This window comes from SAR86 cluster bacterium (genome assembly GCA_029268615.1).
Lineage (GTDB): Bacteria > Pseudomonadota > Gammaproteobacteria > Magnimaribacterales > Magnimaribacteraceae > JAQWNM01.
This window is the reverse complement of the sequence record JAQWNM010000010.1, coordinates 115,344-173,014: the sequence shown is the minus strand read 5'-3', so window position 1 is coordinate 173,014 and position 57,671 is coordinate 115,344. Positions and strand designations below refer to the sequence as shown.

53 protein-coding genes and 2 tRNA genes (2 of these 55 cut by a window edge) are annotated in these 57,671 nt (G+C 32.9%); 42 read left to right on the top strand and 13 right to left on the bottom strand.

The window, feature by feature from the left end; translation table 11 throughout:
* The 21 genes from dnaK to P8J93_05140 all read left to right on the top strand — a co-directional run.
* Positions 1 to 145, top strand: the end of a protein-coding gene (dnaK, locus tag P8J93_05240) for a molecular chaperone DnaK (GenBank protein MDG2061203.1). Its footprint begins 1,805 nt before the window's first position; only the last 145 of its 1,950 coding nucleotides appear in the window; its start codon lies off the left edge, out of view; the stop codon is at positions 143 to 145.
* Positions 146 to 180: 35 nt separating this feature from the next.
* Positions 181 to 1,305 (top strand): molecular chaperone DnaJ, encoded by a 1,125-nt coding sequence (gene dnaJ, locus P8J93_05235; GenBank protein ID MDG2061202.1) that lies wholly within the window; start codon positions 181 to 183, stop codon positions 1,303 to 1,305.
* An 18-nt stretch (positions 1,306 to 1,323) separates the two neighbouring features.
* Entirely contained in the window at positions 1,324 to 2,076 is a 753-nt protein-coding gene (gene dapB, locus P8J93_05230; GenBank protein MDG2061201.1) for a 4-hydroxy-tetrahydrodipicolinate reductase, read from the top strand.
* 191 nt (positions 2,077 to 2,267) lie between these two features.
* On the top strand, positions 2,268 to 3,095 hold the full coding sequence (rpsB, locus tag P8J93_05225) for a 30S ribosomal protein S2 (GenBank protein MDG2061200.1): 828 nt from the start codon (positions 2,268 to 2,270) through the stop codon (positions 3,093 to 3,095).
* Between the two features lie 34 nt (positions 3,096 to 3,129).
* A complete protein-coding gene (gene tsf / locus P8J93_05220; protein MDG2061199.1) occupies positions 3,130 to 3,996 on the top strand; it encodes a translation elongation factor Ts in 867 nt (288 codons plus the stop codon).
* Between the two features lie 5 nt (positions 3,997 to 4,001).
* Positions 4,002 to 4,559, top strand: a complete 558-nt coding sequence (gene frr / locus P8J93_05215) for a ribosome recycling factor (GenBank protein ID MDG2061198.1) — start codon at positions 4,002 to 4,004, stop codon at positions 4,557 to 4,559.
* A gap of 7 nt (positions 4,560 to 4,566) precedes the next feature.
* Positions 4,567 to 5,295, top strand: coding sequence for a polyprenyl diphosphate synthase (gene uppS, locus P8J93_05210; GenBank protein ID MDG2061197.1), 729 nt, complete (start codon positions 4,567 to 4,569; stop codon positions 5,293 to 5,295).
* A 4-nt stretch (positions 5,296 to 5,299) separates the two neighbouring features.
* Positions 5,300 to 6,154 (top strand): phosphatidate cytidylyltransferase, encoded by an 855-nt coding sequence (locus P8J93_05205; protein MDG2061196.1) that lies wholly within the window; start codon positions 5,300 to 5,302, stop codon positions 6,152 to 6,154.
* Positions 6,155 to 6,164: 10 nt separating this feature from the next.
* Positions 6,165 to 7,340 (top strand): 1-deoxy-D-xylulose-5-phosphate reductoisomerase, encoded by a 1,176-nt coding sequence (gene dxr / locus P8J93_05200; GenBank protein MDG2061195.1) that lies wholly within the window; start codon positions 6,165 to 6,167, stop codon positions 7,338 to 7,340.
* Positions 7,324 to 8,703, top strand: a complete 1,380-nt coding sequence (rseP, locus tag P8J93_05195; protein ID MDG2061194.1) for an RIP metalloprotease RseP — start codon at positions 7,324 to 7,326, stop codon at positions 8,701 to 8,703. Before dxr ends, rseP begins: the two co-directional genes overlap by 17 nt.
* A gap of 50 nt (positions 8,704 to 8,753) precedes the next feature.
* On the top strand, positions 8,754 to 11,123 hold the full coding sequence (gene bamA, locus P8J93_05190) for an outer membrane protein assembly factor BamA (protein ID MDG2061193.1): 2,370 nt from the start codon (positions 8,754 to 8,756) through the stop codon (positions 11,121 to 11,123).
* 66 nt (positions 11,124 to 11,189) lie between these two features.
* The gene (locus P8J93_05185) at positions 11,190 to 11,723 is read left to right on the top strand and encodes an OmpH family outer membrane protein (protein MDG2061192.1); all 534 of its coding nucleotides are present in this window, start codon (positions 11,190 to 11,192) and stop codon (positions 11,721 to 11,723) included.
* Between the two features lie 6 nt (positions 11,724 to 11,729).
* Complete coding sequence (gene lpxD / locus P8J93_05180; protein ID MDG2061191.1) at positions 11,730 to 12,737, top strand: UDP-3-O-(3-hydroxymyristoyl)glucosamine N-acyltransferase; 1,008 nt, start codon at positions 11,730 to 11,732, stop codon at positions 12,735 to 12,737.
* Positions 12,738 to 12,755: 18 nt separating this feature from the next.
* Positions 12,756 to 13,202, top strand: coding sequence for a 3-hydroxyacyl-ACP dehydratase FabZ (gene fabZ / locus P8J93_05175; GenBank protein ID MDG2061190.1), 447 nt, complete (start codon positions 12,756 to 12,758; stop codon positions 13,200 to 13,202).
* Positions 13,202 to 13,972: an acyl-ACP--UDP-N-acetylglucosamine O-acyltransferase gene (lpxA, locus tag P8J93_05170; GenBank protein MDG2061189.1), complete on the top strand. Its 771-nt coding sequence runs from the start codon at positions 13,202 to 13,204 to the stop codon at positions 13,970 to 13,972. Before fabZ ends, lpxA begins: the two co-directional genes overlap by 1 nt.
* Positions 13,972 to 15,114 carry a lipid-A-disaccharide synthase gene (gene lpxB, locus P8J93_05165; GenBank protein MDG2061188.1) on the top strand — a complete coding sequence of 381 codons (1,143 nt, stop codon included), beginning with the start codon at positions 13,972 to 13,974 and terminating at the stop codon, positions 15,112 to 15,114. Before lpxA ends, lpxB begins: the two co-directional genes overlap by 1 nt.
* Complete coding sequence (locus P8J93_05160; protein MDG2061187.1) at positions 15,108 to 15,686, top strand: ribonuclease HII; 579 nt, start codon at positions 15,108 to 15,110, stop codon at positions 15,684 to 15,686. Before lpxB ends, P8J93_05160 begins: the two co-directional genes overlap by 7 nt.
* The gene (dnaE, locus tag P8J93_05155; protein ID MDG2061186.1) at positions 15,670 to 19,158 is read left to right on the top strand and encodes a DNA polymerase III subunit alpha; all 3,489 of its coding nucleotides are present in this window, start codon (positions 15,670 to 15,672) and stop codon (positions 19,156 to 19,158) included. Before P8J93_05160 ends, dnaE begins: the two co-directional genes overlap by 17 nt.
* Before the next feature lie 18 nt (positions 19,159 to 19,176).
* Positions 19,177 to 20,127, top strand: a complete 951-nt coding sequence (locus tag P8J93_05150) for an acetyl-CoA carboxylase carboxyltransferase subunit alpha (GenBank protein ID MDG2061185.1) — start codon at positions 19,177 to 19,179, stop codon at positions 20,125 to 20,127.
* A 9-nt stretch (positions 20,128 to 20,136) separates the two neighbouring features.
* Positions 20,137 to 21,468 carry a tRNA lysidine(34) synthetase TilS gene (gene tilS, locus P8J93_05145; GenBank protein MDG2061184.1) on the top strand — a complete coding sequence of 444 codons (1,332 nt, stop codon included), beginning with the start codon at positions 20,137 to 20,139 and terminating at the stop codon, positions 21,466 to 21,468.
* Between the two features lie 9 nt (positions 21,469 to 21,477).
* Positions 21,478 to 22,254, top strand: coding sequence for an enoyl-CoA hydratase/isomerase family protein (locus P8J93_05140; protein MDG2061183.1), 777 nt, complete (start codon positions 21,478 to 21,480; stop codon positions 22,252 to 22,254).
* On the opposite strand, the gene P8J93_05135 is transcribed toward P8J93_05140, so the two are convergent.
* Together P8J93_05135 and leuA are read right to left on the bottom strand one after the other, a co-directional pair.
* Positions 22,238 to 23,635, bottom strand: coding sequence for an MFS transporter (locus P8J93_05135; protein MDG2061182.1), 1,398 nt, complete (start codon positions 23,633 to 23,635; stop codon positions 22,238 to 22,240). The two genes, P8J93_05140 and P8J93_05135, sit on opposite strands and share 17 nt — an antisense overlap.
* A gap of 19 nt (positions 23,636 to 23,654) precedes the next feature.
* On the bottom strand, positions 23,655 to 25,328 hold the full coding sequence (gene leuA, locus P8J93_05130; protein MDG2061181.1) for a 2-isopropylmalate synthase: 1,674 nt from the start codon (positions 25,326 to 25,328) through the stop codon (positions 23,655 to 23,657).
* Positions 25,329 to 25,403: 75 nt separating this feature from the next.
* Here leuA and P8J93_05125 point away from each other — a divergent pair, with 75 nt between their 5' ends.
* Positions 25,404 to 25,808 (top strand): hypothetical protein, encoded by a 405-nt coding sequence (locus P8J93_05125; protein MDG2061180.1) that lies wholly within the window; start codon positions 25,404 to 25,406, stop codon positions 25,806 to 25,808.
* Positions 25,808 to 26,299, top strand: a complete 492-nt coding sequence (rimI, locus tag P8J93_05120; protein MDG2061179.1) for a ribosomal protein S18-alanine N-acetyltransferase — start codon at positions 25,808 to 25,810, stop codon at positions 26,297 to 26,299. Before P8J93_05125 ends, rimI begins: the two co-directional genes overlap by 1 nt.
* 6 nt (positions 26,300 to 26,305) lie before the next feature.
* Here the strand turns inward: rimI and P8J93_05115 are convergent, their stop codons facing one another.
* Positions 26,306 to 26,797 (bottom strand): glutathione peroxidase, encoded by a 492-nt coding sequence (locus tag P8J93_05115; protein MDG2061178.1) that lies wholly within the window; start codon positions 26,795 to 26,797, stop codon positions 26,306 to 26,308.
* 57 nt (positions 26,798 to 26,854) lie between these two features.
* Here P8J93_05115 and P8J93_05110 point away from each other — a divergent pair, with 57 nt between their 5' ends.
* Genes P8J93_05110 through P8J93_05095 form a run of 4 tightly spaced genes read left to right on the top strand, consistent with a single transcriptional unit; the run spans position 26,855 to position 30,407 of the window.
* A complete protein-coding gene (locus P8J93_05110) occupies positions 26,855 to 27,892 on the top strand; it encodes an NADP(H)-dependent aldo-keto reductase (GenBank protein MDG2061177.1) in 1,038 nt (345 codons plus the stop codon).
* A gap of 6 nt (positions 27,893 to 27,898) precedes the next feature.
* A complete protein-coding gene (locus P8J93_05105; protein ID MDG2061176.1) occupies positions 27,899 to 28,363 on the top strand; it encodes a GNAT family N-acetyltransferase in 465 nt (154 codons plus the stop codon).
* A gap of 2 nt (positions 28,364 to 28,365) precedes the next feature.
* A complete protein-coding gene (locus P8J93_05100; GenBank protein ID MDG2061175.1) occupies positions 28,366 to 29,217 on the top strand; it encodes a peptidyl-prolyl cis-trans isomerase in 852 nt (283 codons plus the stop codon).
* Positions 29,217 to 30,407 (top strand): HupE/UreJ family protein, encoded by a 1,191-nt coding sequence (locus tag P8J93_05095; GenBank protein ID MDG2061174.1) that lies wholly within the window; start codon positions 29,217 to 29,219, stop codon positions 30,405 to 30,407. Before P8J93_05100 ends, P8J93_05095 begins: the two co-directional genes overlap by 1 nt.
* A gap of 4 nt (positions 30,408 to 30,411) precedes the next feature.
* Here P8J93_05095 and P8J93_05090 read toward each other — a convergent pair whose 3' ends face one another.
* The 4 genes from P8J93_05090 to P8J93_05075 are packed head-to-tail and all read right to left on the bottom strand — an operon-like array spanning position 30,412 to position 35,589.
* Entirely contained in the window at positions 30,412 to 30,810 is a 399-nt protein-coding gene (locus P8J93_05090) for a cold shock domain-containing protein (GenBank protein MDG2061173.1), read from the bottom strand.
* Positions 30,811 to 30,860: 50 nt separating this feature from the next.
* The gene (locus P8J93_05085; GenBank protein ID MDG2061172.1) at positions 30,861 to 33,623 is read right to left on the bottom strand and encodes a valine--tRNA ligase; all 2,763 of its coding nucleotides are present in this window, start codon (positions 33,621 to 33,623) and stop codon (positions 30,861 to 30,863) included.
* Positions 33,623 to 34,072 (bottom strand): DNA polymerase III subunit chi, encoded by a 450-nt coding sequence (locus P8J93_05080; protein MDG2061171.1) that lies wholly within the window; start codon positions 34,070 to 34,072, stop codon positions 33,623 to 33,625. Before P8J93_05080 ends, P8J93_05085 begins: the two co-directional genes overlap by 1 nt.
* 2 nt (positions 34,073 to 34,074) lie before the next feature.
* Positions 34,075 to 35,589 (bottom strand): leucyl aminopeptidase, encoded by a 1,515-nt coding sequence (locus tag P8J93_05075; GenBank protein ID MDG2061170.1) that lies wholly within the window; start codon positions 35,587 to 35,589, stop codon positions 34,075 to 34,077.
* Positions 35,590 to 35,737: 148 nt separating this feature from the next.
* Here P8J93_05075 and lptF point away from each other — a divergent pair, with 148 nt between their 5' ends.
* Positions 35,738 to 36,763, top strand: coding sequence for an LPS export ABC transporter permease LptF (gene lptF / locus P8J93_05070; GenBank protein ID MDG2061169.1), 1,026 nt, complete (start codon positions 35,738 to 35,740; stop codon positions 36,761 to 36,763).
* Entirely contained in the window at positions 36,763 to 37,821 is a 1,059-nt protein-coding gene (locus tag P8J93_05065) for an LptF/LptG family permease (protein MDG2061168.1), read from the top strand. The genes lptF and P8J93_05065 overlap by 1 nt, the downstream gene beginning before the upstream one ends.
* On the opposite strand, the gene P8J93_05060 is transcribed toward P8J93_05065, so the two are convergent.
* Complete coding sequence (locus P8J93_05060) at positions 37,818 to 38,237, bottom strand: RDD family protein (protein MDG2061167.1); 420 nt, start codon at positions 38,235 to 38,237, stop codon at positions 37,818 to 37,820. The two genes, P8J93_05065 and P8J93_05060, sit on opposite strands and share 4 nt — an antisense overlap.
* A gap of 58 nt (positions 38,238 to 38,295) precedes the next feature.
* Between P8J93_05060 and P8J93_05055 the strand changes: the two genes are divergently transcribed.
* Complete coding sequence (locus P8J93_05055; protein ID MDG2061166.1) at positions 38,296 to 39,780, top strand: oligopeptide:H+ symporter; 1,485 nt, start codon at positions 38,296 to 38,298, stop codon at positions 39,778 to 39,780.
* A 21-nt stretch (positions 39,781 to 39,801) separates the two neighbouring features.
* Positions 39,802 to 40,179, top strand: a complete 378-nt coding sequence (locus P8J93_05050) for a PPOX class F420-dependent oxidoreductase (GenBank protein MDG2061165.1) — start codon at positions 39,802 to 39,804, stop codon at positions 40,177 to 40,179.
* On the opposite strand, the gene dapE is transcribed toward P8J93_05050, so the two are convergent.
* The 5 genes from dapE to map form a co-directional block, all read right to left on the bottom strand.
* Entirely contained in the window at positions 40,176 to 41,303 is a 1,128-nt protein-coding gene (gene dapE / locus P8J93_05045) for a succinyl-diaminopimelate desuccinylase (protein ID MDG2061164.1), read from the bottom strand. The genes P8J93_05050 and dapE overlap by 4 nt on opposite strands.
* An 8-nt stretch (positions 41,304 to 41,311) precedes the next feature.
* Entirely contained in the window at positions 41,312 to 42,382 is a 1,071-nt protein-coding gene (locus tag P8J93_05040; protein MDG2061163.1) for a tetrahydrodipicolinate N-succinyltransferase N-terminal domain-containing protein, read from the bottom strand.
* Between the two features lie 63 nt (positions 42,383 to 42,445).
* Positions 42,446 to 43,630, bottom strand: a complete 1,185-nt coding sequence (locus P8J93_05035) for an aminotransferase class I/II-fold pyridoxal phosphate-dependent enzyme (GenBank protein MDG2061162.1) — start codon at positions 43,628 to 43,630, stop codon at positions 42,446 to 42,448.
* Positions 43,627 to 46,257 (bottom strand): [protein-PII] uridylyltransferase, encoded by a 2,631-nt coding sequence (gene glnD, locus P8J93_05030; GenBank protein ID MDG2061161.1) that lies wholly within the window; start codon positions 46,255 to 46,257, stop codon positions 43,627 to 43,629. The genes P8J93_05035 and glnD overlap by 4 nt, the downstream gene beginning before the upstream one ends.
* Before the next feature lie 7 nt (positions 46,258 to 46,264).
* Complete coding sequence (map, locus tag P8J93_05025; protein MDG2061160.1) at positions 46,265 to 47,026, bottom strand: type I methionyl aminopeptidase; 762 nt, start codon at positions 47,024 to 47,026, stop codon at positions 46,265 to 46,267.
* A gap of 164 nt (positions 47,027 to 47,190) precedes the next feature.
* On the opposite strand from map, the gene carA reads away from it, so the two are divergent.
* The 11 genes from carA to rimP form a co-directional block, all read left to right on the top strand.
* On the top strand, positions 47,191 to 48,309 hold the full coding sequence (carA, locus tag P8J93_05020) for a glutamine-hydrolyzing carbamoyl-phosphate synthase small subunit (protein ID MDG2061159.1): 1,119 nt from the start codon (positions 47,191 to 47,193) through the stop codon (positions 48,307 to 48,309).
* A complete protein-coding gene (carB, locus tag P8J93_05015; GenBank protein ID MDG2061158.1) occupies positions 48,302 to 51,520 on the top strand; it encodes a carbamoyl-phosphate synthase large subunit in 3,219 nt (1,072 codons plus the stop codon). The genes carA and carB overlap by 8 nt, the downstream gene beginning before the upstream one ends.
* 14 nt (positions 51,521 to 51,534) lie before the next feature.
* On the top strand, positions 51,535 to 52,011 hold the full coding sequence (gene greA, locus P8J93_05010) for a transcription elongation factor GreA (protein ID MDG2061157.1): 477 nt from the start codon (positions 51,535 to 51,537) through the stop codon (positions 52,009 to 52,011).
* 2 nt (positions 52,012 to 52,013) lie between these two features.
* Positions 52,014 to 52,610 carry an RlmE family RNA methyltransferase gene (locus P8J93_05005; protein MDG2061156.1) on the top strand — a complete coding sequence of 199 codons (597 nt, stop codon included), beginning with the start codon at positions 52,014 to 52,016 and terminating at the stop codon, positions 52,608 to 52,610.
* Between the two features lie 13 nt (positions 52,611 to 52,623).
* Positions 52,624 to 54,525: an ATP-dependent zinc metalloprotease FtsH gene (gene ftsH / locus P8J93_05000; protein ID MDG2061155.1), complete on the top strand. Its 1,902-nt coding sequence runs from the start codon at positions 52,624 to 52,626 to the stop codon at positions 54,523 to 54,525.
* A gap of 19 nt (positions 54,526 to 54,544) precedes the next feature.
* A complete protein-coding gene (gene glmM, locus P8J93_04995) occupies positions 54,545 to 55,912 on the top strand; it encodes a phosphoglucosamine mutase (protein MDG2061154.1) in 1,368 nt (455 codons plus the stop codon).
* A gap of 4 nt (positions 55,913 to 55,916) precedes the next feature.
* The gene (gene tpiA, locus P8J93_04990; protein MDG2061153.1) at positions 55,917 to 56,666 is read left to right on the top strand and encodes a triose-phosphate isomerase; all 750 of its coding nucleotides are present in this window, start codon (positions 55,917 to 55,919) and stop codon (positions 56,664 to 56,666) included.
* On the top strand, positions 56,666 to 56,983 hold the full coding sequence (gene secG / locus P8J93_04985; protein ID MDG2061152.1) for a preprotein translocase subunit SecG: 318 nt from the start codon (positions 56,666 to 56,668) through the stop codon (positions 56,981 to 56,983). Before tpiA ends, secG begins: the two co-directional genes overlap by 1 nt.
* An 8-nt stretch (positions 56,984 to 56,991) precedes the next feature.
* Positions 56,992 to 57,077: transfer RNA gene (locus P8J93_04980), tRNA-Leu, on the top strand.
* A 60-nt stretch (positions 57,078 to 57,137) separates the two neighbouring features.
* Positions 57,138 to 57,214 (top strand) — tRNA-Met (locus P8J93_04975).
* Positions 57,215 to 57,257: 43 nt separating this feature from the next.
* A protein-coding gene (gene rimP / locus P8J93_04970) for a ribosome maturation factor RimP (GenBank protein ID MDG2061151.1) crosses the window boundary here: on the top strand, positions 57,258 to 57,671 show its 5' portion. Its footprint extends 33 nt past the window's final position; the window shows 414 of its 447 coding nt (coding positions 1-414); the start codon lies at positions 57,258 to 57,260; its stop codon lies beyond the right edge, outside the window.

The following is a 57,671-nucleotide window of genomic DNA, read 5'->3' as shown; positions in this document are numbered from 1 at the left end:
TTATGAAGAGCAAGCAAAAGAAGCAGAAAACTCTTCTGATGATCCTGACACTTCCAGTAATCAAAATTCAGACGCAGTCGATGCTGATTTTGAAGAAGTTCAAGATGAAGCCAAGGAAGAGGTTAAGGAAGAAGCTAAACCTTAAAGTAGTTTAAACTCAAATTATCTTGTATTCATCGCGTGTCTAAAAGAGATTACTATGAAGTCCTTGGACAGCAAAAAGGCGCAAGTGAAGATGATCTAAAAAAAGCCTATCGTAAACAGGCAATGAAATATCATCCTGATAGGAATCCAGATGACCCAAAAGCTTCTGAAAAATTTAAGGAAGCAACCGAAGCGTATGATGTGCTTTCAGATCCAGCTAAAAAACAGGCTTATGACCAATTTGGTCACCAGGGAGTTGAATCAGGAGGTTTTGGAGGTGGAAGATCTGCATCTGATTTTTCAGATATTTTTGGTGATATTTTTGGTGATATTTTTGGTGGATCTAATGATCCTTTTTCAAGAAGTCAAAGATCTAATAGGGGCTCAGATTTGCAGTATTCCATGTCAATAACTCTTGAAAATGCTGCGAAAGGAACTACCGAGAAAATAAAAATTCCTACTTTACAAACTTGTAATATCTGCGCAGGCTCTGGTAGTAAACCTGGATCAAGACCAATAACCTGTAGAGACTGTAATGGAGCAGGTCAAGTAAGGATGCAACAAGGATTTTTTTCAGTTGCACAAACATGCAGAAGTTGTAGTGGTTCAGGGCAAATTATTTCTGATCCATGCAACGAGTGCAAAGGTCAAGGTAGAAATCAGAAATCTAAAACATTATCAGTTAAAATTCCTGCTGGAGTAGATTCAGGTGACCGTATTAGATTATCGGGAGAGGGTGAAGGTGGAGTAAAAGGAGGGCAAGCTGGAGATCTTTTTGTAGAATTTAATGTTTTAGATCATGAAGTATTTGAGCGCGATGGCAAACATCTTTATTGTGAAACACCTATTAGTTTTATCCAGGCAACATTAGGAGGAGAAATTGAGATACCTACTTTAGAAAGTAAAGTAAAGATTAAAATACCTGAAGGTACACAGACAGGTAAATTATTTCGCTTGAAGTCAAAAGGAGTAAAACCTGTAAGAGGTGGCTCAATTGGAGACCTGCTTTGTAGAGTAGTTATTGAAACTCCACAGCAATTAACAAAAAAACAAAAAGAAATTTTAATTGAATTAGAAGCTTCTTTAAAAAATGGTAATAAACAGACCCCGTTGTCTAATGAATGGTTTAAAAAAGTAAAATCTTTTTTTGATTCTAAGTAACTAGTGTAATCTGATCAGATGGTTAATGTTTTTATAACAGGTGCAACTGGAAAAATGGGAAAAGAGATTATTTCCGCAACTGAAGAACACCCTAGATGTAACTTAGTCGGAGCTTCTGGTTCCAAAAATAATGACTTAATAGGTCAAGATTTAGGTGAGTTATTAGGTCGCGAAGAGCTAGGTATATTTTTATCATCTAATTTCATTAACTGTAATAATGCAGATGTTATAATAGACTTCTCTTTCAAAGATTATTCTTTAATGGTTGCTAATTATGCAGCAGAAAATAAGATACCCTTAGTTATAGGTACGACAGGTTTTAACGAAAAAGAATGTAATGAATTAGAATTGCATGCTCAACACATCCCTCTGTTAATAACTCCAAATACAAGTAGGGGTATTAATTTTATAGAACAAATGATTGAGATGTCAGGTGATCTTTTAATACCTTTTGACGATATAAAAATTGAAGAAACTCATAATAAACATAAGAAGGATATGCCTTCAGGAACTTCAAAATACTTATCTAAGGTAATAAATAAAAAGTTAAATAAGAAAATTAGAGATAAGGATATTATTTCCATTAGAAAAGGAGACATAAAGGGCGAACATAAAATTTTTATTAAGAATGAACATGAACTTCTAGAAATAAAACATTCAGTAACTGATAGGGGAGTTTTTGCTAAAGGAGCACTAGAAGCTGGGATTTGGCTAAGCAGTCAATCCAAAGGAATCTATCAAATGTCTGATATACATAGTTTTTCTTCTTAAATTCTTATTATTGTGATATAAATGCCTTCCTTTTAGAGGCTCCAAGGTTCTCTGAGAGGTTTGTTTATTAAAGACGCACGTATTATTAAGTCTTTTTTTGGGTGCTGGCAACAAGCTCTGTTAGTCAGTCAAATGAGATATATGCGGAAGTTTAACCCGAGCGATAATCGCTCACATTTTAAGGAGCACATATGAGTGAAATAACACTCGAAGACCTACTGGAAGTTGGAGCACATTTTGGTCATCAAACCAAATATTGGAATCCAAGAATGGAAGAGTATATTTTTGGAGTAAGGAATAAAATTCATATTCATGATTTAAATTTAACTCTAGAATCCTTACCACCAGCTATAGAATTTGTTAAATCTTTAGCTTCAAAAAATAATAAATTACTTTTTGTAGCTACAAAGAGAACAGCTTCTAAAATTATAGAAACTGAAGCTTCTCGATGTGGAATGCCTTATGTAAGCCAAAGATGGTTAGGGGGTATGCTTACAAATTATAAGACTATTAGGTCTTCTATAAAACGTCTCGAAGACCTCATTGTTCAAAAAGAAGATGGAACATTTTCTAAGTTAACAAAAAAAGAGGGTTTAAAAATTGAAAGAGAAATTAATCGTCTTGAGAGGTCTATAGGTGGAGTCAGGGAGATGGGAGGATTGCCCGATGCATTATTTGTAGTAGATGTGAAATTAGAATCTATTGCAGTAACAGAAGCTAGAAAAATGGGAATACCAATCATAGGCATAGTTGACACGAATAGTGACCCGGAAGGTATAGATTATGTAATACCGGCTAATGATGACTCAATGCGATCTATTGGATTATTTACCAGAGCTATTTCAGATGCTTGCTTAGAGGGTTTAGAATTAGCAACAGGTATAGGAAGTGTTGGGTCTGGTCCTTCTATAACAAGAAAAAAAGAAGATGAATCAGTTGAAGAAGTTCAAGATAATCCGCAAGAAAAGTTGGGAGAAGGAGAAGTAGCTAACTCTGGAAAGAAACCAGTAGACTATTAATTTCAATTTTTAATATAGATATAAGGCTAAAATAATGACAGAAATATCAGCTTCACAAGTTAAAGATTTAAGAGAAAAGACTGGTCTGGGACTTATGGATTGCAAGAAAGCTCTTCAAGATTCCTCAGGTGATATAGAGTTAGCCATAGTTAATTTAAGGAAAAGTAGTGCATTAAAGGCTGAAAAGAAATCAACTAGGTCAGCAGCTGAAGGAATTATATTGGCAGAGACCTCCAAAGAGAATAAAGTGATATTGATAGAAGTTAATTGTGAAACTGATTTTGTTTCCAAAGATAAAAACTTTATAGATTTCTGTGAAAAAGCTTCCATTGTTGCAAAAAGTTATGATTTGAATGACGGTCTTTTAGATCATGTTAATCAACAACTTGAAAATGATAGAGAATCATTGATTCAGAAGATAGGTGAGAATATTCTGATAAGAAAAGTTGAAAGTATTGAAGGTGAGGTTGTAAATTTTTATATCCATAGCAATAATAAGATAGCTTCAGCTGTCTCCTTAAATCAAGGCTCTTTAGAATTAGGGAAAGATATAGCTATGCATATCGCTGCTGCTAACCCTTTGGTAGTTTCGCCTAAAGATTTAAGCCAAGATTTAATAGATAAAGAACTAGATATTATAAGATCCCAAGTTTCGAAAGAAAATAAACCTGCTGAAATCCAAGAAAAGATGGTCACTGGTAGGTTAAATAAATATCTTTCAGAAGTAAGTCTTCTGAAGCAAGGTTTTGTAAAGGATCCAGGGAAATCTGTGGAGGCCTATCTAAAAGAAAACAATGGAAATGTATCTGAATTTATTAGATTAGAAGTAGGTCAAGGAATTGAAAAAGAGGAAGTAGATTTTGCAACTGAGGTTATGTCTCAGATTAGTGATTCTGAGTAGAAGTTATGCTAGAAGATATTATAGAAGATTCTACAAATAGGATGGGTAAAGCTCTAGATGCTTTGGAGACAGCTTTTAAATCCATTAGAACAGGAAGAGCAAATCCTTCTTTATTGGATTCAATAAAAATAGATTATTATGGATCTCTTACACCGCTATCTCAATTAGCCAATATAGGCATAGAAGATGCAACAACATTATCTATTGTACCCTTCGAATCTACCTTACTTCCTGACATAGAGAAAGCAATCTATGAGTCAGATATCGGTATAAATCCAGCTACTTCTGGGGATAAAATAAGAGTTATAGTTCCAAAGTTAACTGAAGAAACTCGTAGAGATCTTATTAAGAAGGCTAAATCAGAAGCGGAGAATTCTAAAATATCTATTAGGAATATTAGGCGTGATGGGAACTCTCAATTAAAAGAATTTCTAAAAGAAAAAGAAATTAGTGAAGATGATGACAGAAAAGGACAAGAGTTAATTCAAAATCTCACTGACGAATTTATAAAGAATATTGACACTTCTTTGGATAATAAGGAAAAAGACCTGCTAGATTTCTAGAATATCCATGAATACTTTTCAAAGCGAAGACAGCTTTCCAAACCATGTCGCTATCATCATGGATGGTAATAATAGATGGGCTGTAGACAAAAAATTACCCGGCGTATCTGGGCATCAAGAAGGAGTCAATAAAGTAAGAGAATTAGTAGAATTCTCAGCTCAAATAGGGATTGAAGTTTTAACCCTCTTTGCCTTTAGTAGTGAAAACTGGGAAAGATCCCAAGAAGAAGTTTCTTTACTAATGGATCTTTTTGCTCAAGCAATAGAAAAAGAAGTACCTAATTTAATAAAAAACGAGGTAGCCATAAGGTTTGTAGGCGACTTAAGTAAATTTGATGAAGCTTTAAGAAAAAAAATGCAATCTTCTGAAGCTAGAACAGCTACTGATAGTAAAAAGTTAGATTTAGTTATCGCTGTGAGCTATGGCGGAAGATGGGATATTCTCCAAGCCACCAAAAAACTTTATTCATCTTCTGCCGAACTTAAATCCTTTACTGAAGAAGATTTTTCAAAAAATCTTTCGTTATCAGATTTCAAAGATCCTGATCTTTGTATTAGAACCGGAGGAGAATTACGAATAAGTAATTTTTTATTATGGCAGCTTGCCTACACGGAATTTTATTTTACTGATTGTTTATGGCCTGACTTTACAAAAGAAGAGTTTGAAAATGCCATAAAAGAATTTACGAGAAGAAAAAGAAATTTTGGTAATAAATCAAATTTTAATAATCCCTAAGTTTATGAAGACCAAAGTTATAACAGGAATTTTTTTAGGATTTATATTTTTATTTTCTATAATATTTTTGCCATTTTATTTACTAAAGGTCTTAGGTTTCGTTTTAATTTTTTTGTCAGCTAAAGAATTTTTCAGTCTTCGACATATTTCTAAGGCACTAAAAATTTTACAAATTTCTTTAATATTAATAACTTTATTATTCATTTGGGGTCTGGATTATTTAACCCTTCCTTATCTGAGTAATTTAATTCTATATTTCTTTATTGGTCTTGGAATTCTATGGTGGTTAGCTGCCATTGTGTTAATTTCTATTTACCCCTTGGGAATTAGATTTCTTGATCTAAATTTGAGTTGGTTTTCTCTTGGGCTTTTAATCCATAGTTCATTTTGGGCATCGCTTCTAGTTATTCTTTCATTTGATTTTGGCACTACTAGTTTATTTATGAAAAATATCGAAAATTCACGATTAATATTGTTGTTAATAGTCTTTATAAGTGTAGTAATGGATTCCTGCGCATATTTTTTTGGTAAATTACTAGGTGTAAACAAACTTGCTCCTAGCATTAGCCCGAATAAGACTTTAGAAGGTCTTTTTGGTGCGATTTTTGTCACTACCGGGATAATATCTTTATTGAATGCATATTTTGGACTAATCTCTTTTTTAACATGTATTTTTATAATGATTATTATTTGTCTATTTTCTGCATTAGGCGATATTACAGAAAGTATGCTTAAAAGAATATCTGGGGTAAAAGATTCTTCAAAACTCATTCCGGGTCATGGCGGTATTTTTGATAGAATTGATAGCCACCTTGCAGTTTTTCCTATAATAGTTTTAATAATTCTTATGTTGTCTTAAACATACAAGAATGGAAAAAATTGCTTTATTAGGTTCTACTGGGTCAATTGGAACTTCTTCTATAGAAGTAATTAAACTACATCCAGAAAAGTTTAAAATTTCTATAATTACTTGTTTGAATAACTATAAATTATTAATGCAACAATGTGAGGAGCTTAAACCGACCTTTGCATTCATAAAAGATAGGCAAGCATCTAATCTGTTTCAGATAGAACTTTCAAACTCTTCTCTGAATACTATCCTCATAAAATCAGAGAAGGAGTTAATTTCTTATATTCAAGATGGATCTATAGACACTGTCATAGCAGGGATGGTAGGGATTTCTGGTTTACAATTAGTATATTCTTCAATAGAAGCAGGCAAAAAAGTTTTGTTAGCAAATAAAGAGTCCTACATTGTTGCTGGAGAGTTATTAAATAATTTAGCAAACAAAACTAAGGCAGTTATTTTTCCTTTGGATAGTGAACACAGTGCAATTCATCAATGTCTTTCTAATAATAATGGAAAAGATATTAAGAAATTATATATAACTGGTTCAGGCGGCCCTTTCTTAAAAAGAAAACCTTCTACTTTTAGTTCAATTACCCGAGATGAAGCTATTGCTCATCCTATTTGGGATATGGGGCCAAAAATTTCTGTAGATTCATCTACTTTAATGAACAAAGGCCTTGAGATAATTGAGGCTAGATGGTTATTCGGTGTTGAAGAAAGAGACATTGAAGTTCTTATTCATCCAGAAGGGTTAATTCATTCAATGGTTGAATACATTGATGGTTCAGTTTTATCTCATATTTCTGTTGCCGATATGAAGGTTCCCATTGCTTATGGTTTGGGTTATCCTTCAAGGATAGAATCTGGATCTAAATTAATTAGTTTTACAAAGTTAAGTTCTTTATCTTTCTCAGATCCTGATTTAGAAAACTTTCCTAGTATAAATTTAGCTAGGAGAGCTTTAAAAGAAGGCGGAACTTCTCCGGTGGTGCTTAACGCTTCAAATGAAGTGGCGGTGCAAAGTTTTTTAGATAAGAAAATTTCATTCCTTCAAATAATGGAATTAGTTGAATATATAATGGATAAATTAGAAGTTAAAAGTGTCCAATCTATTGAAGACATTTTTGAAACTGACCTAATTGCTAGAGTTGAAACAAATAAAAGAATAAATTCATTAAATGGAACCCCTAATTAATTTAGTAATAATAATCCTATCAGCAACTTTCTTAATAAGTTTTATAGTTGCCGTGCATGAGTTGGGTCATTTTCTTGCAGCACGATATTATCAAGTACGAGTAATAAGATTTAAAGTTGGGTTTGGCAAAACTCTTTTTAGTAGGGTTGATAAATATGGAACAGAATTTGCATTTGGACTTTTTCCTCTAGGGGGTTACGTTCAAATGCAGGGAGAGGATGTTTTTTTAGTAAATGAAGAACTTCCAGAGAAAGACAAAGGCAATTCAATACTAAATGCTTCGGCAGGAAAAAGAGCATTTATTGCTGCTTCAGGTCCGGCAGCAAATTTTTTATTAGCTATTTGTATTTATTTAATATCATTTATGGTTGGGGTGAAAGAATTAGCGCCCGTTGTAGGAGATGTCTATCCAGATACAATGGCATATGAATCTGATCTTTCCACAGGAGATTTAATTCTTTCTATAAATGACACTCCATTACAAACTTTTACAGATCTCAATAGAGTATTATTATCAAATGCAGGGTCATCTGGAAATTTTGAAATACACTATATTGATAACATCTCAAAAGAAGAAAAAATAACTTTTGTTGAAATTATTAAACCTTATAAAATATCAAGTGAAGAAAATCTTACTAGATCATTTGGAATAAGTCCTTATATTCCAGCAAAGATTTCATCTATTTTAGATGGCAGTCCTGCCGAAGTATCAGGACTTCAGTCCCAAGATCTAATTATAGAAATAGATAATAAAAAAATAGAAACATGGAGTCACTTGGTAGAGGAAATTAACTTTAATAAAGGAAGATTAGTTGATATTAAGGTTATTAGGAATAAAGAAGAACTCATAATTTCGACTGTGGTAGAAGAGAAAATTTTTGATTCCGGAATATCTAGAGGTAGATTAGGTGTAACTAGAATTTCTTCTATAGAAGATTTTCCTGAAGAGCTAATTATTTATACCAAACTAGATTTAATCTCTTCTTTCATTAAGGCTGTTGACCAAACTCTAAACTTTTCTTTACTAATTCTTGAATCTATTAAAAAAATGATATTTGGAAGCGTAAACGCTGATAATATTGGTGGACCTATACAGATTTCTATGATGGCAGGATCAGCTGCTAAGACTGGTTTAATATCATTTTTTTCTTTAATGGCTTTTATAAGTATCAATTTAGGTTTAATAAATTTATTGCCAATTCCCATTTTAGATGGAGGTCAGATCTTTCTAATAATAATCGAAAAAATAAAAGGTTCGCCTATTTCTGAAAACTTTCTAGAATACGCTTTTCGATTAAGTATTTTATTTATAGGTAGCTTGATGATTTTTGCTATCTTTAATGATGTTATGAGGATAATTTAGTGCTTTTTTTTAACAAGACTTATATACATACTCTATTTTTAGGATTAATTATGTCATTAAGCTTATTGTCGCCAGTAACCTTGAGTGCTGAAGAATGGGTAATAAGTGATATCAGGATAAGTGGTTTACAAAGAGTTTCAGCAGGAAGTGTTTTCTCCGCTATGCCTTTATCTGTAGGAGACTCAGCAGATAGTTATGCTTTAATTGATGTGAGTAAGTCTCTATTTTCAACTGGTCAATTTGATGATATAGAGATTGGTAGAGATGGAGACACCTTGATTATTAATATACAGGAAAGGCCTTCTATAGCCTCTATAGAGATAGAAGGAAATAAGGCTTTAAAAACTGAGGATCTCATGAAAGGCCTTAAAGGGGCTGGTTTATCTGAAGGGCAGGTGTTTAAACGATCTATTTTGGACGGACTGAGTTTAGAATTGAACAGACAATATATAAGTCAGGGTAGGTATGGTGCAAAAGTAGATGTTAAAGCTGAAAGTGAGCCAAGAAATAGGGTTGGAGTAAAGATTGAGATAGAGGAAGGGGAAGTTTCAAAGATTTCAAATATTAATATTATAGGAAACAATTCTTTCTTAGATGAAGAGCTTTTAAAAGGTTTTGAATTAAGCGTCGGAGGATGGCTTTCTTTTTTTAAAAATGATGATAGATATTCTAGAGAAAAGTTAAAAGGTGATATGGAAACCTTAACTTCATTTTATAAAGATAGAGGTTATGTAGAATTTGAACTTGATTCATCGCAAGTTTCTATTTCTCATGATAAAAAGTCTGTTTTTATAACTTTAAATATAACAGAAGGTAATACTTTTATAGTTAATGATATAGATATAGCAGGAGATCTTCCTATAGATGAAGCAATTTTAAATCAGTTAGTACTAATACAGAAAGGAGAGATATTTTCTCAAATATTAATTACTGAAACTGAAGAATTATTTACTAATATTTTAGGAAACGAAGGATATACCTTTGCTGAGATAAAGGGAGTACCAGAAGTAAATGATGAAACAGGTGAAGTTGACCTAACATTCTATGTCGATGCTAAACAAAGAACTTATGTTAGGCGAATTTCTTTCAAAGGAAATGAAAGAACACACGATGTAGTCTTGAGAAGGGAATTAAGACAAATGGAGGGCGCTTGGGCATCCAATCAGTTAATTGAAAATTCAAAGCTTAGACTTGAACGTTTAGGTTTCTTTAAAGAAGTTGAATCAGAAACTAAGCCAGTACCTGGCGTATCTGATCAGATAGATGTTGAATTTACTGTTGAAGAGGAGTATTCAGGAAGTGTAGGAGGTAGCCTTGGCTATGGCGCTTATGGCATGACTCTGGGTTTAAATTATTCAGAAAATAATGCATTTGGCACAGGCAAGCAAGTAGGAATAGGAATCAATAAAAGTGATTGGCAAACAAATTATTCTTTTAATTATGGGGATCCTTATTATACTTCTGAAGGTGTGAGTAGAGGTTATAGTTTGTACTTTCGTGAATCTGATTATGGAGAATTTAATATAGCAAGTTATACATCTGACTCTTATGGAGCTGGAATCCAATTCGGATTTCCAATTTCTGATATTGAAAGAATTGGTCTCAATCTAAATTATGATCATACGCAGATAGATGCAGGCTCCTTGCCAGCTTCGCAAATTATCGATTTCATTTCTTCAGAAGGGACGGATTTTGAAGTCTTAAAAACTCAACTAGTATGGTCAAAGGTTACTTTAAATAGAGGTATTTTTCCTACGGCCGGTCAGTCACAATCTTTGGCATTGCAGGTAACTGTTCCTGGAAGTTCTCTAACTTATTTAAGGGCGACTTATAGGCATAAGTATTTTAAACCTCTCTTTGGAGGAAGATTAATAATAGGTTTAAGGGGAGAATTAGGCGCATTAGAGGCTTATGGAGATACTGAAGTGCCTCCATTTTTCGAACATTTTTATTCTGGAGGAGTTGGTTCAGTAAGGGGTTTTAAACAAAATACTCTTGGACCTAGAGCTACTCCTTCGCCATATTATTTAGATAATGAAGGTAACCCATTACAGGGTGAGGATGGAAATTTTATTTATAATCCATATTCCTATCAAGATGATAGATCAATTGGCGGAGCTTATTTGCTTGAGGGTGGGTTAGATTTTATTTTTAAGTTACCATTTTTAGAAGATCAGAGATCTCTAAGAAGTTCTATTTTTATAGATGCAGGAAATGTTTTCGCTAAAGAATGTAAAGAAACTCAATATAATGTAAATTGCAGTGAATTAGATATTGGTGAATTAAGGTATTCGTTTGGCTTTGGGGTGTCTTGGATTACTCAATTGGGCCCTATGTCCTTTGCCATATCTAAGCCCTTTAATCAGGGCGAGTTAGATGAAACTGAAGGTTTTCAATTTGAAATTGGTAGCCAATTTTAAGATTAAGGTAGTATTTAGTAGTAATAAAAAGTTAAAATTCGCAAACAAAAAAATCAAGGAGTTAACATGATTAAGATACATCGTAAAATATTGTTCTTTTTTATTCCAATACTATTATCAGCTAATTTATTTTCAGCTGAATTAGAAGGTATAGCAGTAATAGATGTTGAAGCAGCTATTCTTAGTACAGAACTAGCTAAGCAAGCTTTTGAAGAGCTTTCTAATAGCAAAGAATGGAAGGAAGTGTCAGAAGAGTTTCAACTAAAAGTTAATGAAGCTCAAGAAATAGCTGCCAATGTTCAAAAAGATGGAACAACAATGTCAGATGAAGAAAAGTTGGAAGCTCAAAAGAGATTAAGGTCTCTTGAACAAGATGCTAATTTTTTGAATCAGAAATTACAGCAAATGAGAAATGAATTAGTTCAGGGTATTCAGCAAGAACAAGCGCCAAAGGTGCAGAAAGTTCTTACAGAACTCATGAGGGCTAAGGGAATAAAAATACTTCTTCAAAGAAATGCTGTTTTAGGATGGGATCAGGGAGATCCTTCATTAAACATTACTCCTGAAGTAGTTGAGCTCCTTAATCAAAAGGAAGAATAGTTTTTTGTGTCTGCTTCCAAAAATCTTACTCTTGAAGATTTAGCTAATCAGATAGGAGCAACCCTTAAAGGTAATAAGGAACAACTTGTCTATGGCATTGGACCCTTAAATAAAGCGACTGAGAAAGAAATTTCCTTTTTTTCAGAAAAGAAATTTCTTTCTGATCTCAACCAAAGTAGAGCTTGTGCAATCATTATTTCGAAAGAGCATGCTGATTTAACTTCTTCAAGTGTGTTGATTTCAAAAGACCCTTATTTGTCATATGCAAAAGCAACAAAACTTTTTAAAATTCCTTTTAGCGAAGAGCTAAAAGAGGGCATTTCGGATAAAGCGGATATTCATGATGCAGCGGAGTTAAGTAAGTCATCATCAATAGGACCTTTTACAACTATTGGCAGAGACTCTTTTATCGATGATGGTGTTAAAGTTGGAAATGGTTGTTACATAGGAAGAAATGTAAAAATAGGAAAAGATTCTATTATTTACCCAAATGTGACAATCTATAGTGATAGTGAAATAGGTGAAGATGTAATAATTCATAGCGGAACTGTAGTAGGATCAGATGGTTTGGGTTTTGCTAAAGAAGATGGTAACTGGTTTAAGATTGAACATTTAGGCAGGGTTATCATTCACGATAGAGTAGAAATAGGTTCTAATTCTTCCTTAGATAAAGGATCGGTTGGTAATACTATTATTAGTTCAGATGTGAAAATAGATAATCTAGTGCACATAGCTCACAATGTGGAGGTGGGTGAGTTTTCAGCAATAGCAGCTAATAGCGCTATTGCAGGTAGTTCCATTATAGGAAAATCTTGTACTATTGCAGGATGTTGCGGAGTTATTGATAATATTTCTATATGTGATGAAGTTCATATTACTGCAATGACTTTAGTAACAAAATCTATTAAGAAGCCTGGAATATACTCTTCTGGAACTCCTATTATGGAAAATAAAGAATGGAGAAAAAATGCAGTTCTCTTTAAGAAGCTTAATAATATTTATAAAAAATTATAATTTAATAAAGGTATAGATATGGAAATAGAGATCAATATTGAAGAAATTCAAGAATATTTACCTCACCGTTATCCATTCTTGTTGGTAGATAGAGTTGTTGAGATTGAATTAGGGAAATATATAAAAGCTATAAAAAATGTTACCACAAATGAACCTTTCTTTAATGGCCATTTTCCTGGAAAACAAGTCATGCCTGGTGTTTTAATTTTAGAAGCTATGGCCCAAGCTTCAGGAATCTTAGGATTTAAAACTATGAATAAAAAACCTGAACAGGGCTCTATTTATTATTTTGTAGGAGCAGATAATTTAAGATTTAAGAATCCAGCTGTTCCGGGAGATCAGATAATTCTAGAGTCCAAAGTTCTTGCAGAGAAGAGTGGAATTTGGAAGTTTAATTGCTCTGCTTCAGTGAATGATAAGGTTATTGGTAAAGCAATTATTCTATGCGCAGACAGGCCTAAATAATGCATCATTCAACAGCAATTATTGACAAAAAAGCTTATTTAGAAGAAGGAGTTCAGATAGGGCCATACTCAGTTATAGGCCCAGATGTAAAAATTTTATCTGGTACTAAAATTGAGTCGCATGTAATTATTAATGGCCCAACTGAAATAGGAAAAGATAATCATATTTTTCAATTTGCTTCAGTAGGTGACGGAAGTCCAGATAAAAAATATAAAGGAGAACCTACAAAACTTATCGTAGGTAATAACAATGTAATCAGAGAAGGTGTGACTATTCATAGAGGTACGGTTCAAGAGGAAGGGGTCACAAGAATAGGTAATAATATTTTGCTTTTGGCATATTCTCATGTGGCTCATGATTGTATTATCGAAGATGATGCTATTTTAACTAACCAAGCAGCTATTGCTGGTGCAGTTAAAGTTGGTAAAGGAGCTATACTTGGAGGATATGCAATTGTTCATCAATATTGTTCTTTAGGTGCTTACAGTTTTTGTGCTATGGGTAGCGCTGTAAATAAAGATATTCCTGCTTTTGTTAAAGTGAGAGGTAATCCTGCTTCGCCTTTTGGAATAAATACAACAGGTATAAAAAGAATTGGTTTTAGCGCTGAAAAAATAGAAGCTCTAAGATCTGCATATAGATTAACATATAGAAATAAATTAACAGTAGATGAAGCTCTAGATCAAATGTCACCCTTGATCAAAAAACATCCTGAAGTTGATTTGTTTGCTAAATCTCTTATAAATTCTACTCGCGGTATTGTTCGATAATGCCGCATGAAAATATAAAAAGTAAGCCATTATTAAAGATAGGAATAGTAGCTGGTGAGAAGTCAGGAGATCAATTAGGTGCTTCATTAATAGAATCCATTAAAAAGGATTTTCCTGACTGCGAATTTATAGGGGTTGGCGGTCAAGAAATGAAGGAAGCAGGCTTAAAATCTTTTTTTGACTTAGATAAGATTTCGGTAATGGGAATTTGGGAACCTTTAAAAAGGTTACCGGAATTGATAAAGCTTAGAAAAAAACTAAAAGATTTTCTTAAAAAAAATAAACCCGATCTATTTATTGGAATAGATGCTCCAGATTTTAATCTTCCATTAGCAAAGTCATTAAAACAAGAAGCCTCTATTAAAACCATTCAGTATGTTAGTCCTTCAGTTTGGGCTTGGCGTAAGGGAAGGATTAAGAAGATTGAAAAATCAGTAGATTTAATGTTGACTTTATTTCCTTTTGAAGAAAGTTCTTATAAAGACTCTGAAGTAAATGTAAAATATGTTGGACATCCTCTAGCACAAAAATTAGATTTACCTAGTGATCTCTTGAATGATCAAAATAATAAAAATATCAGAGTGGCTTTAATGCCTGGAAGTAGAGAATCTGAGATAAGATTATTAGCACCTCTGATGATTGAAGCAGCCAAGGAACTTAAATCACAATATACTAATATGGATTTTGTAATGCCCTTAGTTAGCAAGGATCATTTGCAATTACTTAATAGAGACGAGGATAAATTATTATTTATAGAATTTACTTTTGGTAATTCTCATGAAATTTTAAAAAAATCTGATTATGGAATCATAACTTCAGGAACCGCTAGCCTGGAAGCCTTGCTTCTAGGCGTTCCGTCTTTGGTTATTTATAAAACAAATTGGTTTAGTTATTTTTTTATTAAACCTTTTTTAAATATTTCTTACTTTTCCTTACCCAATTTATTGAGTAATGAAGAAATAGTTCCGGAGTTATTGCAAGGCAAGGTAACAAAACATAATATCTTAAAGTCATTTAAAGAATTAAGAAGTATAAAACGTTCAATAATTCTTGAAAAATTTCGGAAAATTCATATTTCTTTAATAGGTAAAGGTCCTAGTTCAGCTAAAGATGCAATTATCGAATTCTATTCTAAATGTTAATTGCTGGAGTTGATGAGGTAGGTAGAGGTCCTCTAGCAGGTCCTGTGTATGCAGCAGCTGTTATTTTAGGCAAAAAAAGAATTATCGGTTTAAATGATTCAAAAAGTTTAAGTCCTAAAGAACTAATTAGACTTGATAAGGAAATAAGAGCTAATGCAATAGCTTTTAGTATAGGAAAGTCTAGTGTTACTGAGATAGAAACTTTAAATATATTACGTGCAAGCTTGTTAGCAATGAAAAGAGCTATTAAATCCCTTTCATGTAGGCCTTCAAAGCTTCTTATTGATGGGAATATTGCACCTAGTACAGATTTGCCATTAGAAATGATTATTAAAGGCGATACTAAAATACACAGTATTATGGCTGCATCTGTAGTTGCTAAGGTTGCCAGAGATGAGTTAATGAAAAAATTAGATAAAAAATTCCCTATTTATGATTTCAAAAATAATAAAGGATATCCTACAAGATTTCATTTGAAAGCGTTGAAAGAATTTGGTCCATGTAAACACCACAGAATGACTTTCAAACCTTTAAAAAAATTGGATAATGAAGTTAATGGGCTTAAATACTAATCAAGAATTTATACATCTACATGTACATTCTGAATTTTCGTTATCAGATGGAATAATAAGAATAGATGATTTAGCAGAGGAAGCTTATAAAAAAAATTTTTCTGCTATAGCTTTAACTGATATTTCTAATCTTTTTGGTTTAATAAAATTTTATAAAGCTGCAAGAAAAAATGGAATTAAACCAATAATAGGTGTGGAAATAAACTTAGTTGAGGATATTGATCAGTCTTCAGGAACTTTAGTTTTATTAGCAAAAGATAATCTAGGTTACAAGAATCTTACAAAAATAGTTTCCAGGTCTTATGTAGATGGCCAAAAAAAAGGTGTTCCCCATGTAAACCTAGATTGGCTTGAAAGTAATTATCAAGGCATCATAGCTTTATCAGGAGGTCAATTTGGTTATGTAGGCAAATCTTTACTTTCGGGAGATGAAAGCCTCGCTTCAGATAGAGTGATAGCTTTAAAAAAAATTTTTAATAATAATTTTTTTTTAGAGATACAAAGAGTAAATAGGGAAGGAGAAGAGGAACATAATCTTAGTGTTATAAATTTATCAATCCAGCATGAGGTTCCTTTGGTTGCAACTAATGATGTGAGGTTTCTAGAGCCTATAGATTCAGAAGGAAATTTATCAGATTTCGAGGCGCACGAAGCTAGGGTTTGTATTCAAAAAGGTGAAACATTAAGCGATCCTAGAAGAAAAAAGATCTATTCTCCAAAGCAATATTTAACTTCAACGGAAGAAATGATAAATCTTTTTTCTGATATACCGGAAGCTCTTCAAAATACAGTTAAAATTTCTAAACTATGTAATCTAGAAATTGATCTTGGTAAGTTCTTCCTTCCTGACTTCGATGTCCCAGAAGGAAAAAGTAATGAAGACATGCTTAGGGAGAGCGCTGAGCAAGGATTAAAGAATAGAATTGAATTTATAGAATCGTCAGTAAATAAGTATGATATTCATAAAGAAAAATATGCAGAAAGGCTTGAATATGAGCTCGATATGATATGTAAACTAGATTTTGCGGGCTATTTTCTAATAGTCGCAGACTTTGTAAATTGGGCTCAAGAGAATGAAATACCTGTTGGTCCCGGCAGAGGTTCAGGTGCTGGTTCTATCACTGCTTATGCCTTAGGCATTACTTCTATAGACCCTATAAAATATGATCTTCTTTTTGAAAGGTTTTTAAATCCAGAAAGGGTAAGTAATCCGGACTTTGATATTGATTTTTGTAGAGATGGCAGAGATAGGGTTCTTGACTATGTGACACAAAAATATGGCAAAGACTCTGTAGCTCAAATAGGAACAAGAGGAACTATGGCAGCTAGAGCTGTAATTAAAGATGTAGTAAGGGTATTAGATAAACCATATTGGTTTGGAGAATCTTTAGTCAATGCTATGCCAGATGTTCTCGGTATTTCTCTTAAGCAAGCTTATAAGGATAAAGAATTTAAGGAACTTGTTAATTCAAGTGATGGCGGTTTGGAAGTTTACGAGATGGCACTCAAACTTGAAGGCATTGCTAGAAGTGTAGGTACACATGCAGCTGGAGTTGTAATTGCACCTACAGCTTTAACAGATTTTACTCCTCTTATTTTAGATGAAGAAAAGGGTACTGTTGCATCTCAATTTGATATGGGAGATGTTGAGGCAGTAGGACTAGTTAAATTTGATTTCTTAGGGCTAAAAACACTCACAATTATTGATAGGACTTTAAAAAGAGTAAATCTAAAAAATATAAATAAAGAATTAAGGATAGATGATTTACCTCTCAATGATAAAAAAACTTTTAGCCTTCTTCAAAAGGCAGACACTACAGGGGTTTTTCAGCTTGAATCAAGAGGTATGAGAGAGTATTTAAAACAATTAGTTCCCAATCGTTTTGAAGATATTGTAAGTATGAATGCTCTCTACAGGCCTGGAGCCTTAGGTATGAATATGGTTCAGTCTTATATTGAAAGGAAACATGGAAGAGAGGATGTCACTTACGGACATGAGGCTGTAAAAAATATACTAAGTCCTACCTATGGAGTCATTGTTTATCAAGAACAAGTGATGCAAATAGCACAAGATCTAGCTGGTTTTAGTTTAGGACAGGCTGATATTCTTAGAAGGGCTATGGGAAAAAAGAAGAAAGAGGAAATGGAGCAGCAGAGATCAGCCTTTATCGAAGGAAGTGCATTAAATAAAGTAGATAAAAAGTATGCTGGAAATTTATTTGATCAAATTGAACAATTCGCTGGCTATGGATTTAATCGTTCTCATTCCGTTGGTTATGCTCTTATTGCTTATCAAACCGCTTGGCTTAAAGCTCATTTTCCTGCCTCTTTCATGGCCTCCGTTTTGTCTTGTGAGATTGATTCAACAGATAGAGTTCAAATGTTTGTAGATGAATGCAGAGAAATGAAATTAAAAGTAACCAAGCCAGATATAAATAAGAGTGAATATCTCTTTTTAGATATTTCAGATGATGAAATACTTTATGGACTTGGAGCTATTAAAGGGGTTGGAGAATCTTTAATAGGAGGAATTCAAACTGAACGTGAAATATCTCATTTTACTAATTTAGAAGATTTTTGTCTGAGAATGAACAAATTTCGTATTAATAAGAGGGTATTAGAAGCTTTGATTGGATCTGGGTCAATGGATGGGTTAGGAGTAAGAGAAGATCTCTTTAGATCTATAAATGCTACCTTAAAGAAGGTAGAGCATTTAATGGACAGAAGACAGAGTGGGATTAGTGATTTGTTTGAGGATGAGCAGATAGATCCAGATCCTGAAAGGATTACATTAACCCCAGAAAATAAATTTAATTTGCCTATTGCTGAATATAAATCTTTAGGGTTCTATTTAGAATCTAACCCTATTAAAGGGCGTCAAAACGAAATAACTAGGATGTGTAGTGGTCTTATAGGAGATCTAACCCAAGATACTTCTTTTGCTAGACTAGGAGGTTTCATTTCACAGTTGAATATGCGTCAAGGAAAAAGAGGGAGATTTGCTTTTATTACTTTAGTAGATCTTTCTGGAAAAATAGAAGTATCTATTTGGGCAGATATTTATGATAAGTTTAGAAGTGCTTTAAAAAAAGGACAAACAGTTATCATTGAAGGAGATATTGAAAAGGATGAATTCTCTAGTAATGAATTTAAAGAAACTTTTAAATTAATAGCTCAGAATATTCTTACCCTTGATGATGCAAGAAGAGAGTATTGTAAGTATGTTAATTTAAAGATGAATTCAAAAAATTTGAAGGTAAATCTAGAAAAAATAAAAAAAATAAATATAGAAGAGGAGGGTAAAAAAACTCCCTTATTAATTACTTATTCTGGTGAAGAATCAGAGGCTGATTTATCACTACCCGAAGAATACAATTTAAATTTAAACGAGGATAGATTGTTGTCACTTGAAAAGACCTTTGGGAAAGAAAATATTCAATTGGTGTATGATAATCATTTATATTTGCATTAAAAAATTTTATGTTTTGATATGAATGGAGATTATTTAGATTTCGAAAAACCTATAGAAGCTTTAGAGTCTAAACTAGAGGAGTTAAGAAACTCACCTGAGACTGATCCTGAAAAGATAAGTAAAGAAGTTAATAAATTAAATGATTCAATAGTTTTATTAACAGAAAAAATATTTTCTAATTTATCTTCGTGGCAGAGCGTTCAAATAGCTAGACATGCTAAGCGACCCCACTTTCTTGATTATGTAACAAAGATATGTAGTCATTTTGACGAATTACATGGAGATAGACGGTTTGGAGATGATAGAGCAATTATAGGGGGCTTAGCGACTATAGGTGATCATCAAGTTGTTTTAATTGGTCATGAAAAAGGAAGATCTACAGAAGAAAAGATACTTCATAATTTTGGAATGGCTCAACCAGAAGGATATAGAAAAGCTTGTAGATTAATGGAATTAGCAGAAAGATTTAGTTTACCTGTGGTAACTTTAATAGACACGCCTGGAGCTTATCCAGGAATAGAAAGTGAAGAGCGGGGGCAGAGTGAAGCAATAGCCTATAATTTGAGCGTTATGTCTAGATTAAAGACTCCAATTATAGTTAATATCATGGGAGAAGGTGGATCTGGAGGAGCTCTTGCAATAGCAGTAGGAGATAAAATTAGCATGTCTGAATATTCAACTTATTCTGTAGCAACTCCTGAAGCATGTGCTTCAATAGTATGGAGAGATTCTGATAAAGCTGGAGATGCTGCTGAAGCTATGCAGCTGAGTGCACAAAGTATTCTGGACCTCGGTCTTATAGACGAGATTATTAAAGAACCATTAGGAGGAGCTCATAGAAATCCTGATTACATGGCAAATAATCTTAAAGGCTCTATTGAAAAAAATATTTTAGAATTAAGAAATATAGATATAAGCGAACTAACAAGTAAAAGGTATCAACGACTCATGTCTTATGGTTCTTTATAGTTTTAATCCATGGCTTCTCTAATTGAACCTCTAACTCTAAAAGAGTTAAAGACCTTTACAAGAATAGGAGTAGCTTTTTCTGGAGGGTTAGACTCTCATGTTCTTTTAGACTTAATTACTAAATCTGTAAATAAATCATCTATTTATGCATTACATGTTAACCATAAAGTCTCAAACTCCTCTGATTTATGGGAAAAACATTGTGCTGAAATTGCAGATGATTTGGGAGTTCATTTCATTTCTTGGCAGATACCTAGTAAATTAAATGAACATTTAAATGAGGAATCTTTGAGAGATAAAAGGTATGCTTTTCTTTGTGACTGGGCTGAGTCTAGAGATGTTATTTGTACAGCTCATCATCAGGATGATCAATCTGAAACAATATTATTTAGATTGATACGGGGGTCAGGTATAAATGGGATGAAAGGTATCCCAAAAAAAACAATATATAAAAATAAGTCCATCCTAAGGCCATTACTTGGAGTCACTAAGGAGAATATTAAGAAATATGCAATTCAAAATAAACTGAATTGGGTAGAAGATGATACTAATCTAGATTTAAGATTTGATAGAAACTTTATAAGAAAGAAGATATTACCCATTGTAGAAGAACGCTGGCCAAGCTATCAAGACTCTTTTAAAAGATTCTCAGAAAGAGCAAGAGATACTCAAGAGATTTTAAATGATATAGCAGATCAAGATATACAAATGACTCAAGAAGATAAGCTTGCAAAATTGTCTATTTCTAAATTAAAAAAATTAAATAAATCTAGAATGAGAAATCTTCTGCATCGCTGGGTGTGGCTAATAACTCAGAAGTATGTTGAATCTAAAATTATTAATAAAATTTGCGAAAATATTATTTTATCAGGTGATAATATTTCATCTGAAGTATCTATAGGAAAGATTAACCAAAGAAATTCCATCGAAGTGAGAAAGTATGATGGATATTTGCATGCTATTAGATATCAAAATATTCAGGTTTCTAAGCATGACACTTATTTATGGGATTTACTTTCTCCTCTTAAATTTCCCACGGGAGAGCTTACAGGGATTAGGCAAAAGGGAGATGGTATAAAATATGATAAGAAATTAAAGGTAGAGGTTAAAATTAGAAAAGGTGGAGAAATAATTAGACCTTTTGGAAGGAATTGCTCAAAATCTTTAAAGAGTCTATTCCAAGAAAAAAGAACACCTCCCTGGGAAAGAAATAGGCTTCCTTTAATATATTTGGATGGACAATTGGCTGCTATTGCAAATCTATGGATAGATGAAAAGTTTTATGTAGAGAAGGGCGGGCAGAGTATTTTGCTAAATTGGAAAGATAATAGAATAATTTAAGGAGTAAATATGGATTTTAAAACATTGTTATTTGAAATTAAGAATAATATCGCCGTCATAAGTTTTAATAGACCTGAAAAGAGAAATGCCTTTAATAGGCAGATGGTAGAAGATATTGAAGTAGCCACATCGGTTGTGAAAGAGGAAAAATCAATACGTTGTTTAGTCCTTACTGGGACTGGTTTAGGTTTTTGTGCAGGAGCAGATCTAAGTGAAAAAGATGCTAATTGGAAAGATACTGAAGAAGCTTTAGTGAAAGGATATCTTCCAAGTTTAAAAAATATAATGCAAATGTCAAAACCAGTCATATCAGCTGTAAATGGAGGTGCGGCAGGAGTAGGAAGCGCATATGCAATGGCTTGTGATTTGACTATTATGGCAGAAGACTCATATATTCTTCAGGCTTTTAGTAATATAGGTCTTATACCTGATGGGGGCGCAAGTTGGTTATTATCAAACACTATTGGTTATAAATTAGCTTATCAAATTGCTATAGAAGGAGAAAGATTATCAGCTTCTAAGTGCTTAGAGTTAGGATTAGCTAATAAGGTAGTTCCATCAGAGTCTTTATTGGAAGAAGCAATTTCTTGGGCTGAAATACTTTCTTTAAAGTCTCCTCAAGCATTAAGCTCAACCAAAGATATTATGAGAGCTTCGATAGACAGTTCATATCTGGAAACATATTTAGCTGAAGCTAAAGAACAAAATAGGTTATTTGGTACTCCTGATAATGTAGAGGGCATTAAAGCTTTTATAGAAAAAAGGAAGCCTAAGTTTTCTGATTAGAAAGTTCTTTTCTTATCTCTTCATGTTTTCCTTTTGTTAATGGGAACGACCAACTCAGATATAAAGCTGGTAAAAAGAAGATGCTGGGCCCCATAGTGTAAAGTATTCTAAGTCCTAACAGTTCTTCTTGGGTATTTATGACTCCAGGGTTAAACCCAAAAAAATCTACTAGTCTTACTGCAGCCCAAATAGCTAGCATGGCAGCAATTTTTAAAATCATTCCATTTAAAGCAAAGATATTTCCAGCTCTTTTTTCTCCTGATTTCAATGAATCAGTATCTATTACATCTGCTAACATAGAAATAGGCAGGAATTGCAGTCCTCCGAAACATGCTCCCTTTAAAAGAAATAAGAAGTGAAAAAAGACAAAGTCCCCATTATCTAAAAAGAAATTAAGGAAGCTTATCAATGCTGTTGTTATTAATGTTATTGAAAAGGCTTTATGCTTTCCAATTTTCTTACCTAACCAAAGCCAGAAAGGTATAGCAATTAATCCAGAGATGAAATAACGTGCATAGGCTGCCCCTATAGTTTCAACACCTATCACATCCCGCATAAACCATAGAGATAATGTGTTTCTAAAGCTTTCACCAGCTATTACTAAGAACGTAATGAGGATAATCTTTACAACTAAAGTATTTTTTAAAGCTATCTTTAGCCCTTCTTTCAATGAAGTTCTATTTTCTATATTAGGCATTGGATCTTTAACTCTAATTAAAGCGATGAATGCAAATATTGGTAAGGATATAACTATACCCAAGCCCATGAAATGAAGAATATTCCTTAGATCATATCCAATATTAAAATCCTTAAAAAAGAAAACAGCACTTATCATTCTTGTCATTCCTTCATAGATAGTTACACCTGCTCCAGATACCTCTACTGCTAATGGAATTAGGGCAGAAAGCAAAAGTCCAATAAGAGTGAATACTTCTCGCCCTGCAGTTATTCTTGATCTCTCATGATATACAGGAGAAATTTCAGCTCCCCATGCGTTGTAAGATATCCCAATGAGAGTAGATCCTAAATACATTAAAACAATGAAAATTAGAAAATAATAGATACTTAAATTTTCTAGAGGAGAAAATAAAAAATATACCGAAATCATCATTAAGGGTAAGCCTAATAAAATCCATGGTTTTCTTCTGCCAAAGGGAGTATTAGTAGAATCAGATAAGTGTCCAATAACAGGATCTGTAATTACGTCAGTGAATCTTGCAAATAATAAAATATCAGCAAGTAAAGCTAGGGGGAATTTAGTTACTTCTGAGTAAAAAGGTATCAGCCATATCGCAATTGGGTAGCCTATCATTGCTAGTGGAAGTGCTAATCCGCCATAAGCGGCTATGATATTCCCTTTTATTTTACTTTTGGGAGTCATTTTTATGACTAGTTAAGTATCAGAGTCTATTTAATCCGCTAATGACAGCTTCTAAGCTGGCGATAACAGTATTAGAATTTATACCAACTCCCCAGGCACTATACCCATCTTTAAATAATTCTACATATGCTACAGCTTTTGCATCAGCTCCAGAGCTTATGGCATGTTGATGGTAATCTGAAACTTTGAGTTCTACTTCCATTTTCTTATTTAAGCCTTGAATAAAAGCATCAATAGGACCATTCCCTGAGCCTTGAATTTCTAAAGTCTCCTTATTCTTTTCAAGTTTTACAACTAGTTCATCAAGTTGTTTGCCATCTAAAGACGAAGAACTAATTTGATGCTCTATAAAAGAATATAAATTCTTATTTGATAAGTAATTTTCTTGGAAAGAATCCCATATAATTTCAGGTAATACTTCTTTTCCTGATTTATCAGCTATTTTTTGAATATGCTGACTAAATTCAATTTGAAGCCTCCTAGGCATACTAAGACCATGATCTTTTTCTAAAAGATATGCCACTCCTCCTTTCCCGGATTGACTGTTGATTCTAATTACGGCTTCATAAGTTCTACCAACATCTTCTGGATCTATTGGTAAATAAGGAACCTCCCATACTGGTTCATTAGAGTTTCTTATTGCACTTAATCCTTTTTTTATTGCATCTTGGTGTGATCCTGAAAAGGCAGTGAAGACTAAGTCTCCTGCATATGGATGTCTAGGATGAACTGGTAGTTGATTGCAATATTCAACTTCTCTCATGATGCTATTGATATTTGAAAGGTTCAGATGAGGATCAACTCCTTGGGTTAACATATTCAGCGCTAAAGTCACTAGGTCGACATTACCAGTTCTTTCTCCATTTCCGAATAAAGTTCCTTCTATTCTGTCTGCACCTGCCATGACCCCTAATTCTGTAGCTGCTACTGCGCAACCTCTATCATTATGAGGATGTAAGCTAATTATTACCTTTTCTCTATTTTTGATATTTTGGCACATCCACTCTATTTGATCTGCATAAATATTAGGAGAAGATAATTCAACAGTTGCTGGAAGATTAATAATTGATTTCTTATCTTCAGTTGGTTCTAAGATCTCATTTACTTTATTACATACTTCTAAAGCAAATGGGAGCTCAGTGCCAGTAAAACTTTCAGGACTATATTCAAATGACCAATTTGTAGAATTATTTAGAGAAGCGATCTTTTTTACTAACTCAGCACCTTCGGTGGCTATTTTTATAATCCCTTTTTTATCTGAATTAAAGACGACCCTTCTTTGAAGGGCAGATGTAGAATTATAAAAATGGATAATTGCATTATCTGAGCCTTCCAGAGACTCAAAAGTTCTTTTGATAAGCTCTTTTCTTGCTTGTGTTAAAACTTGTATGGTTACATCTTTAGGTATCAATTTCTCATCAATAATTTTTCTTACAAAGTCAAAATCTGTTTGAGATGCCGAAGGAAAGCCTACTTCAATTTCTTTAAATCCAATGTTTAATAGCAAATTAAACATTCTAAGTTTCTTTTCGAGACCCATTGGCTCTATTAGAGATTGGTTCCCATCCCTTAAATCGACACTGCACCACGTAGGGCTTTTACCAATAGAATTATTTGGCCACATTCTTTTTTTAAGATCAATTGGCTTAAAAGGCTTATATTTATTTGAGGATTTATTAATAAATTTTGTCATTTCTAAATAGATTATAATGCTATGAGCAGATTTTAATGCATAATTTAATTTTATTGACCAAGTCTTACATTAATAATGAACGCTAAACTTAAAAAAGATTTTACTGATTTAGGCTTTATTTTTTGGAAACTTAAAAAAACTTCTATTTCTGAAGACAGTTTGATTTACTTTGGTAATTCATCAATTTTAATTATCTTGGAATACAAAGATTTTATTAATCTATCTCAGTATAAAAGGTTTATAGCTTCTTTAAATGCATATCTAGATATTTCTAAAGATCCTATTTCTGAAGTAGAGTTAAATCATATGCCCGAGTTTCCCCTAAATTTATTTATTTTTTCTAAATCTTCTTCTGAAATTTTAGATTCTTATAAAGATGCTTTTGAGAAATGCGATACATTTAATTCTATTGAAGAAGTATGGTCCTCTAAAGATAGTAAATTAAAGTTTTTATCTTTAATGAATCCAGGTAATGAATAATGATAAATAAGGATAAAAAAGAAATATCCTATAGATATGTAACTTCTGAAGATCTTCCTTTCTTAATAGAGGTAGAAGAGAGTTCAAACCCACATCCATGGACCAAAGGAAATTTTGAAGATTGTCTAGAAAGGAATCATTATTGTTTATTGCAACTCTATAATGACAAACCTACAGGTTTTGCTATTCAGTCTATTGCTCTAGATGAAGCTCATCTTTTGAATATAGGGATAAGTGAAGAGTATAGAAGAATAGGTCTAGGTGGAGATCTTTTAGATCAAATCTTATTTGCCTCGAAAGCGATGGGTTGCTTGAGAATCATATTAGAGGTCAGAAAATCAAATATAGGGGCAATATCATTATATGAATCACAGGGGTTTAAAAACCTTTCTCTAAGAAAAGATTATTACAAATTAGGTCCAAAAAGAGAAGACGCAATCATAATGACCAAAAAGCTAAAAAAAACTTGGAAAAACTATTTAATAGACTAGAAAATATTAATTCAATAAAGATTTAATTTCCATATCTATTTTTTCAGGAGAAGTATTTGGAGCAAACCTTTCTACAGGAATTCCATCTTTGTTTATAAGGAACTTAGTAAAGTTCCATTTAACAGACTCTGTCCCAAGAATTCCTGGCATGCTTGAAGTTAGATATTTGAACAGGGGGTGTGCATTATCCCCATTAACTTCTATTTTAGAAAAAAGTGGAAAACTTGTATTAAAATTTAAAGAACAGAAATCTTCTATTTCTTGATCATTTCCCGGTTCCTGGCCACCAAATTGATTACAAGGGAAAGCTAGGATTTGGAATCCCTTTTCTTTGTATTTTTGGAATAGTTTTTCTAAGCCAGCATACTGAGGGGTAAAGCCACATTTGCTCGCTGTATTAACAATAAGAAGGACTTCGCCACTAAACTCAGACAAAAGTTTTTCTTCACCTTTGTTATTTAAACACGAAAAGTTGTATATATTTTCTTGATCTGTCATTAGAATCTATTTTTTTATTAATATAAAGCCATAATAAGCCAATGGAGAAAAAATTTCATGGAATATAGAAAATTAAGTGATACAGGACTTGAAGTAAGTTCAATTTGTTTAGGAACTATGACTTGGGGCGAGCAAAATACTGAAAAAGAAGCACATCTTCAGATGGATTATTCTTTAGATAATGGGATAAATTTTTTTGATTCAGCAGAACTATATCCCATTCCTCCAAAACCTGAAACTCAGGGTTTAACTGAGAAATATATAGGCTCTTGGTTAAAAAAGAGAGGTAATCGAGATAAGATAATTCTTGCAACAAAGGTAGTGGGAAGGACTGATCTAAATTGGTTTAGAAATGGCCCTAATCAATTAGATAAGATTTGCATTGAAGAGGCAGTAAATAGCAGCCTTGAGAGGCTAGGCACTGATTATATTGATCTCTACCAACTTCATTGGCCTGATAGGCCTATAAACCTTTTTGGAGGGCTGAGTTACAAGCATATAGATTTCGATAATGCGATCCATCCTACAGAGACATTAAGAGCCTTAGGTGATCTAGTAACTCAAGGTAAAATAAGGCACATAGGTTTATCAAATGAAACTCCTTGGGGGTTAGCATCATTTTTGAAATCAGCAGATGAATTCTCTTTGCCTAGAGTGGTTTCTGTTCAGAATGTTTATAATTTATTAAGCCGAGTATATGAAAATGGTTTATCTGAGTTTTCTTATAGAGATAATGTTGGCTTACTTGCTTATTCTCCGCTTGCTCAAGGTTATCTTAGTGGCAAATATCAAAATGGTGCTAGACCCGCAGGTGCAAGAACTACCCTATTTGAAAGAGGAGATAGGTATGAAACAACCCATGCTGAAAGAATAATTCAAGACTACTTAGACTTGGCCTCAGATTCAAATATAGATCCTGTAACAATGTCCCTCGCTTTTGTTAATCATCAATCTTTTGTTACATCAAATATTATAGGAGCAACAAATTTAGACCAGTTAAAAATAGCCATAGATAGTCATGAAGTTTCGTTATCCAAAGAAATTATAAAAAAGATTAATGATATTCATTTAAGTTGTCCTAACCCTTGCCCTTAAAGTATTTTGAAAAAAGAAGAAATAAATTGGGTATGGAAGGAATTCAAAGCATTAACAGCAGATGAGTTGTATTCTATTTTAAAATTAAGAATAGAAGTATTTAGCGTAGAGCAAGAATGTATTTATCAAGATTTAGATGGTATTGATAATTTAAGTTTTCATTTGATGGGTTTAGATAATTCTGATGAGTTGGTAGCTTACCTTAGATTAATCTCTCCTGACGTCAAATTTAAAGAACCTTCAATAGCTAGAGTAGTCACATCTTTAAAAGCTAATTTCAGAGGAATGGGTCTTGGAAAGTTATTAGTAGAAAAAGGCATTAAGAAATCAATGGAACTTTATCCAAATCAAGGAAATAGAATTGGTGCCCAGAAAAGGTTGGTAGGTTTTTACGAATATTTTGGATTCAAAATCTCTGGATCTGCTTATTTAGAGGATGGAATACCTCACATCAATATGGTTTTAGATTGAAAATGAAAAAAAAATCAGTTAATTCTTTTTTGTTGATTATTATGTTTTTAAGCATTTTTTTTGTAGCTTATTCCTTAATAAAAGAAACTAATTTCACTAATGATAATTGGGTCGCAAAAGTAAATGATATTCCTATTAGTAAAGCTAAATATTTACTTCAAATGGAAGGTCTAAGTAAAGACAAATCAAATAGCCTTACTAAGGATGATAAGTTATATGTTTTGGAAAGGATGATAGAAGAGGAACTGCTAATAAGAAGAGCAGTTGATTTAGGTTTATTGAGTAATAATACTGTCATTAGAGGTACCATAATCCAGCAGATTATTAATTCAATAATATCTGATAATGCCTTAATACCGATTAAAGAAAATGAACTCAAAGAGTTCTTCGATGAAAACAAAGATTTTTTTAGGAGTTCTGATAAATTAAGAGTAAGGCAATTATATTTCAGAGGAAATACAAATGAGTCATTGATTAAAGCGGATAAAGCATTTTTTGAACTCCAAAGAGGTAAATCTTTCGAGGAGGTTTCTTTAAATGCTGATCAGGCAACATTACAGATTCCAGATGTGTTGATGACTTTAGCCAAGGTAAGAGAGTACATAGGGCCTTCTTTGATGAAGTTAGCAAAATCTCTTAAGCCCGGAGAATTTACATCTCCAAAAAAAGTTTCAAATGGTTATAGAATTATCTACTTAGTAGATAAACAGGATTCTCCTTTTCCAACTTTTGAGGTATCTAGAGATCAAATAAAAGCGGAATTTATGAAACGTAGAGATGATAATTCTTTGAGATCTTATATAGATAATTTAAAAAAATGGTATGACATAAAAAGGAAAGGAGTTGAAGGTTAGTGAGTTTAAGATTTCTTTTATTTATTTCAATAGTTTTTCTTTCACTTAATTTGTCATCTCATCAAAGAAGTGAATCCTTTTCTAAGTGGTCTATAACTCAGTCTGAATTGGATAAGTCTCAGGTTATAACTGCTACTTTCACAGTAAAATTAACAGTTTTAGCAAAGATGTATCCTGATCTTCTAGGGGATTGGGAGTCTAGAATAATTAAAGAGGTGTTAGAAGGGTTTGTTTTACCAAGCAATTGTATTTCAAGTAAAGATATTGAATCTTTTATATCGAATCAAAATGGGTCTTTTAATATTTCTTGGCACTATTCTTGTGAAGAGCCAATTACTGAGATAGATAATAATACTTTTTTTGATCAAGATTTATCCCATTCGCATATTGCAAGATTTACTTTAGATTCAATGGAGTTACCAGAAATATTATTTACAGCTTCTTCTCGGCATACTTCTCTTAAGATGGAGAATGATAAGAGTTTTCAAGGAACTTCTTTCTTAGATTATTTATTATTGGGCTTACAACACATTTCTTCAGGCTTTGATCATTTAGCTTTTTTAATAGGTTTAATTTTATTAAATAGAAGACTTAAAAGTTTATTTATTGCTGTAACAGGATTCACTATAGGTCATAGTTTAACTCTAGTTCTAGGAGTTTTAGGATTTGTAACACCTATGACTAATTGGGTAGAGGCTGTTATAGGCTTTTCTATAGCCCTTATTGCGCTGGAGTTGATTTTGAAAGAAACAGGTCAAACATATTTTTATCTGAAATGTCTAAGTATTTTTTGGGGGATATTATTTTTATTAATTTTCTCATTAAATATAAATATATCTTTAATGGGGCTTATTGGTTTAAGTATCTTTTCTTTAACTTATTTATATCTTGTAACAATTGAGAAAGTAAGACTATCTTTATTTATAACTACATTATTTGGCCTAGTTCATGGTTTTGGTTTTGGTGGTTATTTGTCTCAAGTGGGTTTTCAAGAGAGTAGGTTTTTAAATGCCCTTTTAGGGTTTAATTTAGGAGTAGAATTAGGGCAATTATTGATTATAGGATTTATTTTATTTATAAGTTTCATATTTAATAAAAAAATAATGAATCTTCCTTCGTCATTTAGACCTTATATGGGGTGTTTATTAGTTGGTGTAGGAACTTTCTGGTTTCTAGAAAGAAGCTTTTAGAGCTTTATTCAATAATCTCTATATTTTCTGCCTGAGGACCTTTTTCCTTTGTCTCCACTGAGAACTTTACCCTAGTATCTTCTTTTAATTTTCTTCTATCTTTTTCATTTACAGATTTGAAATGAACAAATAAGTCTCCACCTTTATCTCTTATTAAAAATCCATAACCTTTACTAGGGTCAAACCATTTAATCGTACCGGTTTCTTTCTTCCATGTTCTCTTAAGTTTCCTGCCATAAAAGAATCCACCTATTGATAAAAGAGCTATCAACCAAGATATAATGAAAAAATTTGGCCATACAAGGAGAATTTCTTTTTTTATGCCCATAATTGAAGAAAAGAAGATAACTCCAGTAAAAATAAGAGCTAACAAACCACTTGTAATAAAGGAACGAAATAACATAAAAAATCTCCAAGAATTAGATTATAGAACATTTATGTTAAATTTCTTATTTAAATAGAATTTCTTAACTCTAGGAGTTTCAATTCTAGTTCTGCTGATTCATTGTCTAATTGATTGAATCTATTTTTTTCTTTTAAGACCAATTCTTTTGGAGCGTTCTCAATAAACTTCTTGTTTTTCAGTTTAGCACTTAACATCCCACTTTCAGTATTAAGTTTGTTTATTAATTTAGAAAGTCGTTCTATTTCCTCTGATGGATCAATTATTCCCTCAAGCGGGATTAGTATCTTCATTTTTCCCATCACTTTAACTGAGGAAGCAGGTGCAGTTCCTTTAATAGAAATCCAGGTTAAGTTTTTCAGTCCCGTTAGAGAAATAATAAATTTCTCAAATTCTTTTATTAAATTTTGATCTCTTTTTGTACCATTTTGGAGTAAACAATTTATCTTTAGAGATGGTTTAATTCTAAGTTCGCCTCTTATATTTCTAATCCCAGAGATAACCTCTTTTAGCCACTCTATGTCCTTTGATATCTTTAAGTTCTCTTTTTTTGTTTCTTTTGGATAAGGGCTTATCATAATGCTCTTTAGTTTACTTTTGTGTATAGGCCTTATTTGATTCCATATTTCTTCTGTTATAAATGGCATCAAAGGATGAGCCAATCTAAGAGTTTTTTCTAAGATACTAAAAGCAAAGCTTAGCGTTATTTTTTTATTGTGTTCAGAATAAGACTTATCTTTTAATTTAATTTTTATGAATTCTAAATACCAATCACAAAAATCATTCCAAATAAATTCATATATATATTGTGTAGCTAGATCAAAACGATAAGTATCAAATGCTTTTCTAACTCTTTTTGTAGTTTCTCTTAACTTAGTTTCCATCCACAGATCAATTTTATCCGATGAATTAGGCTTCGGTAGTCGATTGAAGTCTTCTAACTTTAGATTGAGAAACCGAGCTCCATTCCAAAGTTTATTACAAAAGTTTCTATATCCTTCAACTCTCTCTAAGTCAAAGTTAACATCTCTACTTCCTGAAGCAAGAGAGCAAAAAGTGAGACGAAGTGAGTCCGTCCCATTAACTTTAATCCCATTGGGAAATTTCTTAGTTAAATTTTTTATTACCCCATCTTTCATCTTTGGCTGCAATAAAGATTTAGTGCTTTTTTCTAAAAGAGAATCTAATTCTATTCCATCAATGACATCGAGGGGGTCTATAATATTTCCCTTAGATTTTGACATTTTTTGCCCTTCAGAGTCTCTTACTAGACCATGGATTATGATTTCCTGAAAAGGAACTTCTTTCAAGAAGTAAGTAGTCATCATAATCATTCTTGCTACCCAAAAGAAGATGATATCAAAGCCGGTTACTAAGACATTTGTAGGATGATATCTTTTGAGCAGAAGGTTACTTTTAGGCCAACCTAGAGTGGAGAAAGTCCATAATGAGGATGAAAACCAAGTATCTAAAACATCCTGATCTCTTTCCAAGGCAAGTTTATTTCCAATTTTATATTTTTTTCTAACTTCTTTCTCATTCTTTCCAACATAAACATTACCTTTCGAGTCGTACCAAGCAGGTATTCTATGACCCCACCAAAGTTGCCTACTTATGCACCAATCTTGAATATTATCCATCCAAGCAAAATAAGTATTTTCCCAGTTTTTAGGTATGAACTTTGTTTTATTTTGTCTAACTACAGATTTGGCTTTTATGGATAGTTTTTTAGCATTAAGAAACCACTGTTTAGTTAACATTGGTTCTAGAACAGACCCACTCCTCTCTCCTCTAGGAATTATGAGTTTATGGTCTTTTATTTCAACTATGTGATTAGATTTTTTTAAGTCAGAAATAATTTTCTTCCTAGCTTCTAATATTTTTAGATCTTGATATTCTTTTGGGACGGTGTTATTTAGAGTTCCATCTTTATTGAGTATGTTTATAGGGGATAAGTTATGCCTTTTACCTACTTCATAATCATTAAAATCATGTCCAGGTGTAATTTTTAAACATCCTGTTCCAAATTCTTTATCTACATAATCATCTGAAATTATAGGTATCTCTTTATTTAGTATTGGAATTAATACTCTTTCACCAATATATTTATTATATCTCTTATCTTTAGGATGAACTGCAATTGCAACATCTCCAAACATGGTCTCTGGCCTAGTGGTAGCAACATGCAAGTCTCCTCCTTTTGAAAGTAGATATTTTATTGTCCATAAATATCCTGCCTCCTCAACGGAATCAACTTCAAGATCAGAAACAGCTGTTTGTAGAGAAGTGTCCCAATTTATAAGTCTTTCACCTCTATAAATTAAGTCTTTTTCATGCAAGTCTATGAAAACCTTTTGGACGCTCTCAGACATACTCCTATCCATAGTAAATACTTCTCTAGACCAATCTACAGAGGCCCCTAATCTCCTAAGTTGTTGCGTAATAATATTTCCAGAAGTATTCTTCCATTTCCATACTTCTTTTATAAACTTTTCCCTACCTAAATCTTCCTTTTTGATACCTTTTAGTTCTAGTTGTCTTTCAACTATCAATTGAGTAGCTATACCTGCATGATCTGTTCCTACTTGCCATAGAACATCATATCCATCCATTCGTTTATATCTAACTAAGGTGTCAATTAGACTATTCTGGAAACCATGCCCCATATGCAAGGTGCCAGTCACGTTAGGAGGGGGAATCATTATAGTGAAAGGTTTTTTCTTACTTTGTGGATTAGCTTTAAAGTGTCCATCTTCTTCCCACCTTTTATACCAAGAAGACTCAACCAAATGAGGGTTAAAGTTTTTTTCCATTAAAGTTTTATTAATTCTGGATTCATATTAGCTTTGATACATGCTTTCCAACTCTCTGCAGCTCGCCTTCTTAATTCAGCTTTGTCCTCAATTATTATCTGAATAGATTTTTTATAGGCCTTAATATCTTGTGGTAGGTCAGGATTTAAATTTATTAAAATATTATATAAATTAGTATCAACTTTTAAACCTGGATAACTAATAAGAATAGGGAAGTCTTCTTTATTTTGATTAGCAATATTATGAGGTAGCACTAACTCTTTAGGATATACCCACATCTTTTCATTCATGATATCGGCCTCTGTGGCAGATTCACACCTTATATTAATTTTTGAACCTACAGAAATATCCTGTTCTTCTCCTAAGTATAGTGAGCCCGTTAATTTGCAGACAAATTCAATAGCCGTCTGCTTATCCTTTCCAGCAGGCATGAATTCAACTTTCTGCATATTTAACTTAGTTGATTCAATAGGTATTCAGTTAATAAAGGTACAGGTCTTCCAGTAGCTCCTTTCATCTTTCCTTGAACCCATGCAGTTCCCGCTATATCTAAATGAGCCCAAATATACTTTTCACTGAAACGAGATAAGAAACAGGCAGCAGTTATAGTTCCAGCTCTTCCTCCTATATTGGCTATATCAGCAAAATTACTTTCTATGTCCTTTTGATATTCATCCCATAAAGGAAGTTGCCAAGCTCTATCTCCTGATTTTTTTCCTGAATTAAGAATCTCTTGTGCCAAGTTATCATCATTTGAAAGAACTGCTGAAGTATAGTTACCTAAGGCAACTACACAAGCGCCTGTTAAAGTTGCTATATCTATGACCGTTTTTGGATTAAATCTTTTTACGTAAGTAAGAGCATCTGCTAATACCAATCTTCCTTCGGCATCAGTGTTAAGGACTTCTACAGTTTTTCCTGATAGGGTCTTTACTACATCTCCAGGTTTGGTAGCCTGGCTACCTGGCATATTTTCAGCAGCAGCAATAACTCCTACGACATTGATGGGAAGTTGCATAGCAGCAATTACTTGAAGTGTACCAATAACGCTTGCAGCTCCACACATGTCATACTTCATTTCATCCATAGCATTTCCAGGTTTCAAGCTAATACCTCCTGTATCAAAAGTGATTCCTTTCCCGACTAAGACAAAAGGAGTTTCTTTCTTTGTGGACCCCTTGTAATTTAAAGTGATAAGTTTAGATTCTTCCTTGCTTCCTTGGCCAACGGACAACAGGCAATGCATACCTAGGGTAGACATTTCTTTTTCCCCAAGAACTTTGCAAGTCAAGTTTTTATATTTCCTTCCAGCTGCCTTAGCTTCTTTAGCCATAAAGCTAGGAGTGCAAACATTACCCGGGAGGTTACCTAAGTCCTTTGCGGTATTCATGCCTTGGCCAGTTATTTGTCCTTTTAAAAGATTCTTTTTCAAATCAGAGATTTTATTTTTTGTTTCTACAAAAGCTACTGTAATTTTTTTTAGTTTTATTTTTTTTGTATTTGATTTGCCTATTTTGGGTTCATAAATATAGCAAATACTCTCTGCTAACATTCCAATTTGATAAGCTATCCATTTATCTTCATGATCTTCTGATTTTAGTTTAGGTAAAACAATATAGGCATTTGACGTGCCACTATATTTTGCTGCGTGAATAGTATTAGAAATGATTTTGATCATTTCTTGAGTATTTTTTTTGTGATCTTTTTTCCCGCATCCAATTAAACTTAGTCTTTCTGAATTGATACCATCTAAACTTGGGATAGAAAATGAAGAGCCAGTTATCCCTTTGTGATCACCTCTTTTCAAAAGCTTGTTAATAAGACCCTTAGAAGCTTTATTTATAACATTTATGAGTCTTCCTGGATCTTTACCTTCATAGCATCCTCCAATGAGTAATCCTGACTTAATTGAGGAAACTTCTGAAATACTCATTGATTTAAAATCTAATATTAGACGTTTTTTCATATCTTTTACTCCTGATATTTTAAAGATTTTGATTTAATATATTGGGTTAATTACTTGCCCTAGTGCATAATTTAATAACTATAACTTATAATTATTTTATTTCGTATAATCAATGCAAACTAAAATATTGAAGACGAAACATAAATAGATGATTTTAAGAAACTATTTAATAAAAAGCATTTTCTCATATACTGCGGCAGTTAGCTTAGTTTTTCTTTTTATTGTCATCACCTCTCGTTCAATTCAATATCTGGAGCAATCAGTTCACGGTGAGATTGATCCAGCATTGGTATTTTGGTTAATTTCCTTTCGTTTGCCAGAGTTTATTCAGCTTATACTTCCGTTTGGATTCTTTTTAGCCATTATTTTATTCTTTGGACAACTTCATTCAAATAATGAAATGGTAATTTTGCACCAATGCGGAATTAGTAAACTTTACCTGTTCCGTCTTGTGATTATTTTATCTATCTTAATTAGTTTGTTTATAGGGTATTTAAGTTTTTGGCTTACTCCAATATCAAATACTTATGCAAATGAAATTAAAACTGACAAAACGTTCGCTGAAAAAATATCTAACTTAGAGCCAGATATTTTTCATGAATTTAATAATAAAGGAGTATTTTTTGCTAAAGAGAAAGATGAAATGTCTTTTAATGAAGTCTTTATAAGATCCTCAGGAAATGATGATATTAAAGAGAGTATTGTTATTTTTTCTAAAAGTGCTTATTTCAATGAAATTAAGAATAATTTTATTCTAGAGGAGGGCACTTCCCTTAGTAAATCAGCTACACAAAAAATAAATTTAAGTTTTGATCAATTAACGATTAATTTTCAGACAGAGGACGATAATTTATCAAATGGAAAGTTAAATACTAAAAATAATGTCAATTTTGATTTACTTAGTGATTGGCAATGGAAAATTTCATTACCTCTTTTTACTTTAATAATTTCTTTTATAGCAATCCCTCTTAGTAAAATTGAGCCTAGACAGAGTAGGTATAGAAAAGTATTTCCAGCTTTACTAATATTTATAATATATTTGAGTTTCTTGATATTAGGAAAAAGTTGGCTTGAACAAGGGAACTTAAATGGTTTTATTAGTTTGGTAGCAACACATCTACTTTTTTTATTTTTTGGGTTTTATTTATTAAAAAGAGAGATTCAGGGCTCGTGATGATTAAAAATTTAATAGGAGATATTATTGAATTGAATATAAGTATGAAAATCCTTCAAGCTTATTTTTTGGTAGCTCTAGCTATCTCTTCTTTAGATTTACTTTTTCTTTTATTAGGTGAATTAGGTGAAATTAATTCTTCATATTTATTTATAGATGCTTTGAAATATTGCATTCAGATAATGCCTTATAGAATCTATGATATGTCTGCTTATTTTTGCCTTGTAGGAACATTAATTGGTTTAGGAGCATTAATAGATCAAGGAGAAATAATGGCTTCAAGAGTCTTGGGGAAAAGTTTCTTTCAAATAATTTTAGCTTCTTTTAGACCAGTCTTGATAATTGTTTTAGTTGGATTAATATCGTCTGAATTATGGATTCCTCAGTTATCACAAAAAGCAGAAGAGGAAAGAGCTATAGCTCGAGATGGCACCAATCTAGATACAGGATATTGGATAAATAAGGAAAGACAGTTTATTCATATTTCTTCAATTCCTAATGAGCAATTTCTAGAGGGTATAACAATTTATGATTTAAATGATAATTATCAACTTAAAGAAATTATTAAGGCAGATTCAGCTAGTTATATTAATAATATATGGCAACTCAAAAATATAAATTTTGATAATCACGAATCTCCAAATTATGATTTGGTTAATAGAAAAGGGGAGTGGAAAGTAGGACCTCAGGAATTTGAGCTTAAACCCATCTTATCGCATAGGTATTTATCCATAAGTGAGTTGCGAGAAAGATTAGAAGTAGAGAAAATAAAGTCGAAGAGAAATCAAGCTTCTTTAGAATTTTGGAAGAAGTTATTACAACCAATTTCAACTTTTAGCCTTTTACTTCTAGCTGCCAGTTTACTTTTTGGGCCAATGCGGGAGAACAAAAGTGGCTTGAGGTTAATTATGGGTATAAGTATTGCCTTGGGATTAGATTTATTACAAAAACTTTTTGGAAGCATGAGTTTAGTTACAGACTTAACAGCTTTCTGGGCTATTTTTACGCCAATATTATTTATACTAATAATATCAAGTTTTAGTCTTAAGAGGCTCTAGCTTAGTTCTTTAATAATATTTGTTTTTGAGATTAGGTCAGACCAAGATCTTTTCTTAGCATCAAAAAAAATATAAAAATATCCTAATCCTAGAAAACCAAAACTTATTAAAGATCCTAGGCATCTCACAATGCATTGTTTTAATTCTAGATTCTCTTCTGAGTTACTAACTAACCTTATTTTCCAAGCTTGCATTCCTATAGTTTGCCCAAAATTATTCATCCAAAAATAGGAATAAAAAACTGGTCCAGTGAATACGATGATTAATAATTGTGCAAAACTTAATAACGACCCAGGTTTGATTGATTCTCCATTTACAACAACGAGAAGCAGTGTTAGTGAAAAAATGATCGCTGCAATTATCATCGTGTCATAAAATAATGAAAAAATTCTTCTAAAAAATCCAACTTCTTTCATATAAAATTTGCTCTAAGGAATATATTAGTTATTCTATTTATAGAATTATATTGAAAATATGAGTAAAAGTACTTCAGATAGCTTAGAAAAAAATTTTTTTGGGCATCCAATTGGGTTAAGAACTTTATTTCTGACTGAAATGTGGGAAAGAATGTCTTACTATGGCATGAGGGCTTTATTGGTTCTTTATATGACTGGGTCAGTGACAGGTTTTAATCCAGGACTGGGATGGTCTCAAATAGATTCTCAGGCTATATATGGAATATATGTTGGTATGGTTTATTTTATGGTTGTTCCAGGAGGCTGGATAGCTGACAATATTTTAGGTCATCAGAAAGCTGTACTAATAGGCGCAATTATCATAGCTTTAGGTCATTTTACTTTAGCAATACCTTTGGATAGTACTTTCTTTTTAGGGTTAATCTTAGTTGTCTTAGGAACTGGATTATTAAAAGGAAATATTTCTACTATTGTTGGTGAACTATATAACAACTTAGATGAAAAAAGAGAAGCGGGTTACACGATTTTCTATATGTCCATCAATATAGGTTCAACTTTAGGTTTCTTAATTTGTTCTTATCTTGGTGAAAAAATTGGATGGCATTGGGGTTTTGGAGCTGCTGGAGTTGGCATGACTTTTGGTGTTTGGCAGTTTATTAAACACCGTGATTTATTAGGAAAAGCTGGAATGAATCCAAATGAAATGAAAGAAGATAAAAGGTTAAAGCTAGCAAACTATATGTATATTTCTTTAATAGGGATGTTTTTAATTATAGGTGCAGGACTATTTGGTTTTATTGCATTTGACCCAAGGTTCTTTGCTGAGTATTTTGCTTACTTCCTCACCATAATAGCAGGCCTCTATTTTATATATCTTTTTTTGCTTGCTGGGTTAGATTCTAATGAAAGAAAGAATCTTATTTTACTGTTTATTTTATTCATAGGGGCTGCTGCATTTTGGGCTGGTTTTGATCAATCTGCAGGTTCATTAAGTATTTTTGCAAGAGACTATACAGATTTATCAATTAGCAACTTTATTATCCCAGTCGGGTGGCTTCAATTTGCCAATCCTATGTTTGTTGTTATTTTTGCTCCAATTTTTGCAGGAATTTGGGCTCATTTAGGCCGTATCAATTTAAATCCAAATTTACCTATAAAGTTTGCCATTGGATTGCTCTTTATGGCACTCAGTTTTGTAGTGATGATTTTTGCGGTTGAAATAGCTTTAAAATCTGCTCCAGTAGCTATGCAATGGCTTATTTTAACTTACTTATTACAAACATGGGGAGAGCTAGCTTTATCTCCTATAGGACTCTCAGCTTTTTCTAAGTATGGTCCAAAGAGATATATGGGGCAAATGTTTGGTTTATGGTTTTTAGCAAGTGCTATAGGAGGAGTCTTAGCTGGTCTTCTGGGTGGTGAGGCTATAGATGCCGGTTTAAGAACTATCTCGCCAGTATTTAATTTTATGATCCAATATTACTTAGTAATTGCATTAGTCTTAATAGTGCTCTCATATTTTATAAAAGCTAAAGAAGATTAAAATTAGTAGGAGTGAAATATTATGATCTCAGACAAAGAAAAGTATCTTAGTTTAAGAACGAAAAAAAGAGATGGATCATATGTGAACACCCCCGTTTGGTTCTCATTTAATGAGGAAACAAATAGTTTTTTTATATTTTCTGCAGGACAAGCTGGAAAGGTTAAAAGAATAAGAAATTTTTCTAATGTAAGGATTGCTTCTTGTGATGTTAGAGGCAGTAATTTAGGTAAATGGGCTAGTGCTTCAGCTCAACTAGTCTCAGGCAAAGATATAGAAGAATTAGGTTATTCTGGATTTGGTCATAAATATGGTTATCAATGGAAATTAATAAATTTCTTTTCTAAATTATCTGGAAAGTTTGATAAAAGACAGTTAATAAAAATAACTCTCAATTCTTAAGTAAGAATTTTCAAAATAATTTTTTCATATATTTCACTAAGAATTTTAAGATCTTTAATGCTTACACACTCATTTATTTTATGAATAGATGCATTTACTGGTCCAAGTTCTACTACTTCGGATCCAGTTGGAGCAATAAACCTTCCGTCTGAAGTCCCACCATCTGTAGTTTCTTTTGGTTTTAAACCCGTAATTTCTTCAATAGAATCTTTGACTGCGTTAATAAGAGTTTGATTCGTTGTTAAGAACGGCAGACCGCTTTCTTTCCAGTCAGTTTTAAAATCTAGAGAATATTTATTTAATATATTCTCTACAGATTGAATAATTTCTTCTGAGGAAGTGGTAGGAGAGAACCTAACATTAATATCAAAAACAAGGTTTCCTGGAATAACATTTGAAGAGCCAGTTCCTGCATTAATATTTGATACCTGAAGAATACTATCTTGAAATTTTCCGGTATTGTCTTTCCATTCAAGCTTTGTAATTTCACTTAGAGCATCAGCAAAAGCATGTATCGGGTTTTTTGCTTTTTGTGGATAAGCAATATGCCCTTGAATTCCTTCGATTATAATTTTGGCACCAATTGATCCTCTTCTCCCAATTTTAATAACATCACCTACTTCAATGTCTGCTGTAGGCTCACCTACGAGACACCAATGAATTTTTTCATTTCTATTTTTTAATTCATTAATTATCTTTTTGACTCCGTTTACAGAAGGACCCTCTTCATCGCTAGTAAGCATTAAACCAATTCGCCCTTTTAAGTTTGGCTCCTTGCTTAATAATGTTTCTATAGCTGTAACGAAAGCCGCAATACTTCCTTTCATATCTGCAGCTCCTCTTCCATATAATAATCCGTCATCTTCTGCCGGAGTAAAAGGATCTTTTTTCCAGTCTTCTAGGGAACCAGGAGGCACAACATCAGTATGCCCTAATAAAACTAATAAAGGACCTTCACTTCCATAGGTTGCCCATAAATTAGAGACTTCACCAAATGGCATTTGTTCTATTTTAAAACCTATATTCTTTAACCGTTTAGCAATTAGGTCTTGGCAGCCTTCATCTAAAGGCGTAATTGAAGCCCTAGAAATTAGTTCTTTAGCTAGTTGTATTGTTGTATCCATAACAATAACTAGTCGTTATTATGGAGTTGATCATTAAGAACAACAGTCTTTTTATTAGGTTTGCACTGAATTGTTCCAGTTAAAGAGTTCCTTATAAATAAAAGGTCAGGTTGGAAGGATAATTCAGAAGCTTTCAAAGTTGAGATCAGATTATTATCTTTATCTAAGAGTTCAACTATTGAACCAGCAGTTAAATATAATCCAGCTTCAATAATACATCTATCTCCTAAAGGTATTCCAAGTCCGGAGTTAGCTCCCAAGAGGCAATCTTCACCAACTGATATTTTTATATCGTTTCCACCTGAAAGAGTTCCCATGGTGCTGCATCCTCCTCCTAAGTCTGAATTATTTCCAACAACCACTCCGGCAGATATTCTGCCTTCTATCATAGCTGGACCGAGGGTTCCTGCATTGAAGTTCACAAAACCTTCATGCATAACAGTTGTCCCTTCACTTAAGTATGCTCCTAGCCTAACTCGGGATGCATCTGCAATTCTAACACCTGGAGGTATAACGTAATCTGTTAGACAAGGGAATTTATCTAATGATCTTATGTATAGGTAATCATATCTCTCTTTTAATTTGCTCTGATTACCTGGATAAACTAGTTCCTCAGGATCCATTGGACCATGATTGGTCCAAGCAACATTAGGTAATGCATTAAAAATTCCATCTAGATTTATAGAATTTGGTTTGGCATGCTTTTGTGACAAGAGATAAAGCTTCAGATAAGCATCCTCTATAGTTCGTATTGGCTCATCCTTTTCTATTAGATTAATTATGCAGACTCTTCCTTCCATATAGTTATCGGGCTTTTCTGAGCCTTCATGATCTATAATGGAACCATCATCAAGATTTCTCCAATACCAATCTTTCATCTCTTCTTCAGAAAAGCTTTTACACTCCTTGTATTGCTCAAGAGTATCATCAAAATGGAAGTGAGATAGATGGCCCACGTCAGTTGGTGGAAATTCTCTTGGTTCATCTTTAAATTGTATTAGTTCATATCGAACATCAAGGATTTCTCCACCAAGACTAGTCGTACAAGTTCCTACAGCAATTACAGGGAAAATATTCATTTGAGTATTATAAGTACTAGAGAGTTATATGGGTATTTTTTGACTCTCTCTTTTAAATTTTTTTTAACCATTCAACATTTCGTTTATTGCTTGGGCAGCAATTTGAATTGTTTTATTATTGTGAACTATGGCTAATCTCACAAAGTTTTTTCCGGGATTTATCTTGTCTTGTTCTACTCCAAGATAACTTCCTGGAAGCACTATAATTCCATGTTTCTTATAGAGGTTCTTTGTGAATAATTTATCAGAATAAGGAGTTTCTAACCAAATATAAAAGGCACCAGGTGGTCTTCTTATTGAACTTCTTGAATCTATAGTGCTTAAAAACATATCAAATTTCTTGTCATAACTTCTTCTATTTGTTGCGACATGGTTTTCATCTTCCCAAGCCCAAGCACTTGCATATTGAGAGGGTAGAGGCATGGCCACTCCATGATATGTTCTATATAAAAGAAATTTTTTAATAGTCAACTCATCTGAAGTTATAAAACCTGATCTTAATCCAGCTAAATTAGACCTTTTAGAGAGGCTATGAAAGGTGGCAATTCGAGAGTAATCTGAACTAAATTCTGATAGCTCTATTGCACTACTTGGAGCGGACTGATTAGAAGGATATAAGTCTGTATAACACTCATCGGAACAGATCATGAAATCATATTTTTTAGCCAAAGATAAAGCATATCTATATTCATCTAGATTCATACAATAGCCCGTTGGATTTGACGGCGAGCATAAGATTAATAATTGGCAGTCTTTCCAGATTTCTTTTGGAACAGATTTTAGATCAGGTTTAAAATTATTTTCTTTATTTGAATTTAAGAAATATGGCTTTGCACCAGCTAATATAGAAGCGCCCTCATATATCTTGTAAACCGGATTAGGCATAACCACAGTTGGGTTTTCTAATTTTGTGTTGACCACATATTGTATAAATGAAAAAAGTCCTTCTCTCGTTCCACTAAGGGGTAATACATTTTTATTAGGATCAGGACTCTTTTTAAGGTCAAAACGTTTTTGGAGGTAAGAGCAGAAAGATTCTCTTAATATGTCTATTCCTTTCATAGTAGGATATTGTGAAAGGGTCGAACCTTTATCTTTTAATATTTGTAAGGCTTCTGAAGGAGGAGCATTTTTTGGTTCTCCGATTGATAGGTTAAAGAGCTCTTTAGAACTAGGTTTTTCATTAGCCAATAATTCATTTAGAAAAAAGAAAGGATATTCAGATAGATTATCTAATTTATGGTTCATTTTGCATCTAGGCTATTTTTAAGGTTCTCAATCAATTTATTAAGTTCTTTTTGTTTTACAAAAGGAGTTCCTTCTGCAGACATAATACAGAATCTGTCTTCCACTCTTTCACCCAAGGTACTAATTCTAGCTCTTACTATTGATGCCTTATGTTCATTTAGTATATTCGTTATAGTCATTAACTTTCCAGGTCCATCTAGAGTATCAATATCTATTTGAGTCCATCTGTTTTTCATATCATGCTTAATTTCTATAACTGTATTTTTTTTAAAATTATGAAGTTTATTTGTAAAGCGTTTAGAGGTTTTTTGTTTTTTAAGTTTTTCAGCATCCAATGATTCGGTAAGTTGCTTTTTGAGTTCATTTATAAGTTTTGAATCATTGTTGATATGGTTCCCGTTTTGGTCGGAGACAGTTATTGAATCTAAGCAATTTCCATCTTTTGTTTCATGTAATTTTGCATCAAATATCTGTAAATTATTTTTGTCTAGAATACTTACTATAGTTCCAAATACATTAGGCCTATCTTTTGTATAGATCATTATTTGCGAAGTTTCTAATTTACTAAGATTAGGATATATTTTTACTTTTACTAAACTTGTTGTTCCTAATTTATTATGTAATTCAGTTGTGTGCCAAACTAATGTACTAGTATCCATATCCTTAAAGTAAGAAGTATAAAAATTTTTCCATATATGTTCTATTTTATTTTTAGACAAAACATCTTTTTTTATCAGTTCATTAGCAGCCTCAAGTTTTATTAATTCACTATAATTTTTTTCATCTATGTTTTTGTGTTTACCTTCTAAGAAATCTCTGGTTTTATAAAATAACTCTCTCAATAAAGTGGCTTTCCAATTGTTCCATAGGGAAGGGTTTGTTGCCGTTATATCAGCAACTGTCAGACAATATAGGTAGTGTAATTTAGTAACATTACCTGTAACTATTGCAAATTGATTTATTATATTAGGGTCAGAAAGATCTTCTTTTTGAGAAGTGGTGGACATTAGTAGATGGTTACTTACTAGCCAAGAAGCTAAAGCTGTTTCATCGGAATTAAGCCCATGCTTTTTGCAAAATTCTTCAACTTTCTTAGCTCCCTCTAGGGAATGATTTTTTCCAGTTCCTTTTCCTAGATCATGAAAAAGGCCGGCTATATATAAGATTTCTAACTTTGGAAGTTCATGAATAATAGAGGAGGCCAAAGGGTATAAATCTTTAGAATTTCCAAGAAATAATCTCCTCATATTTCTTAAAACTTCTATAGTATGAGCATCGACAGTATATATATGAAAAAGATCATATTGCATTTGTCCCATTACTCTTCCAAATTCAGGTAGGTACCTTCCAAGAATACCTAATCTATTCATTTCCTCTAATGCTGTGACCATAAGTCTAGGTGATCTCAGTATTTGCATAAATAAATTTGAGTTTCTTTTATTTTCTCTAAAATTTTTATTTATTAAATGCCTATTTTCTTTTAGCCTTCTAAGTGTATTAGGTCCTATTCCGTCTAAATGGGAATTTTTGCAAAGCTTAAGAAATATCTCTAATAAGACATAGGAACTTTTCTTGATGGAGACATTATCTTTCAGTTCTATTAGATTATATTTTTCTATATATCTTGCATGAATATTACGAAAGTTAGCTCTGCTTTTATACATAATCTTTTCTTTAAAAGATTTGACAACTGTATTATTAATTTCAGAGATGTTAAAAGCCGACTGATAGTACTTTTTCATTAACTTTTCAGCAGCTTCATGCTCAGAAGAAATTTGTGGAAATAATTGACTACCCAAAATTATCTGATTTCCAAACAATAATCTATCTTCTTCTCTACCCGATACCATATGAAGTAGATATCTTATAACCCATATAAAATTCCTTGAATTTATTAATTCTAATCTTTCTGATTTTGTCAGAACTTCTTTTGGTTTTACTAATTTCAGATCAGTCCTGGTCGAGTATTTAAGCATCAGCCAAGAAATAACCTGAATGTCTCTTAAGCCTCCGGGAGAACTTTTAATATTTGGTTCTAGATTGTATTCAGTATTATCAAATTTATTGTGTCTTTCATTTTGCTCTTGTATTTTTGCTTCTAGAAATTTTTTTCCTTTCCACATACTTGAAGAGGTAATTATTTTTTCTAGTGTTTTTTGTATATTTAATTGTCCGTATAGAATCCTAGACTCAAGCATATTAGTAGCAGTACTGAGATCTACAAAGGATTGTTTTTTTGCTTGATTCAATGTTCTTACGCTATGACCTACAGTAAAGCCTTGGTCCCATATTGCTTGAATAACCTTTTCAATTTTTTTTTCTATTTCTTTTTCAATCTCTTTAGTTGAAAGAATCAATAGGTCAATATCTGAGAAAGGATGTAATTCTCTTCTGCCATAACCTCCCACAGCAAATAAACCAATGTTAAGGGCTTCATGTAGATTATTTTTTTTCCATAAATAGCATAAAAATCTATCTAGTGAATCAGATCTTTTCCTTAAAAAATATTTTATCTTATTATTTTTTCTATATTTAGATTTATTAAGCCAATACTTAAACCCTTCATCTATTTCTTTAAGCTCATTTGGAAGATTAAGGTTTGATATTTCTAGTAATTTTGAAACCATAAATGCGTCAAATTATTTCTTCTTCTCTTTTTGTTAAAACTTCGCATCCATTTTTATTTACTAAAAGAGTATGTTCCCACTGGGCAGAATTTCTTCCATCTTTTGTTTCAACAGTCCATCCATCATTCAATAGTTTTGTATGTTTTAAACCTAAATTAATCATTGGCTCTATTGTAAAACACATACCTTCTTCAATTTCCAAGCCGCTTCCTTTATCCCCATAGTGAAGAATTTGTGGATCATCATGATAGACTTGGCCTATTCCATGACCGCAATATTCTTCTACTACAGAATAGTAGTTTTTCTCAGCATGAGCTTGAATTGCATGCCCTATGTCTCCTAAAAAGGCACCAGGTCTTACTGCTTCGATACCTTTGTATAAGCATTCTTGAGTTATTTTTACTAGTCTTTCATTATGAGGAAGAGTTTTTCCTACGAGAAACATTTTAGATGTATCTCCATGCCATCCATCTTTAAGAACTGTAACGTCTATATTAATAATATCTTCATCTTTTAGCTCTCTATCCATTGAAGGTATACCATGACAAATAACTTGATTAATACTGGAACAAATTGTGTGTTTATATCCTCTGTATCCTACATTAGCTGGGATAGCCTCCTGTTCTTCTATTATGAAGTCATAACATAATTTATCTAATGCCCCTGTAGTAATTCCTGGTTTGACATAAGGAGTTATCATTTCAAGAACTTCTGCTGCAAGTTTTCCAGAAATTCTCATTTTATTTATATGTTCTTTTTCTTTAATCATTGATTCAAAAAATGAAGTAATTTAATTTATTTAGATGGACAGATAACTTTACATTTATTATAGTGCTTTTTTAATGCCTATTAGCATTATATACAAGATTACGGACCTAGAATTTCCTTCTAGTCCGTTTTTTTTTGTTTCAGTCAAATTATACTTGCTAGCTGATGAATCAGAATAAGGCCTTACTGGCACTAGAAGATGGATCTGTTTTTTATGGGAAGGGAATAGGAGTTAAAGGCGCTATAAATGGAGAACTAATCTTTAATACTTCTATGACTGGATATCAAGAGGTCCTAACTGATCCTTCCTATACTAATCAGGTCATAATGTTTACTTATCCTCATATTGGTAATACTGGAACCAACAAAGAAGATAAAGAGTCAGAATCAGTTTGGGCTTCAGGTCTAGTTATAAGGGATCTTCCTCTTATAACTAGTAGCTGGAGAAATGAAATGTCTTTGCAATCTTATCTTGAGACAAATGAAATAGTAGCAATTTCAGATGTAGATACGCGTCAGTTAACAAAAATACTTAGAAAAAAAGGTGCTCAATCATGTTCAATATTTTCAGATATTGATATATCTGACAAAGAAGCTATTCAATTTGCTAAAGAATTCAAGGGTATGTCAGGGAAGGATTTAGCTAAAGAAGTAACAACTAGTTCAGTATATTCTTTTGAAAATGATAGCTTAGATATAACATTAAATGACTATAAATATAAGGTTGTAGCCTATGATTTTGGTGTGAAAAAAAATATTTTACGAATATTGAGTGCAAAAGGTTGTGAGGTTATTGTAGTTCCCGCTTCTACTTCTCATGAAGAGGTTTTAAGTATGAGTCCTGATGGAGTATTTCTATCCAATGGCCCTGGAGATCCAGAACCTTGCACCTACGCTATAGAATCAATTAAATCTTTAATAAAGTCAAAAATTCCTATTTTTGGAATTTGTTTAGGGCATCAACTTTTAGGGTTAGCTTTAGGTGCTAAAACAAAAAAAATGAAATTTGGTCATCACGGCTCTAATCATCCAGTTCAAGAGCTTAGTTCAGGAATTGTTTCTATAACGAGCCAGAATCATGGTTTTACACTAGATGATAGTTCTTTACCAAAAGAGGTGAAAGTTACTCATAGATCTTTATTTGATGGCTCTATTCAGGGTATAGAATACCAAAACAGCCCTGCTTTTAGTTTTCAAGGTCATCCCGAAGCAAGCCCTGGACCTAAAGATTTAAATGGATTATTTGAGAAATTTATACAAGAGATGGAAATAAGAAATGCCTAAAAGAAAAGATATTAATTCAGTTTTAATTTTAGGGGCTGGTCCTATAGTTATAGGTCAAGCATGTGAGTTTGATTATTCCGGAGCTCAGGCATGCAAAGCTTTGAAAGAAGAAGGTATAAGAGTTATTTTGATAAATTCAAATCCAGCTACCATCATGACTGATCCTTCAATGGCGGATTCAATCTACATAGAACCTGTTAGATGGCAAACCATAGAAAAGATAATCCAAAAAGAGAAACCTGATGCAATTTTGCCAACTATGGGAGGTCAAACTGCTTTGAATGCAGCTTTAGATCTTCATAAAAATGGTGTTCTGGATAGATATGAAATTAAAATGATAGGAGCGTCTAAAGAAGCAATTGATAAAGCTGAAGATAGAGACTTATTTGCTGCAGCTATGACGAAGATAGGTTTAAAAACTCCAAAGGCAGATTTAGCCCATAATGAAGAAGAGGCAAATAGAATAATAGAAGATATAGGATTCCCTTGCGTTATCAGACCTAATTTTACAATGGGAGGCGCTGGAGGGGGCATCGCCTATAATCTTAATGAATTTCAAGCAATTTGTGCTGGAGGGTTTGAATTATCTCCAACTGGAGAGGTTTACATAGATGAATTCCTAGGGGGGTGGAAAGAATTTGAGATGGAGGTAGTTAGGGATAGGAAGGATAATTGTATTATAGTTTGCAGTATAGAAAATTTAGACCCAATGGGTGTGCATACTGGAGATTCGATCACAGTAGCTCCGGCTCAAACCTTAACTGACAAGGAATATCAAGTGATGAGAGATGCGTCCATGGCTATTCTAAGAGAAATAGGTGTTGAAACAGGAGGTTCCAATGTTCAATTCACTATTAATCCAGAAACTGGCGAATTGCTTGTTATAGAGATGAATCCGAGAGTCTCTAGGTCTTCTGCCTTAGCTTCCAAGGCAACTGGATTTCCTATAGCTAAAGTAGCTGCAAAATTAGCTATAGGTTATACATTAGATGAATTAGATAATGATATAACAGGTGGATCTATTCCAGCTTCATTTGAACCTTCTATAGACTATGTAGTTACTAAAATTCCAAGGTTTAATTTTGAAAAATTTCCTCAAGCAGAGCCAAGGTTAGGAACTCAAATGAAATCGGTAGGCGAGGTTATGGCTATGGGAAGAACTTTTCAGGAGTCTTTGCAGAAAGCAATAAGAGCTTTGGAAATAGACAGGAATGGTTTAGTTGAGCTATTTGATGAAACAAATCATGATGAAGCTTTTTTGAAATTTGAAATTGGATCAGCAAGTCCAGATCGATTATGGTTAGTAGCCGATGCTCTAAGATTTGGAATTTCTGAAGAAGAGGTTTATGAAATTTCTAAGATAGATCCATGGTTTATTGCACAAATCTTAGATTTAGTTTTAGAAGAAAAAAAACTATCTTCAAGAGATTTAAATTTAATTGAAAGAGAAGAATTATTCCATCTTAAAAGGAAGGGATTTTCAGATGCTAGGATTTCTGAAATCTTAGGAGTTGATGAAGAGGACGTAAGAGTTAAAAGGCATGCTCTAGGATTAAGACCTGTTTATAAAAGAGTAGATACTTGTGCTGCAGAATTTGAGTCTCCAACAGCTTATATGTACTCGACTTATGAAATAGAATGCGAGTCTTTACCTACCAAAAATAAAAAAATTATTATTCTTGGAGGTGGCCCAAATAGAATAGGACAAGGTATTGAGTTCGACTATTGTTGTGTTCATGCAGCTTTAGCTTTGAGAGAAGATGGTTATGAAACAATCATGATAAATTGCAATCCCGAGACAGTTTCAACAGATTATGATATTTCAGACAGACTATATTTTGAACCAATAACTTTTGAAGATGTTCTTGAAATCGTAAGGGTTGAGAATCCTTCGGGTGTTATTGTCCAGTATGGAGGGCAGACACCTCTTAAGTTAGCTGTTGAGCTCAAAAAAAATGGGGTTCCAATTATTGGCACTTCTCCAGATGCTATCGATTTAGCTGAAGATAGAGGCAGGTTTCAACAGTTTGTAAAAAAATTAGACTTGAATCAACCCTCGAATGGACTAGCATTCAATAATAAAGAATCTCTAGAAGTTGCCGAGAAAATAGGTTTTCCTATCGTGGTGAGACCTTCATATGTTTTAGGTGGTCGAGCAATGGAAGTTGTTCACAATTTAAAAGATTTAGAACATTATCTAATAGATGCCGTTCAAGCAAGTGAAGATAGCCCAGTTTTGTTAGATAGTTATTTGAATTTAGCCGTTGAATTAGATATAGAGGCTGTTAGTGATGGGGAGAGAGTAATTATAGGTGGCGTTCTCCAACATATAGAACAGGCAGGGATCCATTCAGGAGATTCGGCATGCTCTTTACCCCCTTATAACTTATCGAATGAACTGGTAAGTGAAATAAATAGTATGGTCAAAAAGATAGCTATAGAAATAAAAGCAGTAGGTTTAATTAATGTACAACTTGCGTATCTCAATGATAAACTTTTTTTACTAGAAGTTAATCCAAGAGCTTCCAGAACAATCCCTTTTGTTTCTAAGTGTATAGGGGTTTCATTAGCTAAAATAGGCGCAAGGTGCATGGTAGGTCTATCCCTAGAAGATCAAGGCATAACTTCAGAAATAATACCTAATTTTGTGTCTGTTAAAGAAGCCGTTTTGCCTTTTTCTAGATTTAATAATGTAGATCCTATTTTAGGGCCTGAAATGAAATCAACTGGCGAAGTTATGGGAATAGGAAGATCCTTTGCTGAAGCTTATGAAAAAGCACAAATTTCTTCAGGAGCAACTATTCCTAAGATTGGAACTGTCTTCTTGAGTGTCCGTGATTCAGATCAGAGCCAGATTGGAGATTTAGCAAGAGAGTTTTCTGAATTAGGATTCAATATTATTGCGACAAAAGGTACGGCTGAGAATATTAAAAAAGCGAATATTCCTTACAAACTAGTTAATAAAGTAGCTCAAGGAAGACCTCATATTGTTGACTTAATGAAAAATAGAGAAATAGACATAGTGGTCAATTCAACAGAAGGTAGGCAATCAATTATAGATTCAGCATCTATTAGGAGGACCGCTCTAGAGGAAAAGATATACTGTACTACCACTATGGAAGGTGGAAGAGCGGTCTGCGCTGTTTTGAGGAATAAAGAGGATTGGAGCATTAACTCCATCCAAGAACTTCATGCTAATATAAGTTCTTAAATCTTAAGAATTTTATGTCTAAATTTCCTATGACTCTTGAAGGTGAAGCTAAACTAAGAGAGCAACTTGAACAGCTTAAGTTTGTTGACAGAGTTAACATATCTAATGCAATAGCTTCTGCTAGAGAGTTGGGTGATCTAAAAGAAAATGCTGAATATCACGCAGCAAAAGAGCAACAAGGTCTAGTTGAATCTAAAATAAGAAATATAGAATCTCATTTAGCTGATGCTCAAGTAATAGACATCACAAAAATAGAACCTTCCAACAAAGTAATATTTGGTGTAACAGTAGAATTAGTAGACGTTGATTCGGATGAAGAAGTAATTTATAAAATTGTAGGAGAAGATGAGTCAGAAGTTTCAGAAGGAAAAATATCTGTATTATCTCCTTTATCTAGAGGGTTGATAGGCAAGTCTGTAGGAGAAGAGGTTAGCATTGAAGTACCTAAAGGTAAAAAGACTTACGAAATTCTTTCAGTTAAGCATTTATAACATTGGTTAAGTCTAAGAATAATAAATATAGCAAAGCAGATTCATTTGCTCTAGAAGCAAAAAAAAAAGGTTATAGGTCAAGGTCAGCTTTAAAGCTTATAGAGATTTTAAAAAAAGATGAATTAATTAAAAAAGGTATGCAAATACTGGATTTAGGTTCATATCCTGGTGGCTGGTCACAGGTTGCTTCTGAAATTGTCGGAACATCTGGAAAGGTTTTTTCAGTGGATAGACAGCCTATGAAGCAAATTGATAACACAAAATTCTATCAATTAAGCATGCAAGACTTATTTGAGAATGTTCCATGGGCAGAATTTCAATCTTTTAACCTTGTTTTATCAGATTTAGCACCCAATATAAGTGGTATAAGAGAAAAAGATGATGCTGAGATGATCTCTTTATTGAAAACTGTTTTTAAGATAAATGAGCTGTACTTGAACCAAAAAGGCCATTTAGTAATAAAAGTATTTCAAGGAGAAAGTTTCGATTTTGCAAAAAAATATATAGAATCTAACTTTAATAAAGTAAAAATAAGGAAACCTTCGTCTTCAAGATCTAACTCAAGTGAGACATATCTCTTAGCTTTAGATAAGTTATAATCAGGATTGAATTATGAGTGAATTGGTAAAAAATATTTTGTTTTGGCTCTTTTTGGCTGGGACTATTCTGTCCGTTGTGAGTAATTTTCCTAATGAAGAAGAGGTAAGAGACATTAGTTACTCAGAATTTATATCTCAAGTCGAAAGTGATCAAGTTTTAAGTGTCGAGTTTGGAAGCGATAATTATACTATTAAAGGTATCTCAGTTAATGGCAGCAAGTTTGAGACGGTAAAACCTCCTTATTTACAAGATGATTTGAGTGAAGTTTTGAAAGATCATAGAGTTTCTATAGAAGGACAAAAACCGGATAAACCTTCTTTATGGAAGCAGCTTTTTATAGCTAGCTTTCCCATTTTAATAATCCTGGCAGTTTTTATGTTTTTCATGAGACAAATGCAGGGAGGCATGGGTGGAAAATCAGGACCCATGAGCTTTGGTAAGAGTAAAGCAAAGCTTCTTGAGGGGGGAAAGGTAAAAACAAAATTTGTTGATGTTGCAGGAATTGAAGAGGCTAAAGAGGAAGTTCAAGAGGTTGTAGATTTCCTTAGAGATCCAACTAAATTTCAAAAATTAGGCGGTAAGATTCCGACAGGAATTCTTCTTGTTGGCACTCCTGGAACAGGTAAAACTTTGTTATCAAGAGCAATAGCGGGGGAAGCAGAAGTTCCTTTCTTCAGTATTTCTGGGTCCGATTTTGTAGAAATGTTTGTTGGAGTTGGAGCATCAAGAGTACGAGATATGTTTGAGCAAGCAAAAAAACATTCCCCTTGCATAGTATTCATAGATGAGATCGATGCAGTGGGCAGACATAGAGGGGCAGGATTAGGTGGCGGACATGATGAAAGAGAACAAACGCTTAACCAACTTTTAGTAGAGATGGATGGATTTGAAGAGAATCAAGGTATTATTATTATAGCTGCAACTAATAGGCCAGATGTTTTAGACCCTGCCTTATTGAGACCCGGAAGATTTGATAGACAAGTTGTAGTGCCTTTACCTGATATTAGAGGAAGAGAACAAATTTTAAAAGTTCATATGAAAAAGGTGCCGATTGCAGATACAGTTGATCCTTCAGTGATAGCAAGGGGGACCCCAGGATTTTCAGGAGCTGATCTTGCAAATTTAATAAATGAATCGGCCTTAATGGCAGCACGTGCATCAAAAAAACTTGTTTCTATGGTAGAACTAGAAGCAGCCAAGGATAAAGTAATGATGGGTGCCGAAAGACGATCTATGGTGATGTCTGAAGAGGAGAAGCTAAAAACAGCTTTTCATGAGGCTGGGCATACAATTGTTGGAAGATCTCTAGAGCATCATGACCCAGTTTATAAGGTTTCCATTATTCCCAGAGGTAGAGCCTTGGGGGTGACTGTTTTTCTTCCAGAAGAGGATAAATATAGTCACAGCTCCCAAGGAATTTTAGATAGAATTTGTGGCCTATATGGAGGAAGGATAGCAGAGGAATTAATTTATTCAGATGAAGGAGTTACAACAGGAGCTGCTAATGATATTGAAAGAGCAACTGAATTAGCTAGGAATATGATTACCAAATGGGGGTTTTCTAAAAAATTAGGCCCTTTGAAATTCGATTCTGATTCAGATGAACCTTTCTTAGGAAGGACAGCCGGAAATACTCAACAAACTTTTTCAGAAGCAACAGCAAAAGTTATTGATGAAGAAATTAAAGACATTGTGAAAAATTGTTATTCTAAGGCTAAAAAGATTTTAGAAGAGAACATAGATAAACTTAATACAATGGCTCAGGCTTTAATGGATTACGAAACTCTAGATAGGAATCAAATAGATGACATAATGGCAGGAGCTAAACCTCGGCAATCTGAGTCCTTAGAGGGAGCAGATAATAATGAAGATGAACAGGATCCTACAATTGGAAATCCTGCAGAACAAACTTAAATCTTTTCTTAAGACTTGAATGGAAGTTAAGCAAAAAAATCCAAAAGTCTTAAGTATGGATAGACGTTTTGGTACAGATGGTATAAGAGGTCCCATTGACTCCACAATGAATCCTTTATTCGTAACAAAGCTTGGGTGGGCTGCAGGTAAGGTATTCTTATCTGAAAATATTGATAGGATTTTGATAGGTAAGGATACTAGGATATCGGGGTATATGTTGGAATCTGCTTTACAGGCGGGTTTAATTTCTGCTGGAATGAATGTTACCCTTTTAGGCCCTTTACCTACGCCAGCTGTAGCTCATCTGGCTAAATCTCAGAATAAAATGGGAGTAGTTATAAGTGCCTCTCATAATTCTTTTGAGGACAATGGCATAAAATTTTTTTCAAATGATGGTTATAAAATTTCAAGTAAGTTAGAAAAAAAAATAGAAATTTTATTAACTCAAGAAATTCAAGTTGTTGAAGCATCGACCCTTGGTAAAACTGATAGGCTCAATGATGCTCAAGGTCGGTATATTGAATTTTGTAAATCTTCAGTTCCTGATCTCGATCTTACTGGTTTAAGAATATGTTTAGATTGCGCTAATGGTTCAGCTTATTCTGTTGGCCCTAAAATATTTGAGGAATTAGGCGCTGAAGTCTTTGCCATTGCTGTTGAGCCTGACGGTACAAATATAAACAAAAATTGTGGTTCAACTGATCCTAAGGTATTAATTGAATCTACAAATCAAAATAATTGTGACTTAGGTATGGCATTTGATGGCGATGGAGACAGGATAAATGTAGTTGATAGAAGTGGTAATATTTTAGACGGAGACGATTTACTTTACATCCTTGCATTATCAAAGATTATCAATAATAAAACCTCTAAACCCTCAAAAGGTGTCGTTGGAACTTTAATGACAAATTCAGCTTTAGAGAATATCTTTAAAAAAAATAATATAGATTTTATTAGATCTGATGTTGGTGATAAGTTTGTTCTTGAAGAAATGCTTAACAAAGGGTGGCTTTTGGGAGGAGAGCCTTCTGGACATATAATATGCCTAGAATCTTCAACTACTGGAGATGCTTGCATAGCATCCCTTCAAATACTTTTAGCATTACAGAACTTAAATATGACTTTAGAAGAGTCTCTTTCTTCATTCAAGAAATATCCACAAAAGCTCATAAACCTAAAGGTCACAAATCCTCATAAAGTTATAATGAACCAAAAACTTAGAGCAACGGTCTCTGATTTAGAAAAACGTCTAAAGAATGAAGGCAGGATTCTGCTTAGACCTTCAGGAACAGAACCTCTAATTAGAATAATGGTTGAAGCCAATACACCAGAACTTACTAATGATTCAGCAGATAGGTTGGCCGAAGTTATAAAAAATATAGCTTAGCAAAATGAAGAATTTTCAAATTATTGCCAATTTTAAGATGAACGGATCCTTTGATATGATTTCTTCTTGGCTGGATGAGGTTAGTTTAATGCCAGAAGATCTTCAAAGTAGATGTATTCTTTGTCCTCCTATGTGTTTTTTAAAATCAACTTCTAATATTCTTTACAAAAGAAAACTAGGAATTAACTTGGGCGCTCAAAATGTAGACGCAGATTCTGATGAATCACTGACCGGAGGTGTTTCAGCAGAAATGCTTCTCGATGCTGGATGTCAATATGCTTTGATAGGACATTCTGAGAGAAGAGAAAAAGTAGGAGAAAAAAATGAAGAATTGTCAAAAAAAGTTGCATCAGCTTTAAAGGTTGGTTTAAAAGTTATTTTTTGCATAGGTGAATCTAAAGATGAAAAATTAGAGTCCAAGACTTTTAATGTTCTAGAGTCCCAATTATCCTTTCTGGAACCTTTTAAGATTAAAGATCTTAAAAGTTCTTTATTGATTGCATATGAACCTATTTGGGCAATTGGATCAGGAGATACTGCAGATCCACTTATAATATCTGAAACCCATAATTTTATTAAAAATACTTTATTAAAAATTTTAGATACTAATTCTATTCCAATACTTTACGGAGGCAGTGTTCTGCAAGATAATGCAAAGAGTTTATCTGAATTAAAGGAAGTTGATGGATTACTTGTTGGAGGCGCATCTATCAATCCTAAAGAATTTATTAACATAGTAACAAAAAGTCAATAATGGAAAATTTAATTTTATTTTTTTATATCTTAATCTCAGTTACCCTCATTATTTTGATACTTTTACAACAAGGTAAGGGTTCAGATATAGGAAGCGCTTTTGGGAGCGGTTCCTCAAATACAATGTTTGGGCCGTCTTCTTCTCCAAATCCTCTAACAAAAATAACTGCTTTTTTGGCTTTTATGTTTCTATTGGTTAGCCTTGGGATGACCTGGAATATAAGGCACTCTTCTCAATCGATCCCCATAAATGTCAATGAAGAATCAATTAATGACAAAGAAGAAGTTAATAATTTTCCTGATAAATTACCTGATTAAATATTTCAGCCGAAGTGGTGAAATTGGTAGACACGCTACCTTGAGGGGGTAGTGGGCTTAGCCCGTGGAGGTTCGAATCCTCTCTTCGGCACCAAATAAAAAAAATAACCTTCTTGACCCGCAATCAAGCAATTACTATACTCCTCCGGTTTGTTGCGGGGTGGAGCAGTCTGGTAGCTCGTCGGGCTCATAACCCGAAGGTCGTAGGTTCAAATCCTGCCCCCGCTACCAATAATAAAGCCCTTAGAGGGCTTTTTTTGTTATTTAATAGTTTATGATAGATAAAGTAGAAAAATTAATAGAAGATGATCTTGAAAGATTAGGTTTCAGATTATGGGGATTAGAGACTTCTGGAAATGGAAGATCTAAGACTCTTCGAGTATTTATAGATAGTACTGAAAGTATAAATGTTGAGGATTGTTCTCTAGTTAGTAGACATTTAAGTGCTATGTTAGATGCAAGCGAACTTTTTGAATCTGTTTATAGCTTAGAAGTTTCGTCACCTGGAATAGATAGAACATTATTTAGAAAAGACCAATTTTCTTTATATTTAGGGTCTAATCTTAGAATAAGATATAGGGATGAAGACAATAAATATAAGACTCAAGAAGGTATTCTAGAAAAAGTAAAAGAAGAGAGTATTATCTTAGTTGTAAAAGAAGATATATTAGAAATAAGTTTTAGTGAA

Coding starts and splice junctions, on each gene's coding strand:
- P8J93_05115 (MDG2061178.1), bottom strand. CDS start 26,797: ATGACAGATCAAGAAAATATATACAACTTTTCGTGTTTAAATAACAAA.
- frr (MDG2061198.1), top strand. CDS start 4,002: ATGCTAGAAGATATTATAGAAGATTCTACAAATAGGATGGGTAAAGCT.
- P8J93_05090 (MDG2061173.1), bottom strand. CDS start 30,810: ATGTTATTTCGTTCCTTTATTACAAGTGGTTTGTTAGCTCTTATTTTT.
- rpsB (MDG2061200.1), top strand. CDS start 2,268: ATGAGTGAAATAACACTCGAAGACCTACTGGAAGTTGGAGCACATTTT.
- P8J93_05150 (MDG2061185.1), top strand. CDS start 19,177: ATGAATGGAGATTATTTAGATTTCGAAAAACCTATAGAAGCTTTAGAG.
- glmM (MDG2061154.1), top strand. CDS start 54,545: ATGGAAGTTAAGCAAAAAAATCCAAAAGTCTTAAGTATGGATAGACGT.
- P8J93_05125 (MDG2061180.1), top strand. CDS start 25,404: ATGAACGCTAAACTTAAAAAAGATTTTACTGATTTAGGCTTTATTTTT.
- dapE (MDG2061164.1), bottom strand. CDS start 41,303: ATGGATACAACAATACAACTAGCTAAAGAACTAATTTCTAGGGCTTCA.
- P8J93_05100 (MDG2061175.1), top strand. CDS start 28,366: ATGAAAAAAAAATCAGTTAATTCTTTTTTGTTGATTATTATGTTTTTA.
- P8J93_05050 (MDG2061165.1), top strand. CDS start 39,802: ATGATCTCAGACAAAGAAAAGTATCTTAGTTTAAGAACGAAAAAAAGA.
- uppS (MDG2061197.1), top strand. CDS start 4,567: ATGAATACTTTTCAAAGCGAAGACAGCTTTCCAAACCATGTCGCTATC.
- rseP (MDG2061194.1), top strand. CDS start 7,324: ATGGAACCCCTAATTAATTTAGTAATAATAATCCTATCAGCAACTTTC.
- carB (MDG2061158.1), top strand. CDS start 48,302: ATGCCTAAAAGAAAAGATATTAATTCAGTTTTAATTTTAGGGGCTGGT.
- tpiA (MDG2061153.1), top strand. CDS start 55,917: ATGAAGAATTTTCAAATTATTGCCAATTTTAAGATGAACGGATCCTTT.
- lpxA (MDG2061189.1), top strand. CDS start 13,202: ATGCATCATTCAACAGCAATTATTGACAAAAAAGCTTATTTAGAAGAA.
- bamA (MDG2061193.1), top strand. CDS start 8,754: ATGTCATTAAGCTTATTGTCGCCAGTAACCTTGAGTGCTGAAGAATGG.
- glnD (MDG2061161.1), bottom strand. CDS start 46,257: ATGGTTTCAAAATTACTAGAAATATCAAACCTTAATCTTCCAAATGAG.
- P8J93_05205 (MDG2061196.1), top strand. CDS start 5,300: ATGAAGACCAAAGTTATAACAGGAATTTTTTTAGGATTTATATTTTTA.
- P8J93_05110 (MDG2061177.1), top strand. CDS start 26,855: ATGGAATATAGAAAATTAAGTGATACAGGACTTGAAGTAAGTTCAATT.
- dnaE (MDG2061186.1), top strand. CDS start 15,670: ATGGGCTTAAATACTAATCAAGAATTTATACATCTACATGTACATTCT.
- P8J93_05065 (MDG2061168.1), top strand. CDS start 36,763: ATGATTAAAAATTTAATAGGAGATATTATTGAATTGAATATAAGTATG.
- fabZ (MDG2061190.1), top strand. CDS start 12,756: ATGGAAATAGAGATCAATATTGAAGAAATTCAAGAATATTTACCTCAC.
- P8J93_05080 (MDG2061171.1), bottom strand. CDS start 34,072: ATGCAGAAAGTTGAATTCATGCCTGCTGGAAAGGATAAGCAGACGGCT.
- tsf (MDG2061199.1), top strand. CDS start 3,130: ATGACAGAAATATCAGCTTCACAAGTTAAAGATTTAAGAGAAAAGACT.
- P8J93_05035 (MDG2061162.1), bottom strand. CDS start 43,630: ATGAACCATAAATTAGATAATCTATCTGAATATCCTTTCTTTTTTCTA.
- P8J93_05140 (MDG2061183.1), top strand. CDS start 21,478: ATGGATTTTAAAACATTGTTATTTGAAATTAAGAATAATATCGCCGTC.
- P8J93_05185 (MDG2061192.1), top strand. CDS start 11,190: ATGATTAAGATACATCGTAAAATATTGTTCTTTTTTATTCCAATACTA.
- dapB (MDG2061201.1), top strand. CDS start 1,324: ATGGTTAATGTTTTTATAACAGGTGCAACTGGAAAAATGGGAAAAGAG.
- lpxB (MDG2061188.1), top strand. CDS start 13,972: ATGCCGCATGAAAATATAAAAAGTAAGCCATTATTAAAGATAGGAATA.
- lptF (MDG2061169.1), top strand. CDS start 35,738: ATGATTTTAAGAAACTATTTAATAAAAAGCATTTTCTCATATACTGCG.
- P8J93_05135 (MDG2061182.1), bottom strand. CDS start 23,635: ATGACTCCCAAAAGTAAAATAAAAGGGAATATCATAGCCGCTTATGGC.
- carA (MDG2061159.1), top strand. CDS start 47,191: ATGAATCAGAATAAGGCCTTACTGGCACTAGAAGATGGATCTGTTTTT.
- P8J93_05085 (MDG2061172.1), bottom strand. CDS start 33,623: ATGGAAAAAAACTTTAACCCTCATTTGGTTGAGTCTTCTTGGTATAAA.
- P8J93_05075 (MDG2061170.1), bottom strand. CDS start 35,589: ATGAAAAAACGTCTAATATTAGATTTTAAATCAATGAGTATTTCAGAA.
- map (MDG2061160.1), bottom strand. CDS start 47,026: ATGATTAAAGAAAAAGAACATATAAATAAAATGAGAATTTCTGGAAAA.
- greA (MDG2061157.1), top strand. CDS start 51,535: ATGTCTAAATTTCCTATGACTCTTGAAGGTGAAGCTAAACTAAGAGAG.
- tilS (MDG2061184.1), top strand. CDS start 20,137: ATGGCTTCTCTAATTGAACCTCTAACTCTAAAAGAGTTAAAGACCTTT.
- rimI (MDG2061179.1), top strand. CDS start 25,808: ATGATAAATAAGGATAAAAAAGAAATATCCTATAGATATGTAACTTCT.
- P8J93_05055 (MDG2061166.1), top strand. CDS start 38,296: ATGAGTAAAAGTACTTCAGATAGCTTAGAAAAAAATTTTTTTGGGCAT.
- P8J93_05040 (MDG2061163.1), bottom strand. CDS start 42,382: ATGAATATTTTCCCTGTAATTGCTGTAGGAACTTGTACGACTAGTCTT.
- ftsH (MDG2061155.1), top strand. CDS start 52,624: ATGAGTGAATTGGTAAAAAATATTTTGTTTTGGCTCTTTTTGGCTGGG.
- P8J93_05160 (MDG2061187.1), top strand. CDS start 15,108: ATGTTAATTGCTGGAGTTGATGAGGTAGGTAGAGGTCCTCTAGCAGGT.
- secG (MDG2061152.1), top strand. CDS start 56,666: ATGGAAAATTTAATTTTATTTTTTTATATCTTAATCTCAGTTACCCTC.
- P8J93_05060 (MDG2061167.1), bottom strand. CDS start 38,237: ATGAAAGAAGTTGGATTTTTTAGAAGAATTTTTTCATTATTTTATGAC.
- dxr (MDG2061195.1), top strand. CDS start 6,165: ATGGAAAAAATTGCTTTATTAGGTTCTACTGGGTCAATTGGAACTTCT.
- leuA (MDG2061181.1), bottom strand. CDS start 25,328: ATGACAAAATTTATTAATAAATCCTCAAATAAATATAAGCCTTTTAAG.